We start from the raw sequence: 55,587 nt of genomic DNA, 5'->3' as shown, positions 1-55,587 counted from the left end.
GGAGTAAGCGGAAGCCGAGTGGTCCAGGGGCGCGGGTACGGACATGGGGCAGACCTTCCGACGAACGTGCTGGTGTCGCCGTAGATCTTGGTCGTCGGACTGCCGTGCCCGAGGGCGCGGCGCTCGGCAAACGGAGGGCGCGGGGGTGCGGGACGGGGCGCGCGGGGGTGGGCTGATGTGCCGTCTGATCTGCGTCGGAGGGCAACCATCGGGCGACGATGTGAGTCTCCTGAGTCGTCTGTGCTCGCCGGACGTATTCCTACCTGCGTGTAGTGTTCCGGCGTTCGGCGGTGACCACGCCGGCGACCCGAGCACGGTGTACGGGGTAACGGCCGATGCGGAGGGACGAGCGCCGGTGAGCGGAACGAGAAGGCGTGGACACACTCCGATGGAGTCGGTCGGCCGGGGGAACAGGAGCCGTGGCGGCGGCCGTACGAGGCTGACGCGGCGCGGGCGGATCGTCGCCTGGGGCGGCGGGGTGACCGCCCTGGTCGTCCTCGCGGTCGGCGGCGTCGGCGCCTGGATCTACCAGGACCTCAACAACAACATCGAACGGGCCGACGTCGACGGCAAGCTGGGCGCGGACCGCCCCCAGAACCTCAGCCCGGGCTCGAAGAACATCCTGCTCGTCGGGTCCGACAGCCGGGACGGCGCCAACGCCAAGTACGGCAAGGACCTGACCACCATGCAGTCGGACACGCTGATGGTGCTGCACATCCCCGCGAACCGCGAGTGGGCCTCGGTCGTCTCCTTCCCGCGTGACTCCTGGGTGGAGATACCTTCCTGCCAGAAGGGCGACGGGGGCACGTCCTCCTCCCACCACTTCAAGATCAACGAGGCGTTCGCGATCGGCGGCAGCGGCGGCGAGGTCGCCGGGGCCGCCGCGTGCAGCATCAAGACCATCGAGGCCAACACGGGTCTGCGCATCGACCACTTCATGTCGATCGACTTCTCCGGCTTCAAGGGCATGGTCGACGCGCTGGAGGGCATCGAGGTCTGTCCCGAGGCGGCCATCCACGACGAGAAGGCCCATCTGGACCTGGATGCGGGCTGCCAGACGATCAAGGGCGAGAAGGCCCTCGGTTACGTCCGCACCCGCTACAGCGTGGGCGACGGCTCCGACATCGGACGCATCGGCCGCCAGCAGGAGTTCATGGACGCCATGGCGAAGAAGGCCAAGTCCAAGCTCACGGACGCCGACGCGATGTACGGCTTCCTGCAGTCCGTCACCAAGTCCCTCACCGCCGACCCCGATCTGGCCGGCATCGAGCCGCTGTACGGGCTGGCGAACGAACTGAAGGGCATCGACAGCGACCGCCTGGCCTTCGTCACCGTGCCCAACTACGGGCGGGAGGCCGACCAGCCCACCGACAAGGCCAACGTCGTCTGGCAGTACCCGCAGGCCGCCGACCTGTTCACCTCCCTGGCCAACGACAAGGAGGTCACCAAGGCGCAGGTGGAGGCCGCGAAGAAGGACGTGGTGTACGCGTCCTCGGTGAAGTTCCAGGTCCTCAACGGCACCGGCATCGGCGGCCGGGCGGCGGCCGTCGCCGAGCGGCTCACCGAGGCCGGCTACAGCCTCGCCGGCACCGGCAACGCGCCCTCGACGGTCACGAAGACCACCGTCACCTACCCGGCCGGACTGGAACGCCAGGCCGCCGCACTCGCCTCGCGCATCCCGAACGCCCGTGCGGTGCAGGACGCCTCGGCGACGGCCGGCGTGGTCACGGTCGTCGTGGGACCGGACCTGAAGGTGGAAGACGTCGCTTGATCATCAGCGGTCGTGAGTGCTCGGGAAATGCTGTAAGGTTGATCTTGAGCCGGTCACCGGGAAACAAAAACGGTGAACGACCTCTGCGTTGGTGGTCCAAGGAAAGACGCCCCGCTTCCTGCGGGGAAATGCAGGTGCAAGGCCTGCCCGGCGCTCCGATGACGAGTCCCATCCCGTTTCAGGCGGGGTGGGACTCGTTCGTTGTGCCCCCCTGCAGCGGCAGCTCGGTGACGACCTCGAAGCCGCCGTCGGGCCGGTGCCCCGTCCGTACCCGCCCGCCCGCCGAACGGGCCCGCTCCCGCATCCCGATGAGCCCGTAGCCACCGCCGCCGACGGCGGCCGGCCGCTTCCCCCCGTCGTCGGTGACCGAGAGGGCCAGCCGGTCGTCGGCGTACACGAGCCGTACGTCCGCCGTGCCGACGGCCGCGTGCTTGGTGACGTTGGTGAGGGCCTCCTGCACGATCCGGTACGCCGTGAGGTCGGCGCCGGCGGTGAGCGGGCGGGGCTCGCCCTCGGTGCTGACGGTGACCTCGAGACCGGCGCCGCGGAAGGAGGCGGCGAGCTGCGGGAGTTGGGCGAGACCGGGGGCCGGCGTCATGGCCCGGACGGTGTGCCGGTCGGTGTGCGTGTCGGTGTGCCGGTCGGTGTGGTCGTCGCCGTCCTGTCTCAACAGCCCGACCGTGGCCTTGAGTTCGCGCAGCGCCGAGGCGGTGGTGCCGGCCAGCTCGGCGGTGAGCCGGGCGGCGTCCTGCGGCCGGGCGGGCAACTGCCGTGCCACGGCGCCCGCCTGGAGATTCGCCAGGACGAGGTGATGGGCGACGACATCGTGCAGATCCCGGGCGATCCGCATCCGCTCCTCGGTGACCCGGCGCCGGGCCTCCTCCTCCCGGGTCCGCTCGGCGTGCTCGGCCCGGGCCCGTACGGCGTCCAGGTAGGCGGCGCGCAGCCGGTTCACCGTGCCGAGCGAGGTCGGCAGCAGCAGCCAGGCGGCGGGCCCGACCAGCTTGAGGACCAGGGGTTCGCCGGGCGGTCCGGCCAGGAGCCCGGTGCCGATCAGCAGTACGACGGCGACGAAGGTGAAGGTGTTCGCGGTCCGGCGGTCGGTGGCGGCGGCCAGCGAGTACAGGGCGAGCATCAGGGGCGCCAGCAGCAGCACGGTCAGCAGATACCCGAGCGCGGACGCGGCCACCGCGCAGCCGAGGGTGACGAGGACGGTACGGCGCGGACGCGTACGGCGCGGTACCAGCGCGGCACTGGCGACGGCGGCGAGGAGGACACCGGGCCACCAGGGGACGGCGGGTTCCTGGCCGGGGAAGGTGATCGCACTGCCCGGGAAGGAACAGGCGAAGAGAGCGGCGGCGAGCAGGGCGTCGGTGGGGCGGGGGCGGAGTTCGACGGGCCTGGGTGGCGGGGAGCTCATGGGAGTGGGGTCCTGTCGCGGCGGTTCAGCCGGTGGGGCGGGGGTGCCCCCAGCCGTGCCAGGCGGAGGCGAGGGCGAGGGCGCCCAGGGCGGTGGCGGGGAGGAGCAGGAGGCAGACGGTCGTCATGAGCGGCCTCCCGTGTCCAGGGCCAGCGCCTGCCAGAGGGGCATGACGGTCCAGGTCGCGGGTGCGGGGGAGGGTCGTACGGCCGTGGGGTGGTGACGGCCGGGGCGGCGGGTGCGGGACCTTCTGGCGGGGGTGATGGTGGCGTGGCGCACGGGGGCTCCTGGGGGAGTTGTTGCCTTGCTGTTTATTGCTTGAGTTAGGCAAGCATATTGGAGTTACTTAAGTCAAGCAACGAATGTCGAGAGGTGGCGGGCTGGTGATTGAGGATCTTGCTTGAGTTAGGCAAGTATCTGTACTGTGGGGTAATGCCGATACCACCGTCCCCCTCCCTCTCCCCCTCCCCGCCCCCGGTCGCCACCGACGTGATCGCGATCGAACAGTCCCTGACGCGCATCACGTACCTGGCCGGCCGCGCCCGCCAGCACGAGCGGCTGATGTCCCTCGCCGGCTTCCCCCTCGACCGGGCCGCCGTGGCGATCCTGCGCCACCTCGCCGAGGACGAGATGCTGCGCCCCGGCGTCCTCGCCGTCCGCCTCTCCGTGGAGGCCTCCCACGTCACCCGCCAGCTCCGGCACCTGGAGCAGGCCGGCTACGTCACCCGGGTCCCCGACCCCGAGGACCGCCGCGCCCAGCTGATCCAGCTGACCGACGCCGGCCGGACCGCCGTACGACGCATCCGCGCCGCGGGCCTGCGCGGCATGGAGGCGGCCCTCGTCGACTGGGGACCGGACGATCTGCACCGGCTGGCCTCGCTCTTCGAGCGGTTGGTGAGGGACTTCGTGACCCATGCGGAGGCGGCGCTGGACGCTGCGGTGGAGGGGGCGGTGGAGGGGGCGGTGGAGGGCGCCTGAGCGCCCCCTGCCTCAGAGGTGGGTCGCCACGCGGACCAGGTCGGCGGCCGTGCGCAGCCGGCTCTGCGGCGGCCAGGCGATCACTGTGGTCACCGGCGGCGCGTCCAGGACCGGCACGGCGGCGAGATCCCGGCGCAGGTCGGCGCCGGCGGACTCGGGCACGATCACGGTGGTGCGGCCGAGCGCGATCAGCTGGAAGAGCTGGGTCAGGTTCCGTACCTCCGCCCCCGGACCCGGCGGGTAGCCGCCGTCGGGGCCGGGCCAGCGGGCCATCGGGAGTTCCGGCAGCGCCGCGACCTCCGCCGACCGGATCCGGGAGCGGCCGGCCAGGGGGTGGGCGGCGGGCAGGATCGCCACCTGCCCCTCGGTGCACAGGACTTCGGTGTCGAGTCCGGCCGCCGAGTCGAAGGGCAGATGCAGCAGCGCCACATCCGCCCGCCCGTCCCGCAGCGCCTGCTGCGGCTGGTGCGCCTCGCAGAGCAGCAGCTCGACGGTGGCCGCACCGGGCTCCGCGCGGTAGGCGTCGAGCAGTTCGGCCAGCAACTCGCCGCCGGTGCCGGACTTCACGGCGAGGACCAGGCGGGGGCGCGGCCGCGCGGCCTGCCGGGTACGCCGCTCGGCCGCCGCCACCGCGCCGAGGATCGCCCGCCCCTCGGCCAGCAGGACAGCCCCGGCCTCGGTGAGCGCGACGCTGCGGCTGCTGCGCTCCAACAGGGTGACCCCGAGCCGCAGTTCGAGCCGGGCGATCGCGCGGGACAGGGGCGGCTGGGCCATCTCCAGACGCTCGGCGGCCCGGCCGAAGTGCAGTTCCTCGGCGAGGGCGACGAAGTAGCGCAGCTCGCGTATCTCCATGGCTGCACGGTAGTCCCGGCGGACGGCCGATCGATGCCGCCCGGGTATCGCCGCCATACCCGGACGGTGTTGGTGCCCGGGCGCCGCGCGGCCATGCTCGCTGGCATGAGCGAGAAGACGATCGCGCTGGTCACCGGCGCGAACAAGGGAATCGGGTACGAGATCGCGGCGGGGCTCGGCGCACGGGGCTGGAGCGTCGGGGTCGGCGCCCGGGACGAGCGGCGCGGGGCGGACGCCGTGGCGAAACTGCGCGCGGCCGGCGCCGACGCGTTCGCCGTGCCCCTGGACGTGACCGACGACGAGAGCGTGACGGCAGCGGCGCGGTTGATCGAGGAACGGGCGGGACGCCTCGACGTGCTGGTCAACAACGCCGGTGTCGCGGGCGGTTGGCCGGAGGAGCCGTCGACCCTCGACCTGGGGACCGTACGGCGGCTGGTGGAGACCAACGTCCTCGGTGTCGTCCGGGTCACCAACACGATGCTGCCGCTGCTGCGCCGCTCGGCGCACCCCCGCATCGTCAACCAGTCCAGCCATGTCGGCTCGCTGACCCTGCAGACCACTCCCGGTGTGGACCTCGGCGGGATCAGCGGGGCCTACGCGCCGACGAAGACCTTCCTCAACGCCGTCACCGTCCAGTACGCCAAGGAGCTGAGCGGCGCCGGCATCCTGGTCAACGCCGCCTGCCCCGGCTATGTGGCCACCGACCTCAACGGTTTCAGCGGCACGGCGACCCCCGAGCAGGGCGCGGCGATCGCCGTCCGGCTGGCGACGCTGCCCGACGACGGCCCCACCGGCCTGCTGTTCGACGACGACGGTGTCGTGCCCTGGTGATGGCGGTGTGCCGGGGGGCAGTCGTCCGGCCGGTTCACGCCCCGGCGAGGAAGGAGGCGAGGCCGTCGAGGAAGCGGTCCACCTCCTCGACGGTGTTGTACGGCGCCAGACCGACCCGAAGGGCCGGGTCCCGGAGTTTCAGGGCGGTGAAGGGCTCGTACGCGTAGAACGAGCCGGCGGGGGCCAGGACGCCGTGCGCCGCCAGGTGGACCTGGGCCTCGCGGGCGTCGCGGCCTTCGAGGGTCATGAGGAGCGTCGGGGTGCGGTCGGCCGCGACCGAGTGCACGGTGACGGCGTCCCCCAGGGCGCGCAGCCCGTCCTCCAGCCTGCCGCGCAGCACCTGCTCGTGCGCGTGCAGGGCGTCGAGCGAGTGCGCGAGCCGCTCCCGGCGCGCGGTGCCCGGGCCCGGGTCGAGCGTGGCGAGGAAGTCCACGGCCGCGGTGGCGCCCGCCAGGACCTCGTAGGGCAGGGTGCCGAACTCGAAGCGCTCCGGGACGGTGTCGGGGGACGGCAGGAGCTTGTCCGGGCGGAGGGTCTCGAGGAATGCGGGGGCTCCCGCGAGGACCCCGCAGTGCGGTCCGAGGAACTTGTACGGCGAGCAGACGAACAGGTCGGCGCCGAGCGCGGGGACGTCCACCAGGTGGTGTGCGGCGTAGTGCACGCCGTCCACGTACACCAGCGCGCCGGCCTCGTGCGCCAGGTCGGCGATGCGGCGGACCGGCGGCTTGGTGCCCAGCACGTTCGAGGCCGCCGTGACCGCGACCAGCCGCGTCCTGGACGACAGGGCCCGCTCGTACGAGGCGAGGTCGAGCTCCGCCGTCTCGCCGTCGATCTCGATCCAGCGGACGGTGACCCCGGCGCGCTCGGCGGCCTGGACCCAGGGGCGGACATTGCAGTCGTGGTCCAGCCGGCTGAGGACGATCTCGTCGCCGGCCCGCCAGTCCTTGGCCAGGTGACGGGAGAAGTCGTACGTGAGCTGGGTGGCGCTGCGTCCGTGGACGACCCCGTTCGCGGGTACGGCGAGCAGGTCGGCGTAGGCGGCGCGGAACTCCGCGACGGCGCGCTCGGCGTTCAGCTCGGAGTCGCTGACGGTCCCCCGGTTGGAGAGCGGGCCGGTCAGCGTCGCGGCGATGGCGTCGGCGACGGGGCGGGGCGTCTGGGTGCCGCCCGGACCGTCGAAGAAGGCGAGGCCCCCGTCGAGGGAGGGGAAGTGGGCCCGAAGGGCGGTCAGGTCGATGGCCATGGCCTCGGCTTTCGGCAGACGCGGACTTTCCGGAAGCGGACTTTCTAGACTCTGACACCCGGCCGCGGGACACGTAAAGCGATGGATCGAGAAGGGAGAGTTCACCGTTCATGAAGTCCATGAGGCCTCAACCCGACCTGAAACTGCTGTCCACCTTCCTGGCCGTGGTGAACCGCGGCTCGATGGCCGAAGCCGCGGCGGCCCTCGGCTATGTCCCCTCCGCCGTGTCCCAGCACATCGCCGCCCTGGAGCGGGACCTGGGCGTCGAACTGCTGGTACGCCGTCCCGGCAGCCGGCTGATCCTCACCGCGGCCGGCCGCTCCCTCGCCCAGGCGGCGGGCACGCTCTTCGAGGCGACCGCGCGTTTCCAGGACGCCGCGGCCCGTATCGCGGACCGGGACATCGCCGAACTGCGCGTCGGCGCCTACCCGAGCGCGATGAGCCATCTGCTCCCCGGCGTGCTGGCCACGCTCCGCCCCCGCCGCCGGGGCGCCCGGATCCGTCTGGTGATCGTGGAGACGCACGAGGGGCTGCCGAGGGTCACCTCGGGAGACCTGGACCTGCTCATCGCGTACCGCTATCTGCCCGAGGACCCGCCGATCCCGTCCGCCGACTGGAACGTCACCTCCCTGGGCCACGAGCCCCTGGTCCTCGTCGCGGGCCCGCGCCCGGACGCCCGCCCGTGGGAGCTGACCGACTGCCTCACGATGGAATGGACCTCGGGCCACGCCCGCAGCCCCGACCGGCGCCTGCTGCACCGCTGGGCCGGAGAGCTGGGCATCTCCCCCGAGGTGACCCTGGAGACCGAGGACCTGCACAGCATGCTGGCCATGATCGGAGCGGGCCTCGCGGTGGGCCTGATCCCGGCGACCCTCCTCGGCGGGGACACCGACCGCCCTCGGGTCGAACGGGTCGCCCTCCCGCCCGAGGCCACACCACTGCACCGCGAGATCCTGGCCGTGAGCCGCCCGGGCGTCCGGCATCCGGTGGTCGAGGAACTGTTGGCGTTGCTGGCGGAGGCGTTGACGGGGGTCGGGCGGTGAGGGCCCGATCGTCGGTGGTGCTGGTGAACGCGGTGTCTCAGGACGCCTTTTGGCCGGCGGGCCTCTCGATTCCGGTGGTCACCCGGGCCCCTCGGAAGAGCACCGGGAGCCACAGGAGACATGCCAGCAGGGGGACCGCGGCGTAGGCGGCCATGCCCACACCGGAGCCCAGCCTGTCCATGAGCGAGCCGAGGACGAGATAGCCGATGCCGATGAGCGCCGACTCCACGAATGCGATCATCGACAGCAGGCTCGCCCGATGGCGCGACGGCACGGCCTCGTTGAACACGTTATCCACGATCACGGCGGTGATCTCGGGAATCCCGACCAGGGTCAGGAACGCGGCGACGGTGACCGGGACAAGGCCGAGGCCGCTCAGGCCGAGCGCCGCGGCGAGCGTCAGGAGGGACACCGGGACCATGACCCGATACCCGATGCGCCGGTCCGCGCGGTCCGACAGCAGCGGAGTGAGTCCGCCGGCGAAGAATCCCGCCGAGATGACCACGCCGACCAGTGCGGTGCCCGCTCCCTGATCGGAGAGGGTCTTCTGCGTGAAAATGATGTACGGCGTCAAAGTCGCATGCATCAGTCCGGACACCACGACAAGCGTCACGAGGGCCGGAGTGGCGACCCGAAGCATCGCCCGCCATGCCGTGGCGTCGCCGTGCTCCTCGGCTCCGTCCTGCTCGTCCACCGCGTCCGCGCCGCGGATCTCGGGCACCCGTGACATCAGCGCCACCACGGCCAGGGCGAGGCACGCCGCCGAACCGACGTAGACGACTCCCCAGGAAATCCGCTGCAGCTGGCCGCCGAGGACGATGGCGGCTCCCGAGGTGACCGTCCCGAGCATGGTGAACCGGGACTTGATCCTGACGTAGCCGGCCGTTGCACCACGCCGCACGAGCAGGTCGTACAGCAGGGCGGTGTCCGAACCGGACACGCATGCCATGCCCACGCCCTGCCCGATGAACAGCGTCAGGAACACCCGGTAGTCGGAGAAGGCCACTTGACCGAGCAGACATCCGGCTATCAGCGTCTGGCCGATCACGATGCTCGCTCGCCTGCCGATTCGGTCGGCGATGACGCCCGTCGGCAACTCCGCAAGTCCGCTGACCAGGTAGAGCAGGGTCTACAGTAGGGCCACTTGCCCGGCGGAGAAGCCTCGCTGCTGAAGGAAGAGGACGAATACGCCGCGCTGGAACAGCGTGTTGGCGAGCACGGCGTATACGTAGAACGGGCCCGTGACACTTCGTGCCGCATTGTCGACTGCAGCCGACCCACCGAGGGCCTCCGTGGTGCCGGTCATCGTTCGCGCAGGATATTGGTCACCGGAAAAGAAGCCAAGCCGTCCTCAGCCGCGGCTCGTCGTCACCGTCATCCGGTGACCGGGATCAACGGGCGGTCCCATGCGGCCTTGCGGGCCGGTCGGGCCGGCGTGGGCGTGGTCGCGGGGGTCGCGAAGACCACCAGCCGCAGGATCACGAAGCGGCCTGTGCCCGCCAGGGCCGACGCGCTCAGGTAGACCAGCTGTTCCGTCAGCAGGCCGGGGGACGGGGTGAGGGCGTGGAGGGTGAGGACCGCCACGCTCGTCGCCGCGTAGGCCGCCGCCGCCGAGCCCGCCGACTGCCAGTGGCTGCGCCAGCTCGCGCGGCGGCCGGTGCGGAAGGTGTAGCGGGCGTGGAGTTCGGTGCACAGGAGGGTCGAGGCGATCGTGATCAGGGCGTTCGCCAGGGTCCAGGGCATCGACTCCGCCAGCAGGGGGACCGCGAGGCTGCACAGGACTCCGGTGCCGCCGCCGAAGGCGACGAAGCGGATGAAGGAGGCGAACACGGGGGTCCTTCCGCAGCGGGCAGAGGGGCAGGTCCATTGCTTAACTCAGGCAACTATAAAACTATTGCTTGAGTTACGCAAGCAAGTCTGCCGAGGGGTGTCCCGCACATGCGGGAGGGGCCGACCGCGGTCGGCCCCTCCCCAACGCCCTCCTACGACCCGTTCGCGCTCGACGGGCCGAAGAACTCGATCTCCGCTATCGCCACCTGCTTGCTCGCCGACGCCCCGTACGCCGACTCGATCGTGAAGCGGACCTTGGTGACCTCGCCGACCCGGAAGGCGCGGCGCTGGCCGCCCGCCTGCTGGTCGAGGACCAGTTCACGGGTCGTCGTGGTGCCGTCCTTCAGGGTGATCGTCGCCTTCACGCGGTGCGGCAGGGCCGACGCGGTGAGCTGCTCGGCGCGGGTCGAGGTGCCCGGCGTGATGACCAGGTCCAGCAGTCGGGTCGGCTCGTTGAAGCGGGCCTCGATCCACTCGCCCTCGCCCGACTGCGAGACCCCCGGACCCCACCAGGTGTTGTTGATCTTGTCGAAGGCCAGGTCGGGCTTGTGGCCCGGGTACGAACGGGACGCCGCGAACGAGTCCGGCCCCACCGCCGCCCGCTTCGCGAAGTGGTCCTTGGTCGCCTGCACCGCGTCCGGCGCCTTCACCCCGGCGACGATCAGCAGCGTGAGGACGACCGCGGCCATCACCCACGTCAGGATCCGGTCGAACGTACGGCGCAGACGCGGGCGGTCCCCGGCCCACGGCGTCTCGCCGCCCCGCCCGAACAGCCGTCGCCACCACGGCAGCCGGACCGAGGAACGGTCCTCCAGGGTCATGGGCATCGCACAGCGCGAGCAGTAGTGCCGGTCGGGGCGGTTCGGGGTGGCGCACCAGGGGCACGCGATGCCGTTCGCCTCGCCCTGCACCGGGCCCGGCGTGCGGACCTGCGGCCGGTCCGCCACCGGGACACCCGGCAATACCGGCGCCACGGAGGGAGGCGCCGGCGCGGGCTCCTCCGGATCGGCGACGGGGACCAGGAGGGAACGGGCCCGGGCCGCCATCGTGTCGCCCATGGCGGGGGTGGGGGTGGTGGGCGCGGTTCCGTTGGAGTCCGGGGTGGCGGAGGGGGCGGGGGTCGTCTCCGGGGGGAGGGGCGGGAGGGGGGTCTCCGTCGTGTCCTCGTCGTCCTCGTCGTCCTCGGATTCGTCAGTGCCGGTCGGTTCGGAGGGCTCGGCGGGGGTGTTCCGGGCGTCTGCCGGTCGGGGTGCCGGGGAGCGGTCCTCGGCTTCGGCCTCGGGTTCGGGTTCGGCCTCGTCCCGGGTGCGGGTCGAGGCGTTCGGCGCCGCAGCCGTCGTAGTGGAGGCACGGGGCGTGCCCGTCTCGGAGGATGCCGAGGACGCCGTACCGGAGCTTGCTGTTCCCGCCCTCGCCGGAGCCCGGTCACGGTCGCGGTCCGTCCAGCTCAGTACGGCTCCGCACGCGTCGCAGAAGGACTGGCCGGGTTCCGCCCGGGTGCCGCACTCGGGGCAGTTCTGGGTGGTCATCTTCTCTCCGGGGTCCTTTCGGCGACGGTCACCTTGACCGTGTAGGGCATGTGGGCGGGGCGGGCGGCGGCCACGAGGGCGTCCAGGCGGTGTTCGTCCGCCGGGCCGGGGTCGGGCAGGCGGACCGTGACATGGAGGTGGGGGCGGGCGTCGCCGGGGAACGGGCCGAGGGGGCGGGCGCTCCACGCCGAGCCGCCGCTCTCCTCGATCTCCGGCTCCACACCGAACGCCAGCCGTACGGCCTCGGCCAGCCCCCGGCGGGTGCCGCGCACCCGGTGCAGATACGCGGCCGCGGCGACGGCGGCCCGCAGCCTCGGCTCCGGTTCCGTGCCGTCGGTCTCCGCGCCGACCCAGCCCGCCAGCCAGCGGGTGAAGTCGACCGGGGCGAGCGCCGGGTCGAAGTAGGCGGGCAGGCAGTCGAGGACGTTGAGGATGGGGGCGAGTACGTCGTCCAGGCCGCCGACGAAGCGTTGCGCGAGGTCGTCGTCGGCGAAGACGGCGGGCAGCATCGCCCCGATCGGCGCGGAGGACCCGAGCCCGTCCACGGAACCCCTCATCGACCCACCCTCTTCCAACGGGTCCCTCACGACCCGTCCCCGATCACGCGGACCCGGTGGTCGTACGAGAACACCAGCGCCGGCGCCGCCAGATCGATGCGGTCGGTCGCGTCGCCGCGCTTGCCGGTCAGCGGGTCGGCGGGGTGCAGGGTGACCTGGTCGACCAGCTCCACCCCCGGGACGCGCTGCAGCACCGCGAACACCTCGCCGGACTGCACCGGACGCCCGAACGGCCAGCCCCTGCCGTCCGCGCCGCCGGTCAGCGGGTCGAGGTGCCGGTAGAGGGCGTCGTGGGCCTGGCGGCGGACGCGGTCGGTGTCGACGCCGCGGAAGGCGTGGACCGTGGCGACCACCGTGACGCCCTGGTAGTAGGGCGGGCCGACCGCCAACCGGGTCCCGATCAGACGGCGTTCGTCCAGGTGCCGCATGATCCGGTCCAGCATGGCGTCGCCGGGGACCAACTGCTCGAAGCGGAGGCGGCCGCCGGGGTCCGGGACCGCCTGGGGGACCACCAGGACCCGTACCGCGTACGAGCCGTGCTCGTCGGGCTCGCCCTCCAGGCAGGTGATGCGGGCGGTCTCGGGGGCCGCCCGGCGGGCCAGCTCCTCGTAGTCGCGCAGGGTCACGGCGCGCTCCTGGGCGCGCAGCGTGATCGGCGCGCGGAGCTTCGCCTCCTCCACCGTCTCGCCGTCGACGCCGCCGCGCGCGGCCTCCCGGTTGACGACCTCGGAGACGTACGGCACGGAGGTGCGCAGCACCCGCACCGCGCCCCGGGCCACGTTGCCGGCCCGGCCGCCGCCCGTGCGGTAGCGGCGGGCGCGGACGAAGGCGCCCTTGGGGGCGACGGCGCCGTACTGGCGCAGTGTGCCGTCGGGTTCGCGGACGGACGGGCCGAAGGCGATCTCGCCGGTGGCGGCGTCGAGGGTGATGTGGCGGTCCTCCGGGCCGGAGGCGGCGAAGTGCGGGACGACCTGCCAGTCCACCCAGCCCTCGTGCTCGGCGGTCTGGAGCAGGACCGGCGGGTCGTCGCCGACGACGGGGGTGTTCGCGAGACGGAGGCGCTGGCCGGGCAGGCCCGTCGACTCGCCGAGGTTCTCGTCGTCGACGGTCTCGGCGTGGACGGCGGGGGCCGTGCCGCCGACCGTGAAGGCCTCGGCGGAACGGACCGTCGGGGAGGTGGTGTAGAAGGGCTGGCCGACCAGCGGTTCGGTGACGCGGCAGCGCAGCCAGCCCGCCTCCTGGCCGCCGGAGCGGGACAGGACGTGGCCGCCGGGGATGTGCAGGACGACCTCGCCGGGGCGGTTGAGGCCGCCGGTGCCGTCGCGGTCGACCTCGCAGGGCTGCCAGCCGTCCTCCGTCCACGCCTCCCAGACCAGCGGGGGCTGCCGGGGGTCGACGCCGACACCGTCGACACGGCTGTCGAGTTCCAGGGCGACCGCGCAGTGCGGGACGGCGGCGCTCAGGCCGAGCAGCATGCAGTCGCCGGGGCGCGGGGCCTCGGCGAAGCACAGCACGTCCTTGCCCTCGGCGAGGTCGGTGGTCAGGTCGGTGACCGGCGCGCCCTGCCGCTGGACGACCAGATGCGACAACTCGCTCGGTACGACGGAGAGTTCGCGTTCCGTCGCGAAGACGACCGCCTCCTCGCTCTCCGTGCGGAGGGTCGCCACCTCGGTGCCGGCCGGCAGCAGCACCGGCTCCTCCTGGGGCGCCGACAGCCAGAAGGTGACGTCGGTGCGGGCCGCGGACGGCGGGAAGAGGCGGATGCCGACCAGGTCCAGGAAGGCGAGGTGGTTCTTGTCGGGGACCCGGTTGAGGCGGTAGACGATCTGGTCGGCCATGTGCGCGACCGTCTCGACGAGCGTGACGCCCGGGTCGGACACGTTGTGGTCGGTCCACTCCGGCGCGCGCTGCTGGATGTAGCGCTTGGCGTCGTCGACGAACTGCTGGAAGCGGCGGTCGTCCAGGTTGGGGGAGGGCAGGGCCATCAGCGGTCGCTTTCGGAAGCCGTACCGGAGGGGCCGGGCAGACCCGGCTCTTCGTGGGACGGAATGACGTAGAAGGGGAAGACGAGACTGCGCGGGTTGTTGGTCCCGCGGATGGAGTAGCGGACGTCGATCCAGAGCACGCCCTGCTCGGCGCCGGCCGTCACCTCGACGTCGTTGACCTCGATGCGCGGCTCCCAGCGGTCCAGGCTGGTGTACACCTCGTGCTGGATCCGGCCCGCCGTCGCCTCGTTGACCGGGGCGAACACCAGGTCGTGGATGGCGCAGCCGAACTCCGGGCGCATGGGGCGCTCGCCCGGCGCGGTGGCGAGGATCAGCCGGATCGCCTCCTCGATCTCGCGCTCGCCGCTGACCATGGCGATGCCTCCGGTGGGGCCGATCCGCAGGGGGAACGCCCAGCCCGACCCGACGAACTGTTCGGCCATCAGAGGGCCACCCTTCTGGGGGAATGCCCGGCTCTCACGGGATCGGATACGGCTTGTTGTTGACCATCACGACGCCCTGGAGCAGCAGCGTCGCGGCCCGGATGCCCACGTTGGCGGTGGCGTTGACCTGGACGGTGCCGCCCGCGGTGACGGTGGCCGCGCCGCCCGCCTTCAGGCTGAGCGCGCCCAGCGCGTCCACGGCGACGACGCTGGTCAGCGACTTGAGGTTGACCGCGCCGGTGCCGCGGATGTCGAGCAGCCCGCCGCTCTTGATGGTGAGCTTGCGGCCCGCGCTCAGGGTGAGATCGGTGCCGGCCTCGACGGACACCGACCGGGTGCCCGTGATCTTGACGGTGCCCTTGCTGTCGACGGTGATCTCGGTCTTCGTACGGTCCAGGTTGATGACGAGCCTGTCGTCCCCGGACGTCACCCTGACCCCTTGCTTACGGCCGCCGGTCTTCTGGCTGAGCAGGTCGACGCGGTTGCCGTCCCGGTCGGAGAGGGTGTGCCGGGCGGCCCGCCGCCGCGCCCCGTCGTGCAGCGGCACGTCCTTCACGGGCGTCGGCTTGTCCTTGCCGTTGTAGAGGCCGCCGATGACGTACGGGTGGTCGAGGGCGCCCCGGTCGAAGGCGACCAGCACCTCGTCGCCGACGTCCAGCGGGAAGATCGACCCGCCGTCCTTGCCGCCCCACTGCGCGACCCGCGTCCAGTCGGAGATGTACACATCGTCGAGCCACGGGAACTGGAGCTTCACCCGCCCCTGCTTCAGCGGGTCCTGTACGTCCGTCACCAGCGCGTTCGTCGTCCCCGGGAGATGCAGTCCGTTGTGCGAGGCGGCGCCCCCGCCGCCGGAGGCGAGCCCGTACAGCGACCGCCACTGCCGCCCGCTGACGGTCACCCACGCCTCGTAGTGCTTGCCGTCGCCGAAGACGTGCCGTACGGACGTGGCGGTGTACTTGCCCTCGAAGGGCGCACCGACGTCGGCGAGGGTGACGGGCAGTCCGGGCCGCAGCTTCGGGGTGCCGCGCGCGATGACCTCCAGCTCGGCGAAGGACCCGGTGACGTCGTCGGCGAGGGCCTCGGCGGCGAACTTCACCTCCGACTGCCGGTCGTACGGCGTCTGCGCGTCGACCAGCTTCGCCGGCTTGAACTTGGCCGCCGCCTCACCGGGTGTCGTCCCGATGCTGATGCCGGGGTTGGTGGTGGCGGGCGCGGTCGCGGTGAGCTTCTTCTTCGTCGTCACGTCCCAGCCGCGCGCCTCGACGGTGGCGACCTGCTCGGCGGAGGTGACGGCGGCCCGCAGCCGCAGGATGTCGGTGCCGGCCTCCAGGACGTACGGGCTCTTCTCACCCGGTGTCGAGGTCGGCGGCGCCCCGGAGGCGGGGTCGGGCTTGACGAACTGGAACTTCCCCTTGGAGTCGACCGACATCACCATCTCGTTCTCGTCGGCGAGACGGGCGAGGAAGTCCCAGTCGGTGACGTTGGCCTGGCTGATGAACTCGTAGACCGTCTTCGTCGACTGGATCCTCCCGACGGGCACCCCGGCCTGCGCGGCGAGCTTGCGGGCGATGTCGGAGGCGCTCTGGTTGCGGTACGCGGCGATCCGGCGCTGACGCATCAGACGGTGGCCGGCGTCGTACCCCCGGATGACGGTGAAGGACCCGGTGCCGTCGTAATCGGCCTCCAGCCCGCAGACCTCACCCGTGAGCAGCGGATCCCCGGCCCCCTGCCCGTCCGCGATCGGCGTCAGCACCACCGGGGTGCCGAACTTGACGCCCAGTTTGCCGAGGACGAGCCGGTACGGGTCGCGGAACGTCAGCCGGAACGAGGCGGGCACCCCGAGCCCCTGGTCCACCCAGCCCTCCACCAGCAGCGGAGCGAAGTCGGGCGGCAGCGGGCTGCCGCCCAGGGTGACCTTGATGATGTTGGAGAACGCGGTCGCCACCATCAGGAACGCACCTCCCCCGCGGACGGCAGGATCAGCTCGATGCCGGTGGGCAGCCGGGTCGGGTCGTCGATGCCGTTGGCCTCGGCGATGTCCCGCCACGCGGCCGTGTCGCCGTACTCCCGCCAGGCCAGCGACTGCAGCGAGTCGCCCGCCACGACCCGGTGCACCCGCTGCGCGGTCAGCGCGCCCGAGGTCGGGTTCTGCCCCTTGGTCTTGCTGGGGATCTCGTGCAGCCGCACCTGACAGGTGGCGCGGATCGGCACACCGGTCGTGCCGAACAGGGTGTACGAGACGTCGACACTGCTGACGTACGCCGTGAAGTGCACGGTCGAGAACGACCCCCACTGGAACACCACCCACGGCGGCGAGGGCTGGTTCGCGGCGATGCTGCCGGTGGTGACCTCGCAGCAGTCGAACAGCGACTCCACCTTCTGCATCACCGTGTTGCTGTCCGGCTGGTCGGAGGAGTCCAGGAAGATCTCCACGCTCATCTCGCGCGGCTCCGGCCCCATGAACTCCGGCTTCGAACCGTCACGGACGGCCGCCGTCGGCGTCACCTTCCACAGCGCCCGGCGCGCCACCTGCAACTGGGCCGGGTTGAACTCGAACTCGAAGGACTTGCGCAGCCCGCCCGGTGTGGTGCTGGTGCCGACCGGCGGTTCGTGGATCGAGAGGGTCGCGCGGACCAGGCTCTTGCCCGCCCCGCTCCTGCTGCCCTTTGCCATGATGTCGGGTCCCCTTCCCGTCCTAGTCGGTGAAACCGTGGTGCGTGATCTCCAGGACCTCCGTGGCGACGCCCGGGCTCTCGGGGTTCAGGGAGGGGCCCTGCCAGCTGACCGGCAGCACGTCGATGAGCCCCCACCGGGCCACCTCGGAACCGTCCGCCCGCAGTGCCGCGATCTGCGCGGTCGGGCGGGTCACCCCGGTCGTGACCGAGGAGATCCACTTGGCCACCTTGGCGGTGTCCGGGGTGAGGGGGCGGGTGAGGCGGATGTTGGAGAACGTGACGCGGGAGGGGAGCGCCCAGACGAAGCCGTTGTTCCCGCCCTCCTGGCGGTGCTCGATCTCCACCTGGGAGGACAGGCCCTCGCACCCGTTGAAGTAACCGAGGCTCTCGCCGTCGATGGTCAGGGTGAAGAAGATGGTGGAGCCCGGGTCGAGATCGCGGGACATCGAGGGGGTCTGGCCTTTCTGGGGGCGGCGGGCGGGGTGGTGGTCGGTGGTGGTCGGTGGTGGTCGGTGGTGGTCAGTGGCGGGGGTCGCGGAGTCTGCCGATTCGTTCGCGGTCCAGGCGGAGTTCGGTGCGTAGGAGGCGGGTGATACGGCCGGTGAGGCGGTGCGTCAGCTCGTCGAGCTGGAAGTCGGTGAGGGCGCGGGGGTCGAAGGCGGGGGGTTGGGGGGTGGTGCGGGTTCCGGCGGTCTCGGGGCCGGTTCCCTGACGGGAGCCGGGGGGTGGCGTGGCCGGGGTGCGGGGTGCGGCTGGAGGCGGTGCGAGGGCTGCGCGTCGCTGGACGGTGGGGGTGGGTTGGGGCGCGAGCGTGGTGGGGGGCATGGGTGCGGGGGCGGGAAGAGGTGGCTGCGGGGTGGGGGTGGGGGGTGCTGGGAGGGGCGGGGTGGTGAAGGAGGCGGCGCGGGGCTGGACCACGGGGACGCGGTCGCTGCCGGGGGCGGGACGGCGGAGGGGCACCGGGGCGGTGACCGGGCGGCGCTGCACAAGGGGGTGGGAGGCGGCGTACGGCGCGGTGGCGTGGGCGGTCGGCGTGCCGGGGGGAGCGGCCGTGGGCTGGACGGACGGGGCCAGGGCGCGCTGGATCGCCTCCGGGATGGGGGTGGTGGGGGCATCGGCGTGTGTGGCGGGTGGCTGGGGGGTGGGGGCCAGGGCGCGCTGGATCGCTTCCGGGACAGGGGTGATCGGCGCGGGGGTGGTGGGTGCCGGAGCGGGGGTGGCAGGGCGGGCGGGGAGGGGGGCGCCGAGCGCGGAGGGCTTGGTGGTGCGCTGCACGGCCGGGGGTGTGGGGGTGCCGGTTGCGCCGGGGGTGGTGTGCGGCTGCGGGGGGCGTGAACCGGACGAGGGGCGCGGGGAGTTGACGGACGCCGGGAGGGGTGCGCCGAGGCCGGTGCGGGGGCGGGCGGCGGTGGCGGGCGGGGCGGGCGCGCCGGGCCGGGCGGCGGCGCGCTGCACGGCCGGGGGTCGAGGGGTGCCGGGCCCGTTCTGCGGGTGGGACTGGGAGGGGGTGGCGCGCTGGACCGCAGGTGCCTCGGTCGGGGCGGCGGAGGGCGCGGCTTGCTGTGCCGGGGGGACGGGCGCGGGGGCCCGGCCGGGGGCCGGCGCGGTCATGGCCCGCTGGACGGGGTGCGGGGCGGCGGAGGGCGCGGTCGGGCGGACGGGCGTCGGGGTGCCCGGTGCCGGGGTGGCGGCCTGCCGGCCGGAACGCCCGGTGGACGTCGGCGAGCCGCTTTCCGCCGTTGCGGGGGTACGGCCGTCCTGGCGCCGGAGGGCAGGGGTGGGCACGTCGGCGACCGGGGCCGGGGGTACGGCCCGCTGGACGGAGGGTTCGGGGACCGCCGTCGGCGTGGGCGTGGGCGTGGGCGCGGAGCCGTGCTGCTGGGGGGCGACGGCTGCCGGGGGCGCGCTCGGGGCCGTGGGGGAGGGCTCGGGGACCGCCGTCGGCGTGGGCGTGGGCGTGGGCGCGGAGTTGTGCTGCTGGGGGGCGACGGCTGCTGGGGGCGCGCTCGGGGCCGTGGGGGAGGGCTCGGGCGAAGCCGCGCGCTGGACGGGGAGGTCGGCTGAAGGTGTGGGGGTGAGCGGGGCCTTGGGGGTCTGTGAAAGCGCGCGCTGGACAAGGGAGTTGGCCGAAGGCGCGGTGGCCTGGTGCGGGGGTGGGGCCGTGGCGGAGGTCTTGGGCGCGGGCGAAGCCGTTCCCTGGAGGGGGAGGTCGGCCGGGCGCGGGGTGGTGAGGGGGCTCCCGGGTGTCGGTGAAGCCGCGCGCGTGGACGGCTGGGCGGTCGGGGGCACGGTCTGTCGGTCGTCCGGCGCGGGCGAAGCCGTCCCCTGGAGGGGGAGGTCGGCCGGGCGCGGGGTGGTGAGGGGGCTCCCGGGTGTCGGTGAAGCCGCGCGCGTGGACGGCTGGGCGGTCGGGGGCACGGCCTGTCGGTCGTCCGGCGCGGGCGCAACCGCCCGCTGGACGGGGAGCCCGACGGGGCCGGGGACCGGGCCTTGTACGGGGTGCCCGCCGCCGGAAGGGGTGGCCACCCCGGCGGCTGCCGCCGGCGGGGGAACCGGGACAGCCACCGCCGAGGGGCCTGGGCCCGGGGCGGGTTCCTTTACGGCCGCCGGACGTTCGCCGTCGGTGCCGTTGCCCCGGGGCGCGACGGGGGTGGACGGAGGACGGGCGGGCAGCGTGCGCCGCTGCACCGGGGCCGGGGCCGGGGCCGACCTGGTCAGGGGGACGGCGGGCGCCGTCGCCGGACGCGGTGCCGCCGGGGACACCCGGATGCCCCGCGCCGGGGTGGCCGACGGCGGGGAAACGGGGCGTGCGGGGTGCCGTTGCACGACTGGGAGGGGGGTGGGGGAAGCCGAGGGGGAGGACGCGACGCCGGGGCCCGTCGGGGCGGTGCCGGGGTGATTCGGGTGCGTGGGTGCGGTCGACGACCTGTTCGGGAGCGGCGCGCTGGATCCGGAACCGGCAGGGCGCGGCGCTGCGGCGCCGGGGCGGGTGGGGTGCGCCGGGGCCGCCGACTGGACCGGGCGCGAGGGCGTCGATGCGGTGCCGGGTGCGGCGGAGGGCGAGACCGGCGACGGGACCGGGCCGGACGGGGACGACACGGCACCGGTACGCCTCGATACGGCGACCGGAACGACCGGCGTGGATCCCGACGGCGCTGCCGAGGCCCGCTGAACGGCCGGCACGGCCCGCACGACGGGCGCGGCTGCGGTCGACGACTGACCAGGAAGGCCAGGTCCCGCACCGGGCAGGCCAGGTCCGGCGCCCGGCAGGGCCGGTCCGGCACCGGCGTGCGCAGGTCCGGCAGGTCCCATGGCGGTCGGGAGGGTCGATCCGGCGCGCTGGATCACGGGTCCCGGAGCAGGGAGGCCCGGCTGCCCCGCACCCGGGAGCGGGCGTCCGGCACCAGGCGGTGCGGACACGGCACTTGGAGGCGTCGGTGAAGCGCCTGATGAGGTGGGACCACTCCCCGGACGCGAGGTCGAGAGGCCGGGCAGCGCGGAGGCGGCCCGGCTCGGCACACCGGCCCCGTTTCCGGGCAGGCCGGAGCGAACCCCCGGCAGCCCCGAAGCCGCCGCCCGCCGCGCGACGGGAACAGCTCGCTGTACGACGGGAGCGACCCGCGGCACGACCGGTACGGCCCTCGGCAGCCCGGGTGCACCGCCCGGAAGACCCGGTGCCGCCCCCGACAGCCCGGGCAGACCCGCTACCGCTCCCGGCAGAGCCCCCGTCAAACCCCCCGCCAGACCAGGCACCGCCCCCGGCACCCTCGGCCCACCCCCCGGTAGCGGTGCCGTCTGCACCGGGACCGTCGGGGTGGCAGGCGGAGTCGGCCGTGGCGCAGCTGCCGACGGCAGGTTGCTCAGCAGACCGCCCGGGTTGCCGTCCAGGACCGTCAGTGGGCGTACGCCGGTGAAGGCCGGGTTCTGCCAGGTGGCCAACCGCCCGCCGAACCCGGAATCGGCGACACCCGCCGCCGTACCGGACGCCACGGCCCGCTGGATGGGAGGCAGCCGGGTCCAGGACGCGGCCACGACGGCACCACCCGCAGCGGACAGCCCACCGTCCGTCACCCCGGCACCCGCACCAGCACCTGACGTACGACCGCCCGTCGCACCCGCACCCGCCCCCGAGCCCGCGGCCACGGTCCGCGGCTCCGCCCCCCGTCGCCGCCCGCCCCGGAATCGATCCAGAAGACCCACCGGTCAGCCCTCCGTTCCGCCCCGGGTCACCAGGGTGCCGATGTGGGCCGTCCAGCGGCGGCGGTCGTGGTGTTCCAGGTCGAGGATGTCGTCCAGGGCCCAGTGGAAGTGGTAGGCGACGTACGCGATCTCCTCGTGCAGCCGGTCGGTCGCGTACGTCACGATTCCCCCAGGCGGCTCCCGCCCAGTTCCACCTCGAAGGGCTCCGCGCAGTGCGGGCACTCCACGGAGGCGCGGGTGTGGCCCTCGGCGTTGATCTGGCGGTAGAAGTCCTGGAGGAAGGCCAGGTCCGAGGCGAACATGTTCTCCACCACGCCGTCGTGGACGAGGGGGAGCGTGCCGAGGCGGGTGATGACCCGGCCCAGGAGGACGACCGACAGGTACGCCGGGTTCTCCTGGACGCGGATGTCCCGCAGCGGGACCAGTTCGTCGCGTGCCGTCGACAGCCGCATCACGCCGTCGCGGTGGACTGTGCCCGCCTCGTCGACGTACCCGCGCGGCAGTTCGAAGGCGAACTCCGTCTGCAGGGTCTGCCGTTGCACCGGGGCCGGCGCGGGCGCCGAGGGCGGGAACGGGGCCGCCGTCTCCTGGAACTCCGGGGAGTCCTGGGAGGGCTGCTCCATCTCCGGCCGCGGCGCCCGTACCGCCGTACGCCGCATTACTCGATGACCAGTTCTTCGAACGTGATCGTCACGGTCTCGGTCAGCGCCGACGCCTCGCCCGCCTTCACGGTGCTGGTGTCGATCTTGCTGCACCACGCGTTGCGCATGTTGTACCGCTTGACCGGGTTGTTCATGTAGTCCATCACCATGATCGTGGCGTTCTTGCGGGCGGAGCCCATCGAGCCGTTGATCGACTCGGTGATCCACTGGTTGAACGCGGCGGACTGGGTCATACCGCGCACGACCGTGCAGGTGCCCGCCTTCTTCACGCCCGGCAGCTTCTTGGTGACCGGCTTGCCCTGCGCGGAGACCTGCTGGTACTCGATGACGTCCTGTTCGAGGCTGAGGCCGCTGACCTCGGCGAGGTACTCGACCATCACGCCGTCGATCTGCAGGCCGAAATTGTGCGAAGTAAGGGCGTCACCCGGCTGGAGGCTCATCTGGGTTTCCTTCTAGGGGAGTTGACTGCGGTGCGGTGGACGGCGAGGGGTGCCTACTCCTCCAGCTCCCCGTTGCCGCTCGAGAACTGCGCCAGCCGGAAGATCACGAACTCGGCCGGCTTGACCGGCGCGATGCCGATCTCGCACACCACCCGGCCGACGTCGACCGACTCCGGCGGGTTGGTCTCCTCGTCGCACTTGACGTAGTACGCGTCCTCGGGCTTGGCGCCGAACAGGGCGCCGCTGCGCCACTCGTTGACCAGGAACGCCGAGACGTTGCGCCGGATCCGGGCCCACAGGGCGTGGTCGTTCGGCTCGAACACCACCCACTGGGTGCCGATCAGGATCGACTCCTCCAGGTAGTTGAAGTACCGGCGGACGTTGAGGTAGCGCCAGGCCGGGTCGGAGGACAGGGTGCGCGCGCCCCAGATGCGGATGCCCCGGCCCGGGAAGGCACGGATGCAGTTCACGCCGATCGGGTTGAGGAGGTCCTGCTCACCCCGGGTGATCTGGATCTCCAGGTCCACCGCGCCGCGGACGACCTCGTTGGCGGGGGCCTTGTGCACACCGCGCTCGGAGTCGTTGCGGGCCCAGACGCCGGCGACGTGGCCGCTCGGCGGGATCAGCCGGGACTGGCCGGAGGCCGGGTCGAAGGACTTGATCCAGGGGTAGTACAGGGCGGCGTACTTGGAGTCGTAGCCGGCCGTCTCCTGACGCCAGACGCGGATCTGGCGGGCGTTGAGGCTCGGCGGCGGGTCGATGATCGCGACACGGTCGCCCATCAGCTCGCAGTGCGCGATCAGACCGAGCTGGACGGCCTTGACCTGCTCCAGGTCGATCGCGCCGCGCTGGTAGGCGGCCATCAGGTCGGGCACCGCGACCATGGAGATCTCGTCGACGGCCTCCAGGCCGCCGAAGCCGGTGCGGTCGGCGCTGTCGCCGAGGTACTGCGCGGGGCCGACGGTCGCCGTGTCGTCGGCGGCCGGCACAGCGGGCGCGGCGGCGGACGCCGACGGCAGCGCCACCGTCTGGTTGTCCGGGCGGGCGAGCTGCGCGGCGGGCGCGGCCTCGGCCACGGTGATGAACCGGGACCGCTCCTTGACCTGGGTGACGACGTAGGCGCGGTTGCCCTTCTTGGCGCTGACGTCGAAGGTCTCGACCGGCTGGTCGCCGTCCTTGACGATCAGCTTGAACCGCTCGGCGGGGCCCTCGCCCTCCGCGTCCGCGACCTCGACGCTCAGGTTGCCCGGCGCGGTCGCGGTCACCGAGAAGGTGCCGAGCTGCTTCGGCTCACCGGCGGGCAGCGCGGCCGGGGCGGCCGAACCGGTCACCGCGGAGGGGGACTTGGTGTCGCCGGACGCGCCCGCGGCGGAGCCGCCGACACGGACGACGTAGGCCGCCGAACCACCGTTGTTGAAGAAGCCGTAGACGGAGTGCGCCAGGTAGTACCCGTCGGTGAAGTCACCGAACGCCGCCACGTACTGGGTCCAGTTGGTCACCAGCGTCGGCTCGTTGAGCGGGCCGGTCGGGGCGAGCCCGACGAAGGCCGCCACCGAGGTGCCCACCCCCTCGATCGGGCGGGAGCCGCTGGCCACCTCCTCGACGTATACGCCGGGCGACAGGTAGGACGGCATGCTGTGCTCTCCTCGGGGTACGCGTCAGGACGTTCCCACCGTCACGCGCGAAGCGCGTCGCCCGAAACGGCCTCGGGTGCACGTCCCGGGGCACAGTCGGTGCCCGGTCGGGCAACCGGGGCCCTAGGACCGGCCTGCCGCGGGCCGGGGGGTGAGGGGCTCCGGCGGGACTCCCACGGGCCCAGTGGCCGGACCTGGGGGCCTGTCCGGCCGGGAGGGCAGCCGGTGCGGTCCTGCCGGGCAGCCGCTCTGCCCCCTGGCCTCTGACCCCGCTCGCCGCCACACCGTAGCGTCGGTGCGTGAGCCTGTGGACCTCCCTCGAACCCGCCTCCGTCACCGTCGACCCCGGCAGCCGGGCGACCGTCCGGCTGCGGGTGCGCAACACCGGTGACGTCGTCGACGAGTACCGTTTCGAGCCCGTCGGGGACGTGGCGCCCTGGACGACGGTGGAGCCGCAGACGCTGCGGCTGTACCCGGGGACGACCGGCACGGTCGAGCTGACCTTCGCGCCGCCCCGCACCTCGGACGCGACGGCGGGGCCGAACCCGTACGCCGTGCGGATCACGCCCACCGAGCATCCGGACGCGGTGACCGTGCCGGAGGGGAATCTGACGATCACCGCCTTCACGGAGGTGCGGGCCGAGCTGGTCCCGACGACCGTGAAGGGGCGCTTCAAGGGCCGGCCCCGGCTCGCGATCGACAACCTCGGCAACACCAAGGTGACCGCCTCCCTCAGCGGCGGCGACAACGGCGACCGGCTGCAGTACGAGCTCCAGCCCGCCAACGTGCAGATCGAGCCCGGCCGGGCCGTGTTCGTGGACACCACCCTGCGGCCCCGGCAGATCATCTGGTTCGGGTCCAAGGAGGAGCAGCCCTACCGGCTGGCCGTACGGCGGTCCGGGGCGCAGCCGCTGGAGGTCGACGGCACGTTCGTGCAGCGGGGGTTCCTGCCGCGCTGGCTGGCGACCGCGCTGAGCGTCACGATGGCCCTCGCGATCGCGTTCGTGATGATCTGGCTGGCGTACAAGCCGCAGGTGCGGTCCCTCGCCTCGGAGAAGCTCGCGGAGGCCGGCGCCACCGCGCTGCCCAGCCCCTCGGCGCCCATCGAGAGCGCGCCGCCCGCGGCCGCGACCAGCGCGCCCGCGGCCCCGGAGGTCCCCGCGAACACCGGCGGCGACACGGCGGCCGCCGGGAGCGGCAGCGGCAGTGGGAGTGGCAGCGGCAGCGGCAGCGGGAGCGGCGGGGGGTCGTCGAGCACGACCACCAAGCCGAAGAAGCAGACCGCCGCGGACGCGGTGCAGGCCCTGGCGGCCCGCAGCGACGGCCGGCACATCTGCTACCGCGCCTATGTCGCCGACCGCGGCTGGCAGGACCCGGTGTGCGACGGCGCGATCGCCGGTACGACGGGCAAGGGCCTGCCCATCAAGGAGCTGAACATCGCCACGGTGGGCACCAAGGGCGTCAACGGCAACGGCGCCCATGTGACCGAGGGCTGGCTGACCGGCTCCAAGTGGTCGAGCGCGGCCGACGGCGCCGACATGTACATCGGCAGCCTCAAGGAGGCGGTCTCGCCGCTCCAGGGCTTCACCATCGGGTTGGGCGACGGCAGCTCGGTCTGCCAGAACGCGCACATCAAGGACAAGGGCTGGCGCGGCGTGGGCTGCTCGGACCCCAACGCCAAGGACAAGTGGATCTACGGCGGCAGCCCCATGGACTGGAAACTCCAGCTGGAGGCGGTCCGCTTCACCCTTTGAATCCTCCCCTCCCTGAAGGGAGCGGATTCCTGGCTCAGGCGGCCACCTGGGGCAGCGCCCCAGGTGGTCCTACGCCATCAGCACCAGCCGGGCACGGCCTCGGCTCCGGCCAGGCGCCAGCGGGCTCCGGTCATGTCGAGACGGCCTTTCACCAGGTGGCGGCAGGCTCACCCATGCCTCGAGCGTCAGGGTTGCGGCGCCCGCACGGCGCCGCGCCTCATGTGCGTTTCCGGGTGCGGTTCCCCCGCCGACTCAGCTTTCGGCCCTGAACTTGCCCGGCGTGGTGCCCAGCCTTTGTTGGAAGACGCGTGTCATGTGGCTCTGGTCGGAGAAGCCGCACAGGGTGGCGATTTCCCGCAGGGGGTTGCTCGTCCGCTGGAGCATGAGCTGGGCCCGGGAGACACGCTGTTTGATGACGAATTCGTGTGGAGTCGTACCCGTGGTCTGCCGGAACCGCCGCGCGAAGTGATAGCGGCTCAGGCCGACGCAGTCGGCGAGGTCGTCGAGGGAGATGTTCTCGCGCATGCGCGAGCGAATGAATTCCTGAACGGCACCGATCTGTCCTGTGGTGAGCGTGTCGTTGGAGCTGTGTTCCTTGAACTGGACCTGCGCGTGGCGCCGCAGGATGTGCACGGACAGTTGACAGGACAGGGACTCGATCAGCAGCGGACTGCCCACGTCACTGTGCGCGGCCTCGGCCGCGATGTGCATGGCCGTGCGGTGGATCGCCGGGTCGCTGGCCTTGAGGACGTCGTGGAGTTCTATGTCGGCGATATCGCGTTCGTACATCTGACGGCAGGTCGCGGCGAGTTCGTCCTGGGTGAGGTAGACGTGCACGACCTCGATTCCCTCCGGCCAGACCCAGTGGGACTCGGCGGCGCGGGTGAGCAGTGAGACGTCCCCGGGGCCGAGGTGTTCGGTTGACCAATGGCCGTCGAGGCGACGTCGCATGGCCGTGGTTCCGCGGCGATAGGCGACGATCATGTAGTCCCGCATCGGGGGGACTGCGACATCGGAGCCGCCGTAGCGGTATCCGCGTACCGACATGCCGTCCCAGCCCTGTTCGGGACTGTGCACGGTGAGGCGCCCCGGCACCCAGGTCGGAAGCTCCTCCGGCCTGATCAGGTGTTGCGCCATCGCACTGCCCTCCACGTCGACGCTGACGCTCGGCAACGGCCGCGCCGCGCGCATGCGGCGATTCGTCGCGTTTCGACGCTAGCGCCTGAGCGCGGTATGCGACAGATCAGGGGACTCGCAGTGCCCGCATGTTCAATCCGGGCGGCGGATTGTTCAACGCGTCGAGACGCGCCGCGCCTCTATGACGTGCGGCTTCCTCCGTCTCGTTGCCGACCGTGCACGTTCCTTCAATGCCCGGGCATTCCTGTTCAAGCCTTTTCGGCGGGATCCGGTGCACCGTTCTCGGCCATCAGATGTGCGCTCGTACGGCCCTGGGCCGCCAGGTGGGCTCGTACGGCACCGCAGCTTCCGTTCGATCGGAGATGCACCCGTGACAGTCGAAGATCAGTCACCCGGTACAGACGCAAGCAACTGGGTCGCCCTGGATGCGGGCGGCACGATGACCGACGCGGTCATCGTCAGCGAGGACGGTCGCTTCCTCGTCGGCAAGTATCTGACCAACAAACAGGACGAGTCAGTCAGTTTCATCGGGTCGATCGCCGATGCCGCGAAGACCGACGGCCGGCAGCTGTCCGAGGTGCTGCCGCACAGTGAGGTCATCGTCTACGCCGGCACGATCATGCTGAACACACTGCTCAGCAAGACGGGGTCGTCCGTGGGGCTGCTGCTGACGCAGGGCTTCGAGGACTACCTGCTGATGGAGAAGGCCGAGGGCGGCTGGCTGGGCTATCCCTACGCCGACCGGCTGCATACCGTGACCCATCATCATGACGACCCGGTGATTCCGCGGTCGCGAGTGCGCGGCGCGCAGGAACGCGTCGACCTGTTCGGTCAGGTCGCCGTCCCCCTGCGAGAGGAGGACGTGCGGGTCGCCGCGCGGGAACTGGCGGCCGCCGGGGTCGAGTCGATCGGCGTGATGTTCCTGTTCTCGCACATGAACCCCGCGCACGAGCAGCGTGCGGCGGAGATCATCGTCGAGGAGGCACCCGGCGTCTCGGTGGTGCTGTCCTCAGCGATCGCACCGACCCACAAGGAGTACACGCGGCTGGCCAGTGTCGTCGCGCAGTCCTATGCCGGGGAGCGGGCGCGCAGACACTTCAAGTCCGTGGAGGACAAAGCGCGTACGGACGGTTTCCAGCGGCAGGTGTCCACGCTGCTGGCGCACGGCGGCACCGTGCCGGTGGACACCCCGCGACTGTACGAGTCCTATGTGTCCGGTCCGGTCGGCGGGGTGCTGGGCGGGCACCACATCGGAGAGATCCTCGGTTCGGACAACGTGGTCTGCTGCGACATCGGCGGCACCAGCTTCGACGTGGGCATCATCCGCGACGGCACCATCCCGATCACCCGGGAACCGACCCTGCTGAGCTTCCGCACCAACATCCCGATGATTCACACCGAGTCGATCGGTGCCGGGATGGGCTCGGAACTGGGGATCCACCCGCTGACCGGGAAACTCACCATCGGCCCGCGCAGCGCGGGATCGGATGTCGGTGCCTGTCTGAACTGGCCGAACCCGACGATCACCGACTGCCACCTGCTGCTGGGCTATCTGGATCCGAACAACTTCCTCGGCGGTGACGTGCCGCTGGACAAGGACGCGGCGCAGGCGGCGCTGGAGCCCATGGCCAAGCATTTCAAGGTCGGCGTCATGGAGTTCTGCGAGCGGGCGCATCAGCTGGTCACCGAGTCGATGCGGGAGTTCCTGTCGAACATGCTCCGCGGCCGTGGGTACACCACCGAGGAGTACTCACTCATGATGTACGGCGGCGGTGGCCCGCTGGGCCTGTCGGGGGTGGTCGACGGGCTGGACTTCAAGGAGGTCATCACTTTCCCCTTCGCCGCGGTCTTCTCGGCCTTCGGCGTGCTCTGCGCGCCGCGGCGCTACCGCTACCACCAGGCGACCATCGCGGCCTGTCCACCCGGGGACGACACTCCCGCCCGCGCGGTAAAGGGCGCGGCGATCGAGGCGATCAACGCGGCCTGGGCGTCGCTGGAGGAGCGCGCGCGTCAGGACTTCGCCGTCCACGGCTGGGACTTCGGCGCGGCCAAGCTGAACCGCTCGGCGTATGTGCGCTTCACCAACCAGCTGTCGGACTTCGAGGTCCCCTGGGACGGTGCCCGGATTGCGTCGATCGACGACCTGCATGAGCTGATGCGCGGCTACGAGCGCGTCTACACCAGCATCTATCCCAAGCAGGCGCTGTACTCCGAAGTCGGCTACCAGATCCTGGAGCTGGCTCTCTCCGCGGACCTCGAGACACCCAAGCCCGCCGTCCCGGTGCTCGACCTGCACGGCAGGACCCCGTCCTCGTCGGCCCTCAAGGGAACCAGGCCGGGCCACTGGAGAGGCCAGGACATCACCTTCCGGATCTACGAGATGGACGAGCTGCAGGCCGGCAACGTCGTGGGCGGCCCGGCGGTGATCGAGCACCCGGCGACCACGCTGCTCATCCCGCCCACCCATCACGTCGAGTTCGACAGCCGCCGCCTCATCCACTACCGCGCCGGCCAGGCCTGACCGCCGTCCCACCGAGGAGACACACACCATGGCCTACCAGAAGCCGACGCTGCTCCAGCAACTGCGACGCAGCGAGCAGCTCTTCGAAGAGACCGGTCACTACCAGGGACTGACCGAGCTGACCAACCTCGAAGCCGACCCGCTGCAGTTCGAGTCTTTCCACTCGCGGCTGCTGTCGACCATCATCTCGACGCGCGAGACGATGAAATACATCGCATCCTCCCCCGCCGTCCGGGACTTCGAGGAGTTCGTGATCGGGCTCTACACCCCGGAAGGCGACGCCATCGCCCTGTCCAGCGGGATCATGGTGCACGTCCATACTCTGTCCGAGTTCATCAAGTTCATGATCAAGAACGGGTACGAGGACAACCCGAAGATCCGGCCCGGGGACATCTTCGAGAACAACGAGGTGTGGGCCGGCGGAGTGCACACGCCAGACGTCATGACCGTCATCCCGGTCTTCCACGGCGACGAGCTCATCGCCTGGGTCGGCGCGGTCGCCCACGAACTGGAAGCGGGCACCTACGAGGGACCGGGCATGTCGGTGCTCACCCCGGACCGCTACGGCGAGGGACTGCACATCAGCGCCGAGAAGGTCGGCGAGGACGACCACTTCCGTCACGACTACATGCTGCGGCTGCGCATGGGCCTCAGAAACGCCAACTGGTGGATCCTGGACGACAAGGCCAAGCTGTCGGGCTGCCTGATGGTCCGTGACGCGCTCACCGGGATCATCGACGGGTTCGGCCTGGACTACTACAAGCAGGCCACGAAGGAACTGATCGAGGAAGGCCGCCGGGAGTTCCTCAAGCGGGTCCGCACGACCATGGTGCCGGGCACCTATCGCGGGCTGACCATGCCGGTGCACAAGCGCAGCCATGTGCCGTTCGTGCACCCGCTGGCCAAGAACGACTTCATCGACCTGGTGCGCCAGGAGATGACGATCACCGGTGAGGGCCGTATAGAACTCGACTACGAAGGTTCGACCGGCTGGAGCTTCCACCCGTTCAACTGCGCGCCAGGGCCGATGAACGGCGGCTTCTGGATCACTCTCACCCAGCTGCTCAACTACGACGGTCGGGTCAACGACGGCGCGTATCTGGCGGTCAAGCAGTACCTGCCCGAAGGATCGATCGTCAACGCGAACTACCAAGGCGTGGCCACATCGTTGGCCTGGTGGACCCTCATCCCGATCTTCGCCAACGTCTGGCGGCTGATGGGCATCAGCTGGTACGCCAGGGGATTCACCGAGGAGATCCTGATGTCCACCCCGACCTGCATGGTGGGGGTCGCCGGTTTCGACCAGTTCGGCGGGCCGACCGGCTACAACAACTTCGAGATGGCCGGCGAGAGTTTCGGCGCCCGTGGCGTGGCCGACGGCATGGACTGCGGCAGTCCGATCTGGAACTCGGAAGGCATCCAGGGCGACGCCGAGGTCTGGGAGCTGACCGGCCCCAACGTCTACCTCGGCCGCAGCTTCGTCCCCGACCACCAGGGCTACGGGCGATTCCGCGGCGGGTCCGGCTGGCAGTCGCTGTGGATGGTGAAGGGCTCCGACGTGGTCAACGTGACCCTGTCCGGATCCGGGTGCATGAACGGCGGTGTGTTCCACAAGGGGCTCTTCGGTGGCTACCCGCCGGCGGGCTGGAAGTGTCTGTGGGCCACCGGAACCAACATCGCCGACCTCACCGCCCGCGGCGAGAAGCTGCCGTCCAGCCTCGAAGAGGCCGAACGCATGCTGATGGACGGCACGATCACCGCCGAGGACTGGTACTGCGGTCCGGACAACCAGTGGTCACCGAACCTGCGGGAGGGCGACCTGTTCGGCGTGCTGTACTACGGCGGCGCAGGCTACGGCGACCCGCTGGAACGCGAAACCCCTGCCATCGAGAAGGACCTCGCCAACGGCCTGATGACCGCTCACGGCGCACGGGCGGCCTACGGCTACACCGGCTCCGACGCGGACACCCAAACCGAACGCGTACGGCGTCGGCAAGCCCGGCTGGCCGCATCCGCACCCGCATCCGAATGGTGGGCCGCCGAACGCGACCGCGCCGCCGCGGGTGAGGTCTCCGGCATGGTGCACCACGCCTTCGCCCGCTCGGCCAAACTGTCCGACGCCCTCGTCACCCAGTACAAGGCGTTCTGGCAGCTCGACGAATTCCCCTACACCGAGACCGGCGAGCCGAACTTCTCCGCCCCGGCCCCCGTCGGCTTCTTCTACCCGAGCTCGTCCAGCCGGCCGCGGCCCGACGCGACCGCCTCCTGAAACCTCCTGGAACCTCGCCGAAAGAGGGCAGCACCATGACCACCGGCCACGACCGCTCCCCCGTCTCCCGCCAGGAGACGACGACCGCCCTGGTGCAGCGCAAGCTGTCCTGGGAGGAACTGCTCGGGCTCATGCGGGCCCCGAAGGACGAGTCCCGCTTCGCCGAAACCCTTGTCGCACTGCAGCAACTCGTCGACTGGCACGAGCAGATCCTGCTCCCGCTCGGGGAGAACCTGTTCATCGTCGCCAAGGACGGCAAGGCCATCGTGAAGACGAGGGCAGGCGCAGAACTCGGCCCGTGGAACGGGAACTGGAAGATGCACTGCCGGGTGATCGTCCGGCGCACCCGCGAGGACTTCCTGGAGGTCTACCCCGAGGAACACCTCACCATCGATCCCGACCTCGTCGAGATCCGCGAGTTCCTGTGCCCGGTCAGCGGCACACTCCTCGACGTCGACTGCGTGCCGCCGACCTTTCCGGTGGAGGTCGACTTCACCCCCGACCTGGCGACCTTCTACACCCGATGGCTCGGCCGCGACCTGCCCGTGACGCTGTAGGGAAACGGCCGGCGGGGCGCCCCCACACACTCCCGCCGGCCGTCTCCCCTCCCCCTCGCGCCCGATGCACGTGGCGGGCTCACGGAGTTGGAAAGGCGACGATGAAGACACCCGACACCGACCTGCTGTGGAACCCGGATCCCGAAACCGCCGCCCGCTCCAACATCTCCGCCTTCATCCGGTGGCTCGGGGACACGCGCGGCCTGTCGTTCGCCGACTACGCCGATCTGTGGCGGTGGAGCACGAGGGACCTGCCCGCGTTCTGGTCCGCCGTCTGGCAGTACTACAGCCTCGACAAGGTCACCACCTACGACGAGGTACTGGCCTCCCCGGCCATGCCCGGAGCCCAGTGGTTCACCGGAGCCCGCATCAACTTCGCCGAGCGATGCCTCGCACATCCCTCGACACATCCCGCGGCGACCCGCCCGGCGCTGGTCAGCCTCACCGAGGGCGGCATACCGGCCGAGACCTCGTGGGCGGACCTGCGCCAACAGGTCGCCGCAGTCAGTACCACCCTGCGCGATCTCGGCGTCGGGCCCGGCGACTGCGTCGCGGGGTACCTGCCCAACATCCCCGAGGCCGTTGTCGCCCTGCTCGCCGCCGCGGCGGTGGGCGCCGTCTGGACCGTGTGTTCCCCCGATTTCGGCACCCCCAGCGTGCTGGCCCGGCTCCGGCAGGCCCGGCCGACGGTTCTGATCGCCGCGGACGGCTATCGGCACGGGGGGAAGGAGCACGACCGCCGCGGACAGATCGCAGACATCGTGGACGGCCTGCCCACGGTGCGCCACCTCGTCACCGTCGACCGACTGCTTCCGGCAGCTTCGGGCACGTGGTCGCGACGGAGTGATGTGACCCAGCACGAGTGGACCGCATGGGCCGCCGCGGACGCCCTCCTGGAGTTCACCGACGTGCCGTTCGACCATCCCCTGTGGATCCTGTGGTCGTCGGGGACGACCGGCATCCCGAAAGGCATTGTGCACAGCCACGGCGGAATCGTCGTGGAGCTCCTCAAGGCCCTCGGTCTTGGTGCCGACCTGCGTCCCGACGACCGGTTCCTCTTCATCACCTCCACCAGTTGGATGGTCTGGAACTTCCTCGTCGCAGGGCTCCTCCACGGAGCCACGGTCGTGCTCTACGACGGCAGCCCCGCCTTCCCCGACGTCGACGGCGGGTGGCGGGTCGCCGAGCGCACCGGCGCGACGATGGTCGGCGTCGGCGCGGGCTATCTGGTCGCGGGTGAGAAGGCCGGTGCCAGCCCCGGCGCCGACGTCGGCCTCGGGGCGATCCGGTCGATCCTGCAGACAGGCTCCTCCCTGCCACCGTCCACCTGGCGCTGGGTATACGACCATCTCTCGCCCGACGTCTGGCTGCAGTCGGTGTGCGGCGGCACGGACGTGTGCTCCGCGCTGGCCGGGGGATCCCTTCTCCTCCCCGTGCGGACCGGCCGCATCCAGTGCCCGGCCCTCGGCGTGGCACTGGCCGCCTGGAACCCCGACGGCGACCCCGTGATCGACGAGCAGGGCGAACTGGTCGTCACCGCGCCGATGCCGTCGATGCCACTGCGCTTCGTCGACGACGCCGACGGCTCCCGCTACCGGGCGAGCTACTTCGACACCTATCCCGGAGTCTGGCGGCACGGGGACTGGATGACCGTCTCCGCGGACCACACCGTCGTCGTGTCCGGCCGGTCGGACGCCACCCTCAACCGCATGGGCGTTCGCATGGGCTCCGCCGACATCTACGCCGTCGTGGACCAACTCCCCGAGATCACCGACAGCCTCGTCATCGGGGCCGAACTCGAGGACGGCGGCTACGTCATGCCCCTCTTCGTCGTTCCGGCTCCCGGCGTCGCACTGGACGACGTCCTCCGCGGCCGGATCAGGGACGCGATCCGGCACGCGTTGTCCCCGCGCCACGTACCGGACACGATCGTCGCCGTCCCGGCCGTCCCGCGGACCCTCACCGGAAAGAAGCTGGAGGTCCCCGTCAAAAGGATCCTCCGGGGCGCAGACCCGGGCGAGGTTGTTGCGACAGGCGCTGTCACCCACCCGGAGATGCTGGTCTGGTTCGCGGAGTACGCGGCTGAGTTCATCACCGGATCATCCAGCGCCGGCGGCCGCCCTGCCTGAGCGCCGCCGAGGAGACGCGCGGCGCTGGTGTTCGCCGACCAGGTCCTGTCTGGAGTCCGGATCGCGCGTTGGTAGATCGCCTGCGTCATGAGGCCCGCTTTTGGCAGGCCGTTGGTCATGGCCCGAGGCGATCTCACCGACGACCAGTGGGCCCTGATCGAGCCCCATCCTCCGATCGCCGCGGTCGGCCCCGTCCCCGACCTGCGGAAACACTTCAACGCAGTGATGTGGCGGTTCCGGACGGGTAGCCCCTGGCGTGATCCGCCGGATGAGTTCGGGCCCTGGCAGAGCGCGTACGACCGCTTCCGGATCTGGGCGGCCCAGGGTGTCTTCCAGCGTCTGATGGAGGCGGTGATCGCCGAGGCTGCCGCCCGCGGCCAGGTGGACCTGGGGCTGGGCAGCGTGGACTCGGCGACCGCCCGGGCCCATCACCACGCAGCCGGGATGGCCCTGGACCAGGAGCAGTTGGCCGCTCGGGAAGTGGCCTTCGAGGCCGAAAAGGGGGCGCTGCGGAGGGACAAGAGCCGCAGGACGGACAGACCGAGGGTGACCCGGGTCTTGCGGCGACCGGCGCTGCTGCCGCCCGCCGGCGTTCGTCCTCACGCCCGGCCAGGCCGGCGACAGCCCTCGGTTCGTTCCGGTCCTGGAGCGGGTCAAGGTGCGCGGACCGGTCGGACGTCCCCGGACCTGAACGAGGCGGTCTGCCGGAAGCCACGTGCTTCCGGCAGACCGCCTCTGTGTGTCGGGAACCGCTGGATCAGACGAGCGCGCCGTCGGTGATCTGGGTGGCGATGCCGTTCTTGAGCTCGACCTGGGCCTCCACACCGTCCTTGGCCGCCTTCTCCAGGTCGGCCTCCTCGCACGGGGCGTCCACCTTCGGGTTGGCGACGCCGCAGATCTGGCCCCCGCCCAGGATCACGGTGTCCTCGGAGAGGTAGAAGGACTGCTGCTCGCCGCCGGAGCCCTGGGCCTTGGGGCCGTCGATCAGGTACTTGCCGGGGGCCACGTACCGCACGATGCCGTACCAGGTGCCGCTGACGCCCTCGCCCTTGTTGAGCCCCTCCACTTCGGTCCCGCCGGAGCCGGACGTGGAGCCGCCGGACGTGGAGCCGCCGGACGTGGAGCCGCCGGACGTGGAGCCGCCGGACGTGCTGCTGCCTCCGGAGGTGCTTCCGGAACCGGTGGCGGAACCGGATCCGGTGGCGGACGCGGACGCGGAGGCGGTGGAGGAGGCGGACTCGCTCGCCGCCGCGGCCGTGTCGGAGGAACTCGCGGCGTCGTCACCCTGGTTGCACGCCGTCATCAGCAGAGTGCCGCCGAGGAGCGCGGCGGAGACGAGGAAGGCCTTGCGACGGTTGCGCATCATTGGTCAAGTCCCTTGAGGAAAAGGAGGGTCGGCGCCGAGGTGGGTTCGGCCGCTCGGTGTGGGTGCGATGACTAGGAGGGGGGCGGGATCCGAACGGATGCGTCGGTGTTCGAACCAGGACGACGCCGTCACGGCCCCGTGACATGGACAACTCGCTGTCACAGAACGGAGTTGTTCCCCTCGAGCGCTCCGATTCTAGGTATCTCCCATGACCTGGACGACCGCGTCGCGGACCGCCGCCGACGATGACGGGGCGGACTCGGGGAGCACGTCCTGCCGGGAGGGGCAGCCGGTGCGGTCCCGGCGGGCAGTCGCTCTGCCCCATGGCCTCTGATCCAGACAGCCGTCAGCACCGTAACGTCGCTGTGTGACTCTGTGGACTTCTCTAGAACCGGCGTCCGCGACCGTGGACCCCGGTGGGACCACGACCGTCCGGCTGCGGGTGCGCAACACCGGTGACGTCGTCGACGAGTACCGATTCGAGCCCGTCGGGGACATCGCGCCCTGGACGACGGTGGAGCCGCAGACGTTGCGGCTCTATCCCGGTACGACGGGCACGGTCGAGCTGACGTTCGCGCCGCCGCGCAGCCCCGACGCGACGGCGGGGCCGAATCCGTACGCCGTGCGGATCACGCCCACCGAGCATCCGGACGCGACGACGGTGCCGGAGGGCAATCTGACGATCACCCCGTTCACGGAGGTGCGGGCCGAGTTGGTCCCGCCGACCGTGAAGGGGCGGTTCCGGGGGCGGCCCCGGCTCGCGATCGACAACCTCGGCAACAGCAGGGTCACCGCGTCCGTCGCGGGGGCGGACATCGGTGACACCCTGTCGTACGAGTTCCGGCCGTCGAACGTGCAGATCGAGCCCGGCCGGGCGGTGTTCGTGGACACCACGCTGCGGCCCCGGCAGATCATCTGGTTCGGGTCCAAGGAGCAGCGGCCGTACGCGCTGAGCGTGCAGCGGTCGGGGGCGGTGCCGCTCTCGGTGGACGGTACGTTCGTCCAGCGCGGGTTTCTGCCGAGGTGGCTGGCGACGTCGCTGAGCATCGCGATGGCGCTGGCGATCGCGTTCGTGATGATCTGGCTGGCGTACAAGCCGCAGGTGCGGTCCCTCGCCTCGGAGAAGATGGTGGAGGTCAACGGCTCCGCGCTGCCGAGCCCCTCCGTGGCGGCGCCGTCCGTGCCGAAGACCGAATCCTCCGCACAGGCGCCCGCGGACCAGCCGGCCGCGTCCGCCCCGGCGCAGAACGACGACAGCGGCGGCTCCGGCTCGGGCTCCGGTTCGGGGTCCGGCGGCGGGTCGGGCGGGTCGACGGGGTCGGGTGGCGGCGGCGGTGGCGGTGGCGGTTCCGACGACTCGGACGGGCAGACCGAGGTGGCCGGACAGCTGATCATCGGGCAGGGCTCCAACCGCTGTATCGACGTCACCGACGCCACGAACGGCAAGGGCAAGGACGGCACCCCGCTGCAGATCTGGGACTGCGCCGGCTCCGCCAACCAGAAGTGGGACTTCCGCAGCGACGGCACGGTCCGCGCGCTCGGCCTGTGCATGGACGTCGCCTGGGGCTCCAAGGACGACGGCGCGGTCATCCAGCTCGCCAACTGCAGCGGCAACCCCGCCCAGCAGTTCGTGCTGAGCGACGCCGGTGACCTCGTCAACCCGCAGGCCAACAAATGCGTGGACGTGAAGGACAACGGGACCGGCAACGGGGCGAAGCTCCAGCAGTGGACCTGCTCGGGGACGCCCAACCAGAAGTGGCGCGTGGAGTAGGAGCACAACCGCTCCGAAAGGCCTGCACGGCCTACCAGTTGGCCTCGCCCGGTACCAGGCGGCCCGCCTTGCGGTACTCGCGGCGGGCCCCCTCCAGCAGGTCGCCGTCGCCCACGGGCCCGCCCCTTCCGGCGGCCAGATAGGCGGCGGTGACCACCGCGCTGCGGATCGAACCGCCGGCGAGTTCGAAGTCCCGGGCCAGTGGGGCCGGGTCGACGCCGTCCGCGCACGGCACATGGGCCAGCCCGTGCCGCCACAGGGCGAGCCGCTGCTCCTTGTCCGGGAACGGGAAGTCGATCACCAGGTCGAGCCGGCGGGTGAACGCCTCGTCGATGTTGGCGCGCAGGTTGGTGGTGAGCAGCGCGATCCCGTCGAAGGACTCCAGGCGCTGGAGCAGATAGGCGCTCTCCATGTTGGCGTACCGGTCGTGGGAGTCCTTCACCTCGGAGCGCTTGCCGAAGACCGCGTCGGCCTCGTCGAAGAGCAGGACGGCATCGGTGCGGTCCGCCTCGGTGAAGATGCGCTCCAGGTTCTTCTCGGTCTCGCCGACGTATTTGTCGACGACCGAGGACAGCTGGACGACGTACAGGTCGAGCCCCAGTTCGGCGGCGACGACCTCCGCGGACAGGGTCTTGCCGGTCCCCGACTCCCCCGCGAACAGCCCCAGCACGCCCCTGCCCCGTCCGCCGCCCGCGCTGAGCCGCCAGTCGCCGAGGACGCGGTCGCGGTGGCGGGCGCGCAGGGCGAGTTCATGGAGCTGGGTGAGGGGGCGGTCGGGCAGCACCAGGTCCGTCCAGCCGACGTCGGGCCGGATCCGGCGGGCATGCTTCTCCAGGCCGGACGCGGACTGCTGCCGGGCGGCGAGGCGGATGTGCTCGGCGGTGAGCGGCCCACCCTCGAAGGCGGCCAGCGCCCGAGCGGCCCGCGCGGCCCGCGCGACCCGGTCACCACTGAGACGGTAGGGGGCGACGGTGGCGGCGAGATCGAAGCCGGGCCGGGCGGGAGCCTGTTCGCCCGCCGTGCCGAGTTCCCTCTCCCACACCCCCGTGCCGCCCGTGCCGCGGCGGGGTGCGTCCAGGATCAGGGGGTCGGTGGGGGTCCAGTGGGGGTCGTACGGGCGGGGGTCCGCGAGGAGGACGGTCACGTCCGGTGCCGCCGTCAACGCGGCGACCAGCGGGGCCGGTTGGTCGGGGAGTCCGGTCACGACGACCGCCCGGCCGGTCAGCCGGGCCTCGCGTAGGAGGGCGGGGATCTGCTCGGTGGGCCCGGTGAAGCGCAGGGCCTCGGCGCCGGCCGTGTGCAGGGCGGCGGCGAGCGCGGCCGGGCCGTCGCCCTCGCGGTGTTCGCGCAGGTAGACGGTGAGGGGGCCGTGTGTGAGGCGGTCGGCGAGGCGGCGGGCGAAGGCCTCGGAGGGCAGCGCGCGCGGCAGGGGGTGCAGCAGACCCCGTAGGGACGCGTCGGGGGTGTCGTCCCCGAGGAGATGCGCGAGGACCCGGTCCGGGACGCGCAACGAGCGGGACAGGAAGGGGCGTTCGGGTTCCTCGATCTCCAGCAGGCCCAGCGCGGACAGCGGCGCCGAGGCGTGGAAGCGGGCGCGGGCCGGTGCGAGGTGCGCGGGCGCCCCGCACAGCTCCAGCGCGAGCCCGACCGTCGCCCGGCGCCTGCTGACGTCGTCGTTGAGGTAGCCGTAGAGCGGCTCGAACGTCCGGTCCAGGTCGGGCGCGAGGGCGATGAGGAGGACGGCGAGATCGAGGGCGGTGAGGGGGAGGCGGTCGGCGAGGGCGGTGAGGCGGTTCACCCCGCCCGTCGCGTCGGCGGGTCCGTCCGTCGGCTGCTCCACCTGCTGGACCGGCCCGCGGTCCAGCAGGTGCCGTACCGCCTCCTCGGAGAGATACAGCCCGCGCAACGGATCGGCGGCCGTGGGGTCCCCGACGGCCCGCTGATCGACCAGCCCGGCGACCCGCTCGCGCAGGGCGCCGAGACGAGTGAGCAGCGCGGCCGTCCCGTCGGCCGCCGCGAGGTCCGCACGGGTCGCCGCCGTCGCCGCCGTCGGCGTCACCGGTCGCCCTTCTCCGGGACCTCAGGGGCCTCAGGGGCCTCACGGGCCTCGCGGGCCGCCGCCACCTGGTGGGGGCGGTGGGCGCGGCCCTCGTCCTGCGGGGGGTCGCCGTCGAGGCCGGCGACCCGGACGAGCGCGCCCTCGGTGACCGGTGGGCCCGCGTCGTACTCGGGGTAGGCCGGGAAGGGGGCCGTCACCACCAGGTCCAGGGAGGGCTTGAGCTCGCCGCCGAGCGCGGACCAGATCTCCGCGAGGGAACGCGTCTCGGTCTGGACGCCGGCCACGTTCACATGGACCGCCAGGCCCAAGGCCCCGAGTGCGCCCGGGAGTTCGTCGGCGGCGAGGATCTCGCGCGGAATGAGGTTGGTCAGCACGGCGGAAAGCAGCCGGTGTTCGTCCTGCGGGGTTTTCGTCCAGGCGGTGACGAGGTAGGAAAGCCGGAACCAGCGCGGCGGCTGACGCCGTTTCACCACGACGTCCCGCTCGTCGCGCACCGCGACCTGCCCGCGCTGGCGGCGCGCCACGTCCTCCCGGATGTCGTACAAGTAGGCGTTGACGACGGGGGAGTTGCGCCGGGCCGCCCAGTCACGGGTGGGTGCCTCGAAGGAGACGTCGATGCCGGAGCCGGTCAGCGCGCCCCCGCCGAGCAGGCCCTTGAGGACCTCGTCGACCTCGTGGATCACCCTCGCGCTCCTCCGTCACCCGTCCTGCCGAACCCCCTTGACCGATCGTGCCCGTGACCGGGCGGGTTCCGCAGGCGCGCCGGGGTCGGCGGCCGGGCACGACACGCTGCCCGCGTGTTCCCCTTCGAGTGCCCGTTCGGTCAGATGTAGCCTTCCCGGAGGGCATATGCCACCGCATGCGCCCGGTTCCGCAGATGCAGGCGGGTCGTGAGTCCGTGCATCACGTTCTTGACGGTTCGTTCGGAGTAGGACAGCTTGCTGGCGATCTCTCCGGTGTCGAGGCCCTCGGCGACCAGCCGTAGGACGTCCACCTCCCGTGGCGCGAGCCCCAGCGAGGGCGCGCCCGGGCGCCCTGCCGCGCCCCGGTGCAGCGTGCCGACCTGGCTGATCAGCCGGCCCAGCAGATCGGAGGGCAGATCGCCGTCGCCGCGCGCCGCCGCGAGGACCGCCTGCACCAGCCGGTGCGCGGTGGCCTCCCGGCGCCAGACGATCGCCCCGACCCCGCACTCGATGACGTCGAGCAGCTCGGTCTCGCGGATCGCGCCCACCACGAGCACCACCCGGGTGCCCTCGGTGCGGGTGATCCTGCGCAGCCGGGCCAGAGCGGTGTCGTCGAGGGTGTCCTCGACGAGCAGCGCGACCGTGCCGGGCGTGGGCGTGGGGTCCTCGCGGACCTCGATCTCCGGCCGGCCCCGCAGCTGGCTCGCCGCGCCCTCCCGGGAGATGGGGTCGGGCGCGAGGACGGCGACGGGCAGGCGCCGCCTGGCATTCGGCGTGCCGGTGTCCGGTGTCCGGGTGTCGGAAGTCCGGGCGTCTGCTGTCCGGGGTGAGCTGAGCAACCTGTCCCCCATGGTGACGGGACCGCGTCCGGCGGGAACCGGTGGCGGATGGGTCCGGTCAACACTTCTGGGCCCCGTGGGGCGGGCGCAATCGTGGACCACCACGAGCCCCACCACGAGAGCAACGGGGAAGCAACCACAAGGTGCGAACATCACTGCAGGTCAACGGGGGTTCGATGGTCGTGCGGGAGGTTCTTCGTGAGCCTCGCCACAACGGCCGTACGACGTCGTACGGAGCCGCGCCCGACGGACGCACCGCGTCCGGGGGGCGTACCGACTGGCAGGAGACAGGGATGAGCGGACCCTTGCGGGAACGCGACGACGCGCACGCGTTGCTCGCGGCCGAGGTCGAGCGTGCCCGGGCCGGCGCGGGCCGGCTGGTCCTGCTGCGCGGGGCCACCGGCACCGGCCGCTCCGCGCTGCTGGAGGCCGCGGTCGCGCACGCGGCGGGGCACGGGCTGCGGGTGCTGCGGGCCCGCTGCTCCCCCGGGGACACCGCCGTCCCGTTCTCCTGCGTCCTCCATCTCCTGGGCCCCGTACCGGAGTTCGCGGACGAGGAGGTGGGGCCCGGCGAGGACGACCGGGGGAGCGCGGCGCGGCTGTGGCGGCTGCTGCGGTCGTACGCCGCCGAGGGCCCGGTGATGGTGGCGGTGGACGACGTCGACCTCGCCGACGACGCCTCGCGCCGCTGGCTGATGGAGGCGGCGCGGCACGTCGACCGATTACCGCTGCTGCTCGTGGCCACCGAGCGCATCCAGTACGACATCGATCCCCGGCCGACAGGTATCACACACGCCCTCACCCCCTCCCTGGTCCGCACCCACACCCTCGCCCCGCTCACCGACGACACGTCCGCCGAGCTGGTCCGTGCTGCCTTCCCCGAGGCCTCGCCGCGGTGGACGGCGGACTGCGTGGACGCCGCCGCGGGCAGCCCCCTGCTGCTGCACGCCCTCCTCGACGACCTCGCGGGCGCCCCCACGTCCACCCCCGTGCCGCACACGTGCGCCGCGCTGTACCCCGGTTCCTACCCGGCCGCCGTGTCCTGGTGGCTGGAGAGCGCCGGGGCGGCGACGGCGGAGGTGGCCCGGACCCTGGCGGCACTGGAACAGACGGAGACGGAGGGGGCGTCCGTCTCCCCTGAGGACACCACAGGCCTCGCCGCGCTGCTCGCCGACGCCTGTGCCGCCGATTCCGCTCGGGTTTCCGGATGGCTGACCGCGATGACCCGGCTGGGGCTGCTGCGGGCGGGCGCGGACGGGCGGCCCCGGTACGCGCACCCCCTGCTGCGGGACGCCGTCCTCGCCGGCTGGCCCGCGGGGCGCCGGCAGGACGCGCACCGGGCCGTCGCCCAGGCGATGCTGCGCCGGGGCGACGGGGTGGAGAGTGTGGCCCGGCAACTGCTGGGCAGTGCGCGGGTCGGTGAGCCGTGGGCGCTGCGCGTGCTGCGCGACGGCGTCACGGTCGCCATCCGCGCCGGCCGCCCGGACGACGCCGTCGGCTACCTCCGCCGCGCCCTCGCCGAGCCCCTCCCCGACGACCTCCGGCAGCGGCTGCTGACCGAACTGGGCTCCCTGGAGTACGCCTCCGCGGACGTCCCGGCCGGCATCCCCCGGCTGGTCGAGGCACTGGACCTGCCGGCCGAGCCGCGCGACCGGGTCCGTACGGCGATCGCGCTGGGCACGGCACTGGCGGGCCGCGGGGAGGTCCGTACGGCCGTGGAGGTGCTGCGCCGCACCGAGGCCCTGCTCCCCGGCCACCCCGGCCTCACCCGCACCCTGCAGACCGCGTCCGCGCTGCTCTCCGACCAGGACCAGACCGTCCGCCAGGACGCCTACCGCTGGCTCGCGGAGACCGCCGAACGCTCCCCGGAACCGGTCGGCGCCTCCGGCCAGGCCCTGCTGGTGCGGTACGCGGCGACCGCGGGGGACATCGGGGCGCGCGAGGCGATGCGTCGGCTGCGCACCCTCCTGGAGGAGCCCGCCGACCCGCTCGCCGAGCCCTTCCTGCTGGGTACGGCGGCGGCGGTGGCCCAGTGGGCCGACGAACTCGACGAGGCGCAACGCCTGGTGGAACGCGGCCTGGCCTCCCAGCGCCCGTTCCTCCTGCACCCGATGGAGCAGGCGCTGCTGGACACCCGCTGCGACATCGCGGCGGCCCGGGGCGACTACGCCACCGTCCTCGCCGGTCACCCGGACGCGGCCCGCGCCCGCCGCTGCGATGTCCCCGGCAACGCGGACGCGCACGCCCTGACGGCGCTGGTGGAGACCGGCCGTACGGCCGAGGCGCGCGCCCTCGCGGACACCTTCGATCTGCGGGACGCCCCCGACTCCTGGGAACTCAACCGCTTCCTCTACGCCCGGGGCATCCTCCGCTTCACCGAGGGCGAGGTCGCGGGCGCCCTGCACGACTTCCTGGAGTGCGGCCGCCGCCAGTCCGCCCGCGCCGTCGTCAGCCCGGTCGTCACCCCGTGGCGTACGGCGGCCGCGGAGTGCCGGCTCGCCCTGGGCAACCCCCGGGAGGCGCTGGCCCTGGCGGAGGAGGAACTGCGGCTGGCCCGGGTGTGGAACACCCCGCGCACGGTGGGCCGGGCGTTGCGCGTCCTCGGCCGGGCCACCCGGGGCCGGCGCGGTCTGGAACTCGGTGAGGAGGCGGTGACCGTGCTGCGGGACTCCCCGGCCGAGGCCGAACTGGTCGCCTCCCTGCTCGCCCAGGGTTTCCAGCTCAACGCCTCCGGCGAACGCGCCCGGGGCCGCGACCACCTCCGCGAGGCCGCCGAACGCGCCGAACGCCTGGGCAGCGAACGCCTCCTGGCCCACGCCAACCAGGCCCTGCGCACCGCCGGCGCCCGCCGCACCACCCCGGCCCACACCGGCTCCGGCTCGCTCACCGGCAGCGAACGCCGTATCGCGGAACTCGCGGTGGAGGGCCGCACCAACATGGAGATAGCCGCACTCCTGCATGTGGCCCGCCGGACGGTGGAGACCCATCTCACCAGCGCCTACCGCAAGTTGGGCATCAGGAGGCGGGGTGAACTGCGGGCGGCGCTGGAACGGTGACCGTACGACCGGAAACGGACCCCGGAGGGGACGACATGGAGACAGTGGTGGAGTGGGTGGACGCCCGTGAGCGGCTGCCGCGGTCCGGGACGCCGGTGGCGGCCGCGACGACGGGCCGCTACCCGGACGGGGAGGAGTTCTGGCTGGTGCTGCCCATGCACTTCACCACCCTGCACCTCGCCGAGGACGGCACCGAGCACCACGACTGCTTCGTCGACTCCGACCGCGTCGTCCGGCTGCCGTACGGCCGCCCCTGCGACGAGCCCGTCACCCATTGGGCGGCCCTGCCGACGCTCCCGGGCACGAGCGTGCACCACGTCCTGGGGGAGGACGTACGACCTGCCCTGCACAGGGCGAAGGCGGAGGCGGAGGCCGGGGACTAGGGAGCGTCCGGGTCCAGGACCACGGGCGCGCCGGCCAGGACCCCGCCGTCGAGGACGAACTCGCTGCCCGTGGAGAAGGTGGCGTCGGTGATGATGAACAGGACCGTGCGGGCGACCTCCTCGGGGGTGCCGAAGCGGGGGATCGGCTGGCCCGCGATGAACCGGTCGTCGAAGCCGGCCGTCATCGCCGTACGGATCGCGCCGGGGTGCACGGAGCAGACGCGGATGCCGTCCGGGGCCAGCTCCAGCGCGGCCGTCTTGGTCAGGCCGCGCACCCCCCATTTGCTCGCCACGTACGCGCCGACACCGGCGTACCCGGTCAGCCCCGCCAGGGAGGACATGTTCACGATCACCCCGCCGCCGGCCCGGCGCAGCGAGGGCGCCGCCGTGCGCATACCGAGCCAGGTGCCCTGAAGGTTGACGTCCAGGACCCGGCGGAACTGGAGCAGGCTCTCCTCCGCCAGGGTGCCCCACCCGGCGATCCCCGCGTTGTTCACCAGTACCGACACCGGCCCCGCGTGCTGCTCGGTCTTGGCCAGCGCCTTCTGCCAGCCCCGCTCGTCGCTGACGTCGAGGTGCAGGAAGCGGGCCGGGGCGCCGAGTTCCGTCGCCAGGGCGGTCCCCTCGGAGTCGAGGATGTCGGCGATCATCACCGTGGCCCCCTCGGCCGCGAGCAGGCGCACCACCGCGGCGCCGATCCCCCGCGCCCCGCCGGTGACGATCGCCACCCGCTCGTCGAGACGACCCATCGTGACCTCCTGTGACCTCCTGGGACGACGACCACCAGGCCCAGCATCGGCCGCGCGGGGGCGGGACCGCAGGTCGGGCTGGTCCGGACGGGGGACACGGCCCCCGCCCGGGTCACCGGTCAGCGGACCCGGATGAACAGCACGTTGTACCCGCTGCTCGTGCTGCGGTTCTTGATGTAGACGCCCTCCGAGCCGCCGCCGTCGGGGTCGCTGGTGTTGCCCTCCACCGTGGTGAAGGCGGAGCCGCTGCCCACCGAGCGCACGATGCCGATGTGCTCGTGCCCGCCCTCGAAGTCCCAGCCTCCGTTCCAGTCGAAGGCCACGATGTCGCCCGGCTGCGGATCCGTCGTCACCGAGAGGTGGTAGTTCCCGGCCCGCGCCTGCCTGACCCAGCCCACCACATAGGTGTTGCGGTAGGAGCTGGCCCCGGTCTGCTTGGCCACCCAGCTCACGAAGGTCGCGCACCAGGCGTAGGTGCTGGTGGACCTCGACAGGCCCACGGCCGATCCGTAGCTGTTCGCCCGGGCGCTGCCCTCGACCGTGCCGGCCTCGGCCTCGGCCACGGCGAGCATCCGGGCGTACCCGCCGCCGGGCGGCGTCGAGGAAGGCGGGGTGACGGCGCCGTACAGGGCGGCCTTGGTGTTCGTCCCCACCTGGCCGTCGACCGACAGCCCCTTCTCGGCCTGGAAGTCCCGCACCGCGCTGTAGGTCAGCGGTCCGAAGTCGCCGTCGACGGCGAGATCGGCTCCGTGGTGGTTGAGCAGGCTCTGCAGCTCGGTGACACAGCCGCTGCGCTGGCCCTGCACGATGTTCGCCGGGCACGAGGAGGAGGTCAGGTTGACCGGCGCCGGTGCGCCGCTGCCGCCGCCCGTGCTGATGTTCGCGTACAGGGCGGCCTTGGTGTTCGTGCCGACCTGGCCGTCGACGGAGAGGCCCGACGCCGACTGGAACGACTTCACGGCCGCCAGGGTCAACGGACCGAACTGGCCGTCCACGTCCAAGTGGTAGCCCTTGCCGTTGAGCAGGGCCTGGAGGGTGGCGACACAGCCGCCGCTCTCCCCGTCCACGATGTTCGCCGGGCAGGACGCCGAGCGCAGGTCCAGGGCGGTGGACGCCGACTCGTCGGTGTCGTACAGCTCCCGCTTGGTGTTGGTGCCGACCTGGCCGTCGACCGACAGGCCGTGCGAGGACTGGAAGTCGCGGACCGCGCTGTACGTGGCCGGGCCGAACTCGCCGTCCACGTCGATCGTGTAGCCGAAGTGCTGGAGCAGCCGCTGGAGTTCGCTGACACAGCCGCCCTTGTCGCCCTGGACGATGTTCGCCGGGCACGAGGCGGAGGTCAGGACGATCGGCGCCGGGGCCGAACCGCCCGTCGCGTACAGCTTGGCCTTGGTCTGCGGGCCGACCTGCCCGTCCACGGCGATCGCGGTGGAGGCCTGGTACTGGCGCACCGCGTAGAGCGTGTTCGCCCCGAAGCTGCCGTCCACCACCAGACCGGCGCCGTGCGCGTTGAGCAGGTTCTGCAACTCCGTGACGCAGCCGCTCACCTGCCCCTGGACGATGTTCGCCGGGCACGAGGAGGAGGTCAGCCTGATCGCCGCGGGCGCCGCCGCCGACGCCGGACCGGCACCGGCGCCGATCAGGGTGCCGGCCGTGAGGAGTGCCGTGGCGGCGGCGAGCGCACCGGTTCTGAGGGTTCTGACACGAAGAGATCTGTGGCTCATGACTGCGGGACGTCTCCTTCGCCGGGACCATGTCGGCACGTGGGTGTGCACGACCAACTGCCCTGTGAGTCATGGCAGTTGACGCATCGATTAAAGCGTCGGCGACCGCCCGTGGATACGCTCGCGGCGCAGCCTTTGCCCGCGGTTGGTCAGCGTGCGAACGACCAGGTCAGCCGGGCCCCCGACACCGCGGTCACCCGCACCGGAATGTCCACGGTCGTCCCGTCGCCGCGCCGCCCCGTGCACACGATCCGGGTGCGCGGGACCGCCTTCAGCCCGGTCGGGCAGGTCACCCGGACCTCGGTGCCGACCCAGGGCAGCGGGTGGTAGAGCCCCTCCACCCGCCCGGCGACGATCCCCGGCGCGAGGGCCTTCACCCCGTCGACCAGGACGGTGTCGTACCGGTCGAGGGTCGTGGTGGACTCGGTGCGGGTGACGAACGGGGTGGCGAGGCCGACCAGGGCGAGGACGGCGGCGGCGCCGCCCGCGAAGCCGACCAGGAACCTGCTGTCGGGCATGCCGGGACCGTACCAGCCGCGGATCCGCCGCCGCCTCGACCATTCGGCCGATCCCGCGACCGCCGCCCGCGCCTACCGTGAGCTGCATGAAATCCGGTTGGCTCAAGGGGTGCGCGCGCGGTGCCGCCGTCGGGGCGCTCTGCACGGCGGCGCTCATCGACCTGGCGTCCGCGGCCGCCGTCGAGTACCCGCTGTGGCGTCCGGCGGTGGTGCTGGCGGTGGGCCTGACCGCGGTCCTCTGGCCGGCGGCCCGCCGCCCGGCCTGGCTCACCCCACCCCTGCGCACCACGATCCCGGCCCTGCTCTCGCTCGCCTACACGGCCGCCGCCTACCTCCCGGACCACAACGCCCCCTTCGGCCCGGGCGAGCTGGCCGTCCTCCTCTCCCTGCTCTTCATCGCCGTACGACACTGTCCACCGCGCTGGTCGGTGGCGTGCGCGGTGCTGGACGCGTGCGCGGTGCTGGCCACGCCGTTGCGCTACTACGGGCAGCTGCCGCCGGACGGGGCGCTGGGGTTCACCCTCGTGAGCCTGATCCTGATCGGAATAGTCGCGGGCCTGGCCGCCTACCTCCGCTCCCTCGACTACCGCCGCACGGTCGCCGTGGCCGACACCCGCCGTGAGGAGCGGCTCGCGATCGCGGCCGACCTGCACGACTTCGTGGCCCACCACGTCACCGGCATCCTGGTCCAGACGCAGGTGGCCCGCATGATGGCGACGACCCGGCCGGACGCCCTCGACCCGGTCCTCGCGGGCATCGAACGCGCCGCGACGGAGGCCCTCGCCTCCATGCGCCGCACGGTGGGCGTCCTGCGGGACACGGACACCGAGGCGGACCGCCGCCCGGTGGGCGACCTGGCCGCGATCACGGGCCTGACGGAGGGTTTCGGGGGCCCGACGCAGAGGATGGTCCTCGACCGGGACCCGTCACTGCCTGCCGACCTTCCCCACGAGGTGCAGGCCGCCGCCTTCCGCGTGGTCCAGGAGTCCCTGACGAACGTACGCCGTCACGCGGCCGACGCCACGACGATCACCGTTCGCCTCCGTCAGGCGGACGGCGCGCTGGAGGTCACCATCCGCGACGACGGCCGCGGCGGCACCCAGCTCCCCGCCGAGGCACACGGGGGCGGCTTCGGCCTGGTGGGCCTGAGGGAGCGGGTCACGGCCCTGGGCGGCCGACTGTGGGCAGGCCCGGCAGCCGGCGGGCAGGGCTGGGAGGTCCGGGCACGTTTTCCTACGGCCCGTTGAAGGGCCTGCTCAGGAGCCGTAGAGAGGCAGCTCCTCGGTGGAGATGGTCCAGTCGGCGATGGTGACGTCCTCGCCGTAGACGAAGTCCTTGCGGGTGGCGTAGCGGGGGCCGTCGGAGGTGGGGTGGATGTCGGTGAGGACGGCGCCGGTGCCGGTGCGGGGGTCGAAGACCGCGTAGACGGGGATGCCCATCAGGGGGTAGTCGCGAAGCTTGCTGACCCAGTCGTTGTCCGGGTTGGAACAGGAGACGATCTCGACGGCGGCGACCAGCGTACGAGGGTCGAAAGATCCGTCACCTTCCATGTCCGCCTCCGCGATCACCATGATGTCGGGGCGGCGCATGATGCGCTCGGTCTCGTCCTCGACGTCGGGCACGCCGGTGTGGGCCACGAACGCTTCCGGGATCACTCGTTCAAGGCGTTTCCGCAGGTGCAGGGCGGTCAACGCGTGCGGTCCGACGGGCGTACGCAGATCGTGGACGATCCCCTCCCTGGTGATCTCGAACCGTCCGGGAACGGTGTCGTCCAGCCCCTGCACGAAGTCCCTCATAGCCCGGTAGGTGTGTGTGCGTGCCCAGGGGATCGGTTCGTTCTCAGGCATGGGTGGCATGGGCTGCACGGCAGTCGCGGCAGCGGCCCGGGGTCGGGGCGCGGAAGGGGCGGTCGCAGCCGTCGCAGTTCTGGAAGGGGTGGCGGGGCTCCGGGGCGGTTGGGGCCGGGGGCCGGAACGGGGGCGGGGGTGGGAGCTGGGCGGTCAGGCGGTGGGCCAGGAGCGCTGCGGGGCGGCGCAGGGGTTCGTTCGGCAAGTCGGCGGTCAGCGCGTGGCGTACGGCTGTCGGGGTGAGGTCGCGTTCCAGCCAGGCGGCGACGCCGGGAGCGAGGTGTTCGGCGTCGGTGGCGGAGAGGAGGAGCCGGGGGTCGTGGCGGCGGAGGGTCGCGAGGAGGTCCACGGCTGTCTGGAGGAGGGTGGGTGAGGTGTCCGAGGGCTTCGGCACGGCGGGCAGGAGCTTGCGGCGCGGCGGGGGCCTGTCCTGGGCGGGGCGGGGGGCGGGCTTGGTGGAGGTGTCCGCCGGGGCGGTCCGGTGGCCGGGCTTGTTGCAGTAGACCGTGCGGGTGACGATCCGGCCGCAAGGGGTGCGCTCGCGGGTGCGGCGCAGGTAGCCGTGGGCTTCGAGTTCGTTCAGAGCGGCGGCGATCCGGGTCGTGCCCTCGGGGAAGCGCTTGGCGAGGGACTTGATGTCGATGCAGGTTCCGGGTTGCACCGACTGGATGTGGACGCCGAGGCCGATCGCGAGGAGGGACAGTTCCGTGTGCTGGGCGAGGTCGTTGCCGATCACCGTGAACTGGGTGGTGTGGCGGATGTGCTCGTGGATCACGCCCGTGTGAGGGTGGTTCTTGCCCGGCTTGCGGGACTTGGCGGGGGCGGGCGCGCTAGGGTTTTTCGTATCCATCGGGAAGGTTGTGCTTCCTAGTTGGTCAGGCCCTCGCACTGGGATTGCCCGTCCCTGCGGGGGCCGTCGTATGTCGGCGGCTGTCGCGCTGAGCGTAAGCCAGGCAAGGGGCAGTAAATCCAGCTGAGTTGGTCTATTTCACCCGCCCGGGTGAGTTTGATCCACGGGCGGGAGGGGTGGGGCTTGGTCGGGTTCTTTCACCTGTGTCTTTGGTCCTTGGGGAGACCGCCCCCGGCACCGGAGCGCACACTCTCGGGTTCCGGTGGCAGCACCACCTCCGCCCAGACCGTCTTGCGCGGCGGCAGGCCCTCGTACACGCCCCAGCGGTCGGCGTACGCGTCCACGAGCAGGAGGCCCCGCCCTGACTCTCCGTCGCCGGGGGCCTGTTGGAGGCGGGGCAGGTGGTCACCGCGCGTGTCCGTCACCTCGATACGGAGCGTGTCCGCGATGACGTACACGAGGAGGGAGAAGTCCCTTCCCTGGACGCGGCCGTGCGTGGCGGCGTTGGTGGCCAGTTCCGCGACGATGTGCGCCGCCGGGTCCAGCGGGAGGCCCCAGGAACGGAGTTGTTCCGTGGCCAGCAGCCGGGCGAGACGGGCGCCTCGGGGGGTGGGGGAGAGGCGTACGTCGAAGTTCCGGAGGGGCGAGTTGAGTTGGGGGGAATTCTGCATCACGTCACTCAGCGTGGCTGTGTTTGTTTACCGTGAACAGCGACTATGCGGTTGCGTACAGTCACTGTCCACTCTTTGTCCGGTGCTGTCCGGGCATGTCGAGCACGGTCTGAGGGGGCTTCGGGATGACGCAGGGAGACGAGCCGGGGTGGGAGGTCGACCCCACCGACGAGTGGGGTGTCGCGGTGGTCGCCACCGTCGCCCGGCAACTCAAGCTCCGGCGCGAGGCGGTCGGAATGCGGGCCGGCGACTTCGGCACGGCCGTCGGGTACGGCGAGGACATGATCTACAAAATCGAGAGCGGGAAGCGGATTCCCCGGCCCGAGTTCCTGGACAGAGCGGACGAGGTGCTCGGGGCGGGTGGGCTGCTCTCCGCGATGAAGGAGGACGTCAAGCGGGTCACCTATCCGAAGAAGGTGCGGGAGATCGCCGAGCTGGAGGCGAAGGCGGTCGAGATCCAGCTCTACGACCCGCTGAGCATCCATGGGCTGTTGCAGACACCTGAGTACGGCCGGGGGCTGCTTCTGATGCGGCGCCCTGCGTACACCGAGGCCGAGGTGGAGCGGTTCGTCGCGGCCCGCGTGGGGCGTAAGTCCGTCTTCGAGCGGGACCCGATGCCGGAACTCAGCTTCGTGGTGGAGGAGTGGACGCTACGACGCCCCCTCGGCGGACGAGCTGTCCTGCGCCGCCAACTGGAACACCTGCTGGAGACAGGCCGGTTGCGCAACGTCGAGCTTCAGGTGATGCCCATGGACTGCGAGGAGCATGCCGGGGTGGACGGCAGCATCGAGGTGCTGAAGTTCGCGGACGGATCAGCTGTCGGACGTTCGCTTGTGGTGGCCAACGGCCGAGCGGTTTGCGACCTGAAGCAGCTCCGTATCCTGGAACTGCGGTACGGCATCATCCGAGCTCAGGCCCTCACTCCACGTGAGTCGCTGGCCTTCATCGAACAACTGCTGGGAGAGACATGACCCGCGACCTCGTGTGGTTCAAGAGCAGCTACAGCAGTGGCAGTGAGGGCGACTCCTGCCTCGAAGTCGCCGTAACCCCCGCCTCCATCCACATCCGCGACTCCAAGCACCCCGAAGACGGCCCCACCTTCCACGTCACTGGTCGTACCTGGACGGCGTTCCTCTCCTACGCCTCCGGCGCGTAACGGCGCAGGACCGCCAGCTCCGCCTCCTCCAGGCGGCGGGGGCAGCGTTCCGTCTCGTCGTAGGCGACCGCCGTGCTCACGCAGGTGCAGTACGTCCGCAGGCCCCTCTTGATATGGCTGGTGAGGCGGAACGACGCGCGGCGGACCGTGGTGATCTCGTGGCGGACGTAGACCATGCGCGGGCGGATCTCCTCGCCGGAGAGGCCGGGCTGGAGGTAGAAGAGGTCCACATGGGCGTCCTGGATCCTCTCCAGGAGCCGCACGTGGTTGAAGGGGTCCAGGTCGCTCATGCGGATCGGGCGGTTGTAGAGGTGCGGCCGCATGCCGGAGGCCAGGGTGTCGATCACGGGGTCACCGCTGAGCGGAGGGCTTCCTCGATGAGGTCGGCCGCCGCTCCCGCCCCTCCCGCGTCGGCGAGTTCGGCCCGGAGAGCGGTGAGTCCCTCGCGGATCTCGGCAGAGGCCGTCACCGTGCGGACCGCCTCGCGCAACGCCTCCGGGGTGGCCTGCTCGCGTGGGAGGTGGACGCCCAGGCGGAGGTGTTCGATCTGGGTCGCGTTCACGCGCTGTTCCGCCATCTGGGGGACCGCGACCATCGGGACGCCGTGGGCCACCGCCTCCATCGTGCCGCCCATGCCGGCGTGGGTGACGAAGGCCTCCGCGTAGGAGAGGACGGACACCTGGGGGACGTGGGCGTGGATCTCGACGTTGGCCGGTAGCGGGCCGAGGTCGGACGGGGAGAGCTCGAAGCCCACCGGCATCACCACGTGGTGGTCGGTGTCCGCGAACGCCTCGACGCAGGCCCGGTAGAAGTCCGGGCGGCGGGTGAACTGGGAGCCCAGGGAGATGAGCACGACCCGGGCGTCCGGGTGCGGGGGGTGCCAGGTGCCCTGGTGGGAGCGGTCGCCCAGGATGGGGCCGGTGTAGGCGACACGGCCGGCGGTGACCGTGTCCGGGCGGCGCTGGAAGGCTCGGGGGAGGGCGGCGATCGCGTAGGCCGGGGACTCGCACTCGTGGAGGCGGGAGGGGTCCAGGCCCCGGGCGGTGAGGGCGGCGGCGAGGTCCTGGTAGCCGGGGAGGTCGGGGACGGCGGGGATGCCGTCGAAGAGCTCCGGGAGGATGCCGTCGTAGGAGAGGTGCGTGGGGGAGAAGAGGACCGTGGGGATCCGCCACTGGGCGCCCAGGATCAGGCCCGCGAAGCCGTAGACGTCGTAGAGGATCAGGTCGGGGCGGTCGGCGGCGTAGGCGCGGGTGAGGGCGGGGAGGGCGCCGAGGGAGGCGTGGACCGCGCGGGCGAAGCCCTCGGAGAGGCGCTCGGGGGGTTCGGATCCGTCCCCCGCGTCGACCGGGTAGAGGACGGGTTCCGCGCCGGCCGCCTTCACCTGGTGCAGGAAGTGCTCGCTGATCGCGTACGTCACCCGGTGGCCGCGTCGGACCAGCTCCTCGACGACTCCGAGCGTCGGGTTGACGTGCCCGAGCATCGGCAGGTTGACGACGGCGACATGAGCGGGGCGGGTGCCGGGCACGGGCGGGGTCCTGTCCTGTGGGCGGTGCGGTGCGGCGCGGTGCGCGGTTCTGCCCAACGAAGCCCTACCGCCGTCCGTGACCCCACCCCCGCGCAGGATCACTCCATCGGGGAGGTGGGGGCGGCTGTGTGTTCGGCCCCGGGGAACACCGGTCCACCTCCGGCCGTCGTCGTCAGGATCGCGCTCGCCACTACGTCGAAGAGGTGGCCGGCGCGTGGGGCGAGCGCGGGCTGGTCGCTGAGCCACGCCAGCGACGCGCCCAGCGCGAACAGGTCGGTGCCGTCGAGGTCGGTGCGGGCCCTGCCCTCGGCCTGGGCGCGGGTGAGGAGGCGGGTGCCGGCTGCGCGCATCGTGACGCACGAGGCGTGCAGCGCGGACTCCTCGTCCTCGATGGCCGTCGTCATCAGGGCCACGACGCCACGGTAGTTGTGCGCGCAGGCGACGAAGTCCCGCAGCCACGACAGCAGGGCGTCATCGGGCGCGTCCGAGGCGGCCAGGGCGGCCGCCGTCTCCGCCAGCTCGTCGAAGCTCGTGCGGAGCAGGGCTTCGAGCAGCGCCTCGCGGGTCGGGAAGTGACGGATCAGCGTGGCCAGCCCCACGCCGGCCCGGCGGGCGATGTCGCGCAGGGACGCGTCGACGCCCTGCTCGGTGACGACGGCGCCCGCGACGGTGAGCAGGTGGTCGTGGTTCTTCCTGGCGTCGGCACGCATGGCTTCCGCTCCCCTTGCCTTTCCGGATCAGTGATCCGTATTATCTGGATCAGTGGTCCGGATGATGTGGACCACTGATCCGTTCAGCGTATCCCCTGGTAGAGGCGGGAGTACAGCGATGCCGACCCCCACGATGAAGGCCATCCGGCTGCATGAGCACGGCGGCCCCGAGGTGCTGCGCCACGAGGACGTGCCGCTGCCCGAGCCGGGGCCCGGTGAGGTGCTCGTCCGCGTCCACGCGGTCGGGGTCAATCCCCCCGACTGGTACCTGCGCGACGGGCTGACCGACCTGCCGCCGGAGACCCGGCCGGTGTTCAGCCTGCCCGTGATCCCGGGGACCGACGTGTCGGGTGTCGTCGAGGCCGTCGCCGCCGACGTGGACGGCTTCTCCGTCGGCGACGAGGTCTTCGGCCTCCTGCGCTTCCCCAGCTTCGACGGCGGCGCCTACGCCGAGTACGTGGCCGCGCCCGCGTCCGACCTCGCCCTCAAGCCGCCCGGCATCGACCATGTGCACGCCGCGGGGGCGGCCATGGCCGGGCTGACGGCCTGGCAGTTCCTGATCGAGGTGGGACACGACCACCCCTCGCCCTTCCAGACGGCGCGGCACCGCCCGACGGCACTCGGCTCCGGCACGACGGTGCTCGTCAACGGCGCCGCGGGCGGCGTGGGACACCTCGCACTGCAACTGGCGAAGGGAAAGGGCGCACAGGTCGTCGCGGTGGCGTCCGGCGCACACGAAGCCTTCCTGCGCGAGCTGGGCGCGGACGAGTTCATCGACTACACCAAAGAACGCCCCGAGGCACTCGTGCACGACATCGACCTCGTCCTCGACACCGTCGGAGGCCCCCACAGCCGTCGCTTCCTGCGCACCCTCAAGCGGGGCGGCGCCCTGTTCCCCGTGTTCTTCGGCGAGTTCGACGAGGAGGAGACCGCGCGACTGGGCGTCACGGTCTCGGGCACCCAGGTCCGCTCGAACGGCACGCAACTCGCCCAGCTGGGCCGCCTCCTCGACACGGGCGCGGTACGCGTCGCGGTGGACAGCACGTTCCCCCTCGCGGACGCCCGAGCGGCCCACGAACGCGCCGCCCGGGGACACCTCCAGGGCAAGATCGTGCTCACGGTCGCCTAGTGCCGCGGCAGGCAACGTTTGCCCCGTCGCGACGCCCGGCACGCCCTCTCGCCGCACCGGCCGAAAGCCCAAGTACATCCAGTACGAGGGC

General features: G+C 72.0%; 49 protein-coding genes and 3 pseudogenes (1 of these 52 only partly in view). 19 read left to right on the top strand and 33 right to left on the bottom strand.

The window, feature by feature from the left end; all coding sequences use genetic code 11:
• Nucleotides 1-45, bottom strand: partial view of a hypothetical protein gene (locus tag ABZ464_RS44285; RefSeq protein ID WP_359287597.1) — the beginning only. It extends 252 nt beyond the left edge of the window; only the first 45 of its 297 coding nucleotides appear in the window; its start codon is at nt 43-45; the stop codon falls past the left edge of the window.
• A 343-nt stretch (nt 46-388) separates the two neighbouring features.
• Between ABZ464_RS44285 and ABZ464_RS44280 the strand changes: the two genes are divergently transcribed.
• A complete protein-coding gene (locus tag ABZ464_RS44280; protein ID WP_359287596.1) occupies nt 389-1,771 on the top strand; it encodes an LCP family protein in 1,383 nt (460 codons plus the stop codon).
• A 178-nt stretch (nt 1,772-1,949) separates the two neighbouring features.
• Here ABZ464_RS44280 and ABZ464_RS44275 read toward each other — a convergent pair whose 3' ends face one another.
• Nucleotides 1,950-3,191 (bottom strand): histidine kinase, encoded by a 1,242-nt coding sequence (locus tag ABZ464_RS44275; RefSeq protein ID WP_359287595.1) that lies wholly within the window; start codon nt 3,189-3,191, stop codon nt 1,950-1,952.
• Between the two features lie 123 nt (nt 3,192-3,314).
• Entirely contained in the window at nt 3,315-3,470 is a 156-nt protein-coding gene (locus tag ABZ464_RS44270) for a hypothetical protein (protein WP_359287594.1), read from the bottom strand.
• A gap of 153 nt (nt 3,471-3,623) precedes the next feature.
• Here ABZ464_RS44270 and ABZ464_RS44265 point away from each other — a divergent pair, with 153 nt between their 5' ends.
• A complete protein-coding gene (locus ABZ464_RS44265) occupies nt 3,624-4,169 on the top strand; it encodes a MarR family transcriptional regulator (RefSeq protein ID WP_359287593.1) in 546 nt (181 codons plus the stop codon).
• A 12-nt stretch (nt 4,170-4,181) separates the two neighbouring features.
• On the opposite strand, the gene ABZ464_RS44260 is transcribed toward ABZ464_RS44265, so the two are convergent.
• The gene (locus tag ABZ464_RS44260; RefSeq protein WP_359287592.1) at nt 4,182-5,021 is read right to left on the bottom strand and encodes a LysR family transcriptional regulator; all 840 of its coding nucleotides are present in this window, start codon (nt 5,019-5,021) and stop codon (nt 4,182-4,184) included.
• 93 nt (nt 5,022-5,114) lie between these two features.
• Between ABZ464_RS44260 and ABZ464_RS44255 the strand changes: the two genes are divergently transcribed.
• Nucleotides 5,115-5,852 carry an SDR family oxidoreductase gene (locus ABZ464_RS44255; protein WP_359287591.1) on the top strand — a complete coding sequence of 246 codons (738 nt, stop codon included), beginning with the start codon at nt 5,115-5,117 and terminating at the stop codon, nt 5,850-5,852.
• 34 nt (nt 5,853-5,886) lie between these two features.
• On the opposite strand, the gene ABZ464_RS44250 is transcribed toward ABZ464_RS44255, so the two are convergent.
• Complete coding sequence (locus tag ABZ464_RS44250) at nt 5,887-7,095, bottom strand: cysteine desulfurase-like protein (RefSeq protein WP_359287590.1); 1,209 nt, start codon at nt 7,093-7,095, stop codon at nt 5,887-5,889.
• 119 nt (nt 7,096-7,214) lie between these two features.
• On the opposite strand from ABZ464_RS44250, the gene ABZ464_RS44245 reads away from it, so the two are divergent.
• Nucleotides 7,215-8,138, top strand: a complete 924-nt coding sequence (locus ABZ464_RS44245) for a LysR family transcriptional regulator (RefSeq protein ID WP_359287589.1) — start codon at nt 7,215-7,217, stop codon at nt 8,136-8,138.
• A gap of 37 nt (nt 8,139-8,175) precedes the next feature.
• On the opposite strand, the pseudogene ABZ464_RS44240 reads toward ABZ464_RS44245, so the two are convergent.
• The 10 genes and pseudogenes from ABZ464_RS44240 to ABZ464_RS44195 form a co-directional block, all read right to left on the bottom strand.
• Nucleotides 8,176-9,444 (bottom strand): annotated as a pseudogene (locus ABZ464_RS44240) (MFS transporter).
• A gap of 68 nt (nt 9,445-9,512) precedes the next feature.
• Nucleotides 9,513-9,968 (bottom strand): GtrA family protein, encoded by a 456-nt coding sequence (locus ABZ464_RS44235; protein WP_359287588.1) that lies wholly within the window; start codon nt 9,966-9,968, stop codon nt 9,513-9,515.
• 152 nt (nt 9,969-10,120) lie between these two features.
• Entirely contained in the window at nt 10,121-11,497 is a 1,377-nt protein-coding gene (locus ABZ464_RS44230) for a zinc ribbon domain-containing protein (protein WP_359287587.1), read from the bottom strand.
• Nucleotides 11,494-12,054, bottom strand: a complete 561-nt coding sequence (locus ABZ464_RS44225) for a phage tail protein (protein ID WP_059203439.1) — start codon at nt 12,052-12,054, stop codon at nt 11,494-11,496. Before ABZ464_RS44225 ends, ABZ464_RS44230 begins: the two co-directional genes overlap by 4 nt.
• A 26-nt stretch (nt 12,055-12,080) precedes the next feature.
• Complete coding sequence (locus ABZ464_RS44220) at nt 12,081-14,039, bottom strand: putative baseplate assembly protein (RefSeq protein WP_359287586.1); 1,959 nt, start codon at nt 14,037-14,039, stop codon at nt 12,081-12,083.
• Nucleotides 14,039-14,482: a GPW/gp25 family protein gene (locus ABZ464_RS44215; protein WP_358988151.1), complete on the bottom strand. Its 444-nt coding sequence runs from the start codon at nt 14,480-14,482 to the stop codon at nt 14,039-14,041. The genes ABZ464_RS44220 and ABZ464_RS44215 overlap by 1 nt, the downstream gene beginning before the upstream one ends.
• A 34-nt stretch (nt 14,483-14,516) precedes the next feature.
• Nucleotides 14,517-16,430: a VgrG-related protein gene (locus tag ABZ464_RS44210; RefSeq protein ID WP_359287585.1), complete on the bottom strand. Its 1,914-nt coding sequence runs from the start codon at nt 16,428-16,430 to the stop codon at nt 14,517-14,519.
• Nucleotides 16,430-17,155, bottom strand: coding sequence for a tail protein X (locus ABZ464_RS44205; protein WP_340377506.1), 726 nt, complete (start codon nt 17,153-17,155; stop codon nt 16,430-16,432). Before ABZ464_RS44205 ends, ABZ464_RS44210 begins: the two co-directional genes overlap by 1 nt.
• Nucleotides 17,156-17,177: 22 nt before the next feature.
• Nucleotides 17,178-17,603 carry a phage tail protein gene (locus ABZ464_RS44200; protein ID WP_055638848.1) on the bottom strand — a complete coding sequence of 142 codons (426 nt, stop codon included), beginning with the start codon at nt 17,601-17,603 and terminating at the stop codon, nt 17,178-17,180.
• Nucleotides 17,604-17,676: 73 nt separating this feature from the next.
• A complete protein-coding gene (locus ABZ464_RS44195; RefSeq protein ID WP_359287584.1) occupies nt 17,677-19,446 on the bottom strand; it encodes a hypothetical protein in 1,770 nt (589 codons plus the stop codon).
• 619 nt (nt 19,447-20,065) lie between these two features.
• Between ABZ464_RS44195 and ABZ464_RS44190 the strand changes: the two genes are divergently transcribed.
• On the top strand, nt 20,066-20,329 hold the full coding sequence (locus ABZ464_RS44190; protein WP_359287583.1) for a hypothetical protein: 264 nt from the start codon (nt 20,066-20,068) through the stop codon (nt 20,327-20,329).
• 1,031 nt (nt 20,330-21,360) lie between these two features.
• On the opposite strand, the gene ABZ464_RS44185 is transcribed toward ABZ464_RS44190, so the two are convergent.
• The 4 genes from ABZ464_RS44185 to ABZ464_RS44170 are packed head-to-tail and all read right to left on the bottom strand — an operon-like array spanning nt 21,361 to nt 24,093.
• On the bottom strand, nt 21,361-21,519 hold the full coding sequence (locus ABZ464_RS44185; RefSeq protein WP_359287582.1) for a DUF6760 family protein: 159 nt from the start codon (nt 21,517-21,519) through the stop codon (nt 21,361-21,363).
• The gene (locus tag ABZ464_RS44180) at nt 21,516-21,980 is read right to left on the bottom strand and encodes a hypothetical protein (protein WP_359287622.1); all 465 of its coding nucleotides are present in this window, start codon (nt 21,978-21,980) and stop codon (nt 21,516-21,518) included. Before ABZ464_RS44180 ends, ABZ464_RS44185 begins: the two co-directional genes overlap by 4 nt.
• A gap of 35 nt (nt 21,981-22,015) precedes the next feature.
• Complete coding sequence (locus tag ABZ464_RS44175; protein ID WP_133910917.1) at nt 22,016-22,459, bottom strand: phage tail protein; 444 nt, start codon at nt 22,457-22,459, stop codon at nt 22,016-22,018.
• A 53-nt stretch (nt 22,460-22,512) separates the two neighbouring features.
• Complete coding sequence (locus ABZ464_RS44170; RefSeq protein ID WP_359287581.1) at nt 22,513-24,093, bottom strand: phage tail sheath subtilisin-like domain-containing protein; 1,581 nt, start codon at nt 24,091-24,093, stop codon at nt 22,513-22,515.
• 299 nt (nt 24,094-24,392) lie between these two features.
• Between ABZ464_RS44170 and ABZ464_RS44165 the strand changes: the two genes are divergently transcribed.
• Nucleotides 24,393-25,847 (top strand): hydrolase, encoded by a 1,455-nt coding sequence (locus tag ABZ464_RS44165; RefSeq protein WP_359287580.1) that lies wholly within the window; start codon nt 24,393-24,395, stop codon nt 25,845-25,847.
• Between the two features lie 252 nt (nt 25,848-26,099).
• Here ABZ464_RS44165 and ABZ464_RS44160 read toward each other — a convergent pair whose 3' ends face one another.
• Complete coding sequence (locus ABZ464_RS44160) at nt 26,100-26,984, bottom strand: helix-turn-helix transcriptional regulator (RefSeq protein ID WP_359287579.1); 885 nt, start codon at nt 26,982-26,984, stop codon at nt 26,100-26,102.
• A 181-nt stretch (nt 26,985-27,165) separates the two neighbouring features.
• On the opposite strand from ABZ464_RS44160, the gene ABZ464_RS44155 reads away from it, so the two are divergent.
• From ABZ464_RS44155 to ABZ464_RS44130, 6 genes and pseudogenes are all read left to right on the top strand, one after another.
• Nucleotides 27,166-29,505, top strand: coding sequence for a hydantoinase/oxoprolinase family protein (locus ABZ464_RS44155; RefSeq protein ID WP_359287578.1), 2,340 nt, complete (start codon nt 27,166-27,168; stop codon nt 29,503-29,505).
• A gap of 28 nt (nt 29,506-29,533) precedes the next feature.
• The gene (locus ABZ464_RS44150) at nt 29,534-31,774 is read left to right on the top strand and encodes a hydantoinase B/oxoprolinase family protein (protein ID WP_359287577.1); all 2,241 of its coding nucleotides are present in this window, start codon (nt 29,534-29,536) and stop codon (nt 31,772-31,774) included.
• Between the two features lie 35 nt (nt 31,775-31,809).
• Nucleotides 31,810-32,331, top strand: coding sequence for an acetone carboxylase subunit gamma (locus tag ABZ464_RS44145; protein WP_359287576.1), 522 nt, complete (start codon nt 31,810-31,812; stop codon nt 32,329-32,331).
• 101 nt (nt 32,332-32,432) lie between these two features.
• Nucleotides 32,433-34,460: an acetoacetate--CoA ligase gene (locus ABZ464_RS44140; RefSeq protein WP_359287575.1), complete on the top strand. Its 2,028-nt coding sequence runs from the start codon at nt 32,433-32,435 to the stop codon at nt 34,458-34,460.
• Nucleotides 34,461-34,547: 87 nt separating this feature from the next.
• Nucleotides 34,548-34,793, top strand: a pseudogene (locus ABZ464_RS44135) (transposase); the annotation flags it as partial.
• A 244-nt stretch (nt 34,794-35,037) separates the two neighbouring features.
• Nucleotides 35,038-35,148, top strand: a pseudogene (locus ABZ464_RS44130) (IS5/IS1182 family transposase); the annotation flags it as partial.
• A 69-nt stretch (nt 35,149-35,217) separates the two neighbouring features.
• Here the strand turns inward: ABZ464_RS44130 and ABZ464_RS44125 are convergent.
• Nucleotides 35,218-35,826 (bottom strand): hypothetical protein, encoded by a 609-nt coding sequence (locus tag ABZ464_RS44125; protein WP_359287574.1) that lies wholly within the window; start codon nt 35,824-35,826, stop codon nt 35,218-35,220.
• A gap of 367 nt (nt 35,827-36,193) precedes the next feature.
• Between ABZ464_RS44125 and ABZ464_RS44120 the strand changes: the two genes are divergently transcribed.
• Nucleotides 36,194-37,597 (top strand): ricin-type beta-trefoil lectin domain protein, encoded by a 1,404-nt coding sequence (locus ABZ464_RS44120; RefSeq protein ID WP_359287573.1) that lies wholly within the window; start codon nt 36,194-36,196, stop codon nt 37,595-37,597.
• Nucleotides 37,598-37,628: 31 nt separating this feature from the next.
• Here ABZ464_RS44120 and ABZ464_RS44115 read toward each other — a convergent pair whose 3' ends face one another.
• From ABZ464_RS44115 to ABZ464_RS44105, 3 genes are all read right to left on the bottom strand, one after another.
• Complete coding sequence (locus tag ABZ464_RS44115) at nt 37,629-39,590, bottom strand: ATP-binding protein (protein ID WP_359287621.1); 1,962 nt, start codon at nt 39,588-39,590, stop codon at nt 37,629-37,631.
• Nucleotides 39,591-39,652: 62 nt separating this feature from the next.
• Nucleotides 39,653-40,339, bottom strand: coding sequence for a DUF4255 domain-containing protein (locus tag ABZ464_RS44110; RefSeq protein WP_359287572.1), 687 nt, complete (start codon nt 40,337-40,339; stop codon nt 39,653-39,655).
• A gap of 140 nt (nt 40,340-40,479) precedes the next feature.
• Nucleotides 40,480-41,094, bottom strand: coding sequence for a response regulator transcription factor (locus tag ABZ464_RS44105; RefSeq protein ID WP_359287620.1), 615 nt, complete (start codon nt 41,092-41,094; stop codon nt 40,480-40,482).
• 377 nt (nt 41,095-41,471) lie between these two features.
• On the opposite strand from ABZ464_RS44105, the gene ABZ464_RS44100 reads away from it, so the two are divergent.
• Together ABZ464_RS44100 and ABZ464_RS44095 are read left to right on the top strand one after the other, a co-directional pair.
• Nucleotides 41,472-44,234, top strand: coding sequence for an AAA family ATPase (locus ABZ464_RS44100; protein ID WP_359287571.1), 2,763 nt, complete (start codon nt 41,472-41,474; stop codon nt 44,232-44,234).
• Nucleotides 44,235-44,269: 35 nt separating this feature from the next.
• Complete coding sequence (locus ABZ464_RS44095; protein WP_359287570.1) at nt 44,270-44,617, top strand: AQJ64_40280 family protein; 348 nt, start codon at nt 44,270-44,272, stop codon at nt 44,615-44,617.
• Here ABZ464_RS44095 and ABZ464_RS44090 read toward each other — a convergent pair.
• From ABZ464_RS44090 to ABZ464_RS44080, 3 genes are all read right to left on the bottom strand, one after another.
• The gene (locus tag ABZ464_RS44090) at nt 44,614-45,366 is read right to left on the bottom strand and encodes an SDR family oxidoreductase (protein ID WP_359287569.1); all 753 of its coding nucleotides are present in this window, start codon (nt 45,364-45,366) and stop codon (nt 44,614-44,616) included. The genes ABZ464_RS44095 and ABZ464_RS44090 overlap by 4 nt on opposite strands.
• A 119-nt stretch (nt 45,367-45,485) precedes the next feature.
• Complete coding sequence (locus ABZ464_RS44085; RefSeq protein WP_359287568.1) at nt 45,486-47,090, bottom strand: peptidoglycan-binding protein; 1,605 nt, start codon at nt 47,088-47,090, stop codon at nt 45,486-45,488.
• Between the two features lie 149 nt (nt 47,091-47,239).
• A complete protein-coding gene (locus ABZ464_RS44080) occupies nt 47,240-47,608 on the bottom strand; it encodes a hypothetical protein (protein WP_359287567.1) in 369 nt (122 codons plus the stop codon).
• Nucleotides 47,609-47,694: 86 nt separating this feature from the next.
• On the opposite strand from ABZ464_RS44080, the gene ABZ464_RS44075 reads away from it, so the two are divergent.
• Nucleotides 47,695-48,855, top strand: coding sequence for a sensor histidine kinase (locus ABZ464_RS44075; RefSeq protein ID WP_359287566.1), 1,161 nt, complete (start codon nt 47,695-47,697; stop codon nt 48,853-48,855).
• A 9-nt stretch (nt 48,856-48,864) separates the two neighbouring features.
• On the opposite strand, the gene ABZ464_RS44070 is transcribed toward ABZ464_RS44075, so the two are convergent.
• The 3 genes from ABZ464_RS44070 to ABZ464_RS44060 form a co-directional block, all read right to left on the bottom strand.
• Nucleotides 48,865-49,455: a Uma2 family endonuclease gene (locus ABZ464_RS44070; RefSeq protein WP_359287565.1), complete on the bottom strand. Its 591-nt coding sequence runs from the start codon at nt 49,453-49,455 to the stop codon at nt 48,865-48,867.
• The gene (locus ABZ464_RS44065; RefSeq protein WP_359287564.1) at nt 49,448-50,305 is read right to left on the bottom strand and encodes a helix-turn-helix domain-containing protein; all 858 of its coding nucleotides are present in this window, start codon (nt 50,303-50,305) and stop codon (nt 49,448-49,450) included. The genes ABZ464_RS44070 and ABZ464_RS44065 overlap by 8 nt, the downstream gene beginning before the upstream one ends.
• 197 nt (nt 50,306-50,502) lie before the next feature.
• Nucleotides 50,503-50,976 (bottom strand): ATP-binding protein, encoded by a 474-nt coding sequence (locus ABZ464_RS44060; RefSeq protein WP_359287619.1) that lies wholly within the window; start codon nt 50,974-50,976, stop codon nt 50,503-50,505.
• A gap of 125 nt (nt 50,977-51,101) precedes the next feature.
• On the opposite strand from ABZ464_RS44060, the gene ABZ464_RS44055 reads away from it, so the two are divergent.
• On the top strand, nt 51,102-51,947 hold the full coding sequence (locus ABZ464_RS44055) for a helix-turn-helix transcriptional regulator (protein ID WP_359287563.1): 846 nt from the start codon (nt 51,102-51,104) through the stop codon (nt 51,945-51,947).
• Nucleotides 51,944-52,132, top strand: a complete 189-nt coding sequence (locus ABZ464_RS44050; RefSeq protein WP_359287562.1) for a DUF397 domain-containing protein — start codon at nt 51,944-51,946, stop codon at nt 52,130-52,132. The genes ABZ464_RS44055 and ABZ464_RS44050 overlap by 4 nt, the downstream gene beginning before the upstream one ends.
• Here the strand turns inward: ABZ464_RS44050 and ABZ464_RS44045 are convergent.
• From ABZ464_RS44045 to ABZ464_RS44035, 3 genes are all read right to left on the bottom strand, one after another.
• Entirely contained in the window at nt 52,114-52,479 is a 366-nt protein-coding gene (locus ABZ464_RS44045) for a hypothetical protein (RefSeq protein ID WP_359287561.1), read from the bottom strand. The genes ABZ464_RS44050 and ABZ464_RS44045 overlap by 19 nt on opposite strands.
• Nucleotides 52,476-53,657, bottom strand: a complete 1,182-nt coding sequence (locus ABZ464_RS44040) for a macrolide family glycosyltransferase (RefSeq protein WP_359287560.1) — start codon at nt 53,655-53,657, stop codon at nt 52,476-52,478. The genes ABZ464_RS44045 and ABZ464_RS44040 overlap by 4 nt, the downstream gene beginning before the upstream one ends.
• Before the next feature lie 98 nt (nt 53,658-53,755).
• Entirely contained in the window at nt 53,756-54,367 is a 612-nt protein-coding gene (locus ABZ464_RS44035; protein WP_359287559.1) for a helix-turn-helix domain-containing protein, read from the bottom strand.
• A gap of 118 nt (nt 54,368-54,485) precedes the next feature.
• Between ABZ464_RS44035 and ABZ464_RS44030 the strand changes: the two genes are divergently transcribed.
• Nucleotides 54,486-55,496 carry an NADP-dependent oxidoreductase gene (locus tag ABZ464_RS44030; protein WP_359287558.1) on the top strand — a complete coding sequence of 337 codons (1,011 nt, stop codon included), beginning with the start codon at nt 54,486-54,488 and terminating at the stop codon, nt 55,494-55,496.
• Nucleotides 55,497-55,587 lie beyond the last annotated feature (91 nt).

The organism is Streptomyces sp. NPDC005820, assembly GCF_040630255.1.
Taxonomy (GTDB): Bacteria; Actinomycetota; Actinomycetes; order Streptomycetales; family Streptomycetaceae; genus Streptomyces.
Note: the sequence above shows the minus strand (reverse complement) of the source record. Positions and strands in the feature narration are given on the sequence as shown.

Excerpts from the sequence above, each read along its gene's own strand:
- ABZ464_RS44145 (WP_359287576.1), top strand. The coding sequence starts at position 31,810 with ATGACCACCGGCCACGACCGCTCCCCCGTCTCCCGCCAGGAGACGACG.
- ABZ464_RS44220 (WP_359287586.1), bottom strand. The coding sequence starts at position 14,039 with ATGGCCCTGCCCTCCCCCAACCTGGACGACCGCCGCTTCCAGCAGTTC.
- ABZ464_RS44140 (WP_359287575.1), top strand. The coding sequence starts at position 32,433 with ATGAAGACACCCGACACCGACCTGCTGTGGAACCCGGATCCCGAAACC.
- ABZ464_RS44030 (WP_359287558.1), top strand. The coding sequence starts at position 54,486 with ATGCCGACCCCCACGATGAAGGCCATCCGGCTGCATGAGCACGGCGGC.
- ABZ464_RS44065 (WP_359287564.1), bottom strand. The coding sequence starts at position 50,305 with ATGGATACGAAAAACCCTAGCGCGCCCGCCCCCGCCAAGTCCCGCAAG.
- ABZ464_RS44215 (WP_358988151.1), bottom strand. The coding sequence starts at position 14,482 with ATGGCCGAACAGTTCGTCGGGTCGGGCTGGGCGTTCCCCCTGCGGATC.
- ABZ464_RS44080 (WP_359287567.1), bottom strand. The coding sequence starts at position 47,608 with ATGCCCGACAGCAGGTTCCTGGTCGGCTTCGCGGGCGGCGCCGCCGCC.
- ABZ464_RS44095 (WP_359287570.1), top strand. The coding sequence starts at position 44,270 with ATGGAGACAGTGGTGGAGTGGGTGGACGCCCGTGAGCGGCTGCCGCGG.
- ABZ464_RS44170 (WP_359287581.1), bottom strand. The coding sequence starts at position 24,093 with ATGCCGTCCTACCTGTCGCCCGGCGTATACGTCGAGGAGGTGGCCAGC.
- ABZ464_RS44260 (WP_359287592.1), bottom strand. The coding sequence starts at position 5,021 with ATGGAGATACGCGAGCTGCGCTACTTCGTCGCCCTCGCCGAGGAACTG.
- ABZ464_RS44200 (WP_055638848.1), bottom strand. The coding sequence starts at position 17,603 with ATGTCCCGCGATCTCGACCCGGGCTCCACCATCTTCTTCACCCTGACC.
- ABZ464_RS44075 (WP_359287566.1), top strand. The coding sequence starts at position 47,695 with ATGAAATCCGGTTGGCTCAAGGGGTGCGCGCGCGGTGCCGCCGTCGGG.
- ABZ464_RS44060 (WP_359287619.1), bottom strand. The coding sequence starts at position 50,976 with ATGCAGAATTCCCCCCAACTCAACTCGCCCCTCCGGAACTTCGACGTA.
- ABZ464_RS44055 (WP_359287563.1), top strand. The coding sequence starts at position 51,102 with ATGACGCAGGGAGACGAGCCGGGGTGGGAGGTCGACCCCACCGACGAG.
- ABZ464_RS44265 (WP_359287593.1), top strand. The coding sequence starts at position 3,624 with ATGCCGATACCACCGTCCCCCTCCCTCTCCCCCTCCCCGCCCCCGGTC.
- ABZ464_RS44070 (WP_359287565.1), bottom strand. The coding sequence starts at position 49,455 with ATGCCTGAGAACGAACCGATCCCCTGGGCACGCACACACACCTACCGG.
- ABZ464_RS44255 (WP_359287591.1), top strand. The coding sequence starts at position 5,115 with ATGCTCGCTGGCATGAGCGAGAAGACGATCGCGCTGGTCACCGGCGCG.
- ABZ464_RS44100 (WP_359287571.1), top strand. The coding sequence starts at position 41,472 with ATGAGCGGACCCTTGCGGGAACGCGACGACGCGCACGCGTTGCTCGCG.
- ABZ464_RS44155 (WP_359287578.1), top strand. The coding sequence starts at position 27,166 with ATGACGTGCGGCTTCCTCCGTCTCGTTGCCGACCGTGCACGTTCCTTC.
- ABZ464_RS44180 (WP_359287622.1), bottom strand. The coding sequence starts at position 21,980 with ATGGAGCAGCCCTCCCAGGACTCCCCGGAGTTCCAGGAGACGGCGGCC.
- ABZ464_RS44090 (WP_359287569.1), bottom strand. The coding sequence starts at position 45,366 with ATGGGTCGTCTCGACGAGCGGGTGGCGATCGTCACCGGCGGGGCGCGG.
- ABZ464_RS44210 (WP_359287585.1), bottom strand. The coding sequence starts at position 16,430 with ATGGTGGCGACCGCGTTCTCCAACATCATCAAGGTCACCCTGGGCGGC.
- ABZ464_RS44225 (WP_059203439.1), bottom strand. The coding sequence starts at position 12,054 with ATGAGGGGTTCCGTGGACGGGCTCGGGTCCTCCGCGCCGATCGGGGCG.
- ABZ464_RS44275 (WP_359287595.1), bottom strand. The coding sequence starts at position 3,191 with ATGAGCTCCCCGCCACCCAGGCCCGTCGAACTCCGCCCCCGCCCCACC.
- ABZ464_RS44230 (WP_359287587.1), bottom strand. The coding sequence starts at position 11,497 with ATGACCACCCAGAACTGCCCCGAGTGCGGCACCCGGGCGGAACCCGGC.
- ABZ464_RS44160 (WP_359287579.1), bottom strand. The coding sequence starts at position 26,984 with ATGGCGCAACACCTGATCAGGCCGGAGGAGCTTCCGACCTGGGTGCCG.
- ABZ464_RS44050 (WP_359287562.1), top strand. The coding sequence starts at position 51,944 with ATGACCCGCGACCTCGTGTGGTTCAAGAGCAGCTACAGCAGTGGCAGT.
- ABZ464_RS44085 (WP_359287568.1), bottom strand. The coding sequence starts at position 47,090 with ATGAGCCACAGATCTCTTCGTGTCAGAACCCTCAGAACCGGTGCGCTC.
- ABZ464_RS44175 (WP_133910917.1), bottom strand. The coding sequence starts at position 22,459 with ATGAGCCTCCAGCCGGGTGACGCCCTTACTTCGCACAATTTCGGCCTG.
- ABZ464_RS44150 (WP_359287577.1), top strand. The coding sequence starts at position 29,534 with ATGGCCTACCAGAAGCCGACGCTGCTCCAGCAACTGCGACGCAGCGAG.
- ABZ464_RS44280 (WP_359287596.1), top strand. The coding sequence starts at position 389 with ATGGAGTCGGTCGGCCGGGGGAACAGGAGCCGTGGCGGCGGCCGTACG.
- ABZ464_RS44250 (WP_359287590.1), bottom strand. The coding sequence starts at position 7,095 with ATGGCCATCGACCTGACCGCCCTTCGGGCCCACTTCCCCTCCCTCGAC.
- ABZ464_RS44125 (WP_359287574.1), bottom strand. The coding sequence starts at position 35,826 with ATGATGCGCAACCGTCGCAAGGCCTTCCTCGTCTCCGCCGCGCTCCTC.
- ABZ464_RS44205 (WP_340377506.1), bottom strand. The coding sequence starts at position 17,155 with ATGGCAAAGGGCAGCAGGAGCGGGGCGGGCAAGAGCCTGGTCCGCGCG.
- ABZ464_RS44035 (WP_359287559.1), bottom strand. The coding sequence starts at position 54,367 with ATGCGTGCCGACGCCAGGAAGAACCACGACCACCTGCTCACCGTCGCG.
- ABZ464_RS44245 (WP_359287589.1), top strand. The coding sequence starts at position 7,215 with ATGAGGCCTCAACCCGACCTGAAACTGCTGTCCACCTTCCTGGCCGTG.